Annotated in this window: 51 protein-coding genes and 1 tRNA gene (1 of these 52 cut by a window edge); 31 read left to right on the top strand and 21 right to left on the bottom strand. The window is 72.5% G+C overall.

Annotated features, from left to right (window positions below):
- Positions 1 to 831 carry the 3' end of a hypothetical protein gene (locus ACFT5B_RS13650; protein WP_386799124.1) on the top strand. 3957 nt of this gene lie to the left of the window's left edge, so only the last 831 of its 4788 coding nucleotides appear in the window; the start codon falls outside the window, past its left edge; the stop codon is at positions 829 to 831.
- A gap of 135 nt (positions 832 to 966) precedes the next feature.
- On the opposite strand, the gene ACFT5B_RS13645 is transcribed toward ACFT5B_RS13650, so the two are convergent.
- Positions 967 to 2574: a DUF6114 domain-containing protein gene (locus ACFT5B_RS13645; RefSeq protein WP_386799121.1), complete on the bottom strand. Its 1608-nt coding sequence runs from the start codon at positions 2572 to 2574 to the stop codon at positions 967 to 969.
- Between the two features lie 118 nt (positions 2575 to 2692).
- On the bottom strand, positions 2693 to 3295 hold the full coding sequence (locus tag ACFT5B_RS13640; RefSeq protein ID WP_386799119.1) for a DUF6230 family protein: 603 nt from the start codon (positions 3293 to 3295) through the stop codon (positions 2693 to 2695).
- Positions 3296 to 3518: 223 nt separating this feature from the next.
- On the opposite strand from ACFT5B_RS13640, the gene ACFT5B_RS13635 reads away from it, so the two are divergent.
- Both ACFT5B_RS13635 and ACFT5B_RS13630 read left to right on the top strand, forming a co-directional pair.
- A complete protein-coding gene (locus ACFT5B_RS13635; protein WP_386799117.1) occupies positions 3519 to 4166 on the top strand; it encodes a TetR/AcrR family transcriptional regulator in 648 nt (215 codons plus the stop codon).
- 47 nt (positions 4167 to 4213) lie between these two features.
- Positions 4214 to 5194, top strand: coding sequence for a hypothetical protein (locus tag ACFT5B_RS13630; protein WP_386799115.1), 981 nt, complete (start codon positions 4214 to 4216; stop codon positions 5192 to 5194).
- A 99-nt stretch (positions 5195 to 5293) separates the two neighbouring features.
- On the opposite strand, the gene mscL is transcribed toward ACFT5B_RS13630, so the two are convergent.
- The 4 genes from mscL to ACFT5B_RS13610 form a co-directional block, all read right to left on the bottom strand.
- On the bottom strand, positions 5294 to 5761 hold the full coding sequence (gene mscL, locus ACFT5B_RS13625) for a large conductance mechanosensitive channel protein MscL (RefSeq protein WP_386799113.1): 468 nt from the start codon (positions 5759 to 5761) through the stop codon (positions 5294 to 5296).
- A 110-nt stretch (positions 5762 to 5871) separates the two neighbouring features.
- A complete protein-coding gene (locus ACFT5B_RS13620) occupies positions 5872 to 6711 on the bottom strand; it encodes an SAF domain-containing protein (protein ID WP_386799111.1) in 840 nt (279 codons plus the stop codon).
- A gap of 130 nt (positions 6712 to 6841) precedes the next feature.
- Positions 6842 to 7198 (bottom strand): FmdB family zinc ribbon protein, encoded by a 357-nt coding sequence (locus ACFT5B_RS13615; protein ID WP_386799109.1) that lies wholly within the window; start codon positions 7196 to 7198, stop codon positions 6842 to 6844.
- 67 nt (positions 7199 to 7265) lie between these two features.
- Positions 7266 to 7904, bottom strand: coding sequence for a 5-formyltetrahydrofolate cyclo-ligase (locus ACFT5B_RS13610; protein ID WP_386799107.1), 639 nt, complete (start codon positions 7902 to 7904; stop codon positions 7266 to 7268).
- 182 nt (positions 7905 to 8086) lie between these two features.
- Between ACFT5B_RS13610 and ACFT5B_RS13605 the strand changes: the two genes are divergently transcribed.
- Together ACFT5B_RS13605 and ACFT5B_RS13600 are read left to right on the top strand one after the other, a co-directional pair.
- Complete coding sequence (locus ACFT5B_RS13605) at positions 8087 to 8716, top strand: GNAT family N-acetyltransferase (protein ID WP_386799105.1); 630 nt, start codon at positions 8087 to 8089, stop codon at positions 8714 to 8716.
- A gap of 39 nt (positions 8717 to 8755) precedes the next feature.
- A complete protein-coding gene (locus ACFT5B_RS13600) occupies positions 8756 to 9988 on the top strand; it encodes a hypothetical protein (protein WP_386799103.1) in 1233 nt (410 codons plus the stop codon).
- Positions 9989 to 10002: 14 nt separating this feature from the next.
- On the opposite strand, the gene ACFT5B_RS13595 is transcribed toward ACFT5B_RS13600, so the two are convergent.
- Positions 10003 to 10956, bottom strand: a complete 954-nt coding sequence (locus ACFT5B_RS13595) for a helix-turn-helix domain-containing protein (RefSeq protein WP_386799101.1) — start codon at positions 10954 to 10956, stop codon at positions 10003 to 10005.
- A 42-nt stretch (positions 10957 to 10998) separates the two neighbouring features.
- A complete protein-coding gene (locus tag ACFT5B_RS13590; protein WP_386799099.1) occupies positions 10999 to 11310 on the bottom strand; it encodes a hypothetical protein in 312 nt (103 codons plus the stop codon).
- 94 nt (positions 11311 to 11404) lie between these two features.
- On the opposite strand from ACFT5B_RS13590, the gene ACFT5B_RS13585 reads away from it, so the two are divergent.
- A tRNA-Ala gene (locus ACFT5B_RS13585) sits at positions 11405 to 11477 on the top strand.
- Between the two features lie 101 nt (positions 11478 to 11578).
- On the opposite strand, the gene ACFT5B_RS13580 is transcribed toward ACFT5B_RS13585, so the two are convergent.
- Entirely contained in the window at positions 11579 to 12184 is a 606-nt protein-coding gene (locus ACFT5B_RS13580) for a TetR/AcrR family transcriptional regulator (RefSeq protein ID WP_386799097.1), read from the bottom strand.
- Between the two features lie 138 nt (positions 12185 to 12322).
- Between ACFT5B_RS13580 and ACFT5B_RS13575 the strand changes: the two genes are divergently transcribed.
- From ACFT5B_RS13575 to ACFT5B_RS13565, 3 genes are all read left to right on the top strand, one after another.
- Complete coding sequence (locus ACFT5B_RS13575) at positions 12323 to 13072, top strand: SDR family oxidoreductase (RefSeq protein WP_386799095.1); 750 nt, start codon at positions 12323 to 12325, stop codon at positions 13070 to 13072.
- Positions 13073 to 13233: 161 nt separating this feature from the next.
- A complete protein-coding gene (locus tag ACFT5B_RS13570; protein WP_386799093.1) occupies positions 13234 to 14136 on the top strand; it encodes an NADP-dependent oxidoreductase in 903 nt (300 codons plus the stop codon).
- Between the two features lie 38 nt (positions 14137 to 14174).
- Entirely contained in the window at positions 14175 to 14816 is a 642-nt protein-coding gene (locus ACFT5B_RS13565; RefSeq protein WP_386799091.1) for a LysE family translocator, read from the top strand.
- 31 nt (positions 14817 to 14847) lie between these two features.
- On the opposite strand, the gene ACFT5B_RS13560 is transcribed toward ACFT5B_RS13565, so the two are convergent.
- From ACFT5B_RS13560 to ACFT5B_RS13545, 4 genes are all read right to left on the bottom strand, one after another.
- Positions 14848 to 15858, bottom strand: a complete 1011-nt coding sequence (locus ACFT5B_RS13560; RefSeq protein ID WP_386799089.1) for an alpha/beta hydrolase fold domain-containing protein — start codon at positions 15856 to 15858, stop codon at positions 14848 to 14850.
- 24 nt (positions 15859 to 15882) lie between these two features.
- Positions 15883 to 16821, bottom strand: coding sequence for a carbohydrate ABC transporter permease (locus tag ACFT5B_RS13555; protein ID WP_386799087.1), 939 nt, complete (start codon positions 16819 to 16821; stop codon positions 15883 to 15885).
- Complete coding sequence (locus ACFT5B_RS13550) at positions 16818 to 17858, bottom strand: ABC transporter permease (protein ID WP_386799085.1); 1041 nt, start codon at positions 17856 to 17858, stop codon at positions 16818 to 16820. The genes ACFT5B_RS13555 and ACFT5B_RS13550 overlap by 4 nt, the downstream gene beginning before the upstream one ends.
- 67 nt (positions 17859 to 17925) lie before the next feature.
- Complete coding sequence (locus ACFT5B_RS13545) at positions 17926 to 19602, bottom strand: extracellular solute-binding protein (protein ID WP_386799083.1); 1677 nt, start codon at positions 19600 to 19602, stop codon at positions 17926 to 17928.
- A 183-nt stretch (positions 19603 to 19785) separates the two neighbouring features.
- Here ACFT5B_RS13545 and ACFT5B_RS13540 point away from each other — a divergent pair, with 183 nt between their 5' ends.
- The 6 genes from ACFT5B_RS13540 (at position 19786) to ACFT5B_RS13515 (ending at position 27656) form a co-directional block, all read left to right on the top strand.
- Positions 19786 to 22068 (top strand): glycoside hydrolase N-terminal domain-containing protein, encoded by a 2283-nt coding sequence (locus ACFT5B_RS13540; protein WP_386799081.1) that lies wholly within the window; start codon positions 19786 to 19788, stop codon positions 22066 to 22068.
- A gap of 139 nt (positions 22069 to 22207) precedes the next feature.
- A complete protein-coding gene (locus ACFT5B_RS13535; protein WP_386799079.1) occupies positions 22208 to 23206 on the top strand; it encodes a LacI family DNA-binding transcriptional regulator in 999 nt (332 codons plus the stop codon).
- 112 nt (positions 23207 to 23318) lie between these two features.
- Entirely contained in the window at positions 23319 to 24866 is a 1548-nt protein-coding gene (locus tag ACFT5B_RS13530; protein WP_386799077.1) for an alpha-N-arabinofuranosidase, read from the top strand.
- 5 nt (positions 24867 to 24871) lie between these two features.
- Positions 24872 to 25690, top strand: coding sequence for a Nif3-like dinuclear metal center hexameric protein (locus ACFT5B_RS13525; RefSeq protein WP_386799075.1), 819 nt, complete (start codon positions 24872 to 24874; stop codon positions 25688 to 25690).
- Positions 25687 to 26121, top strand: coding sequence for a DUF4190 domain-containing protein (locus tag ACFT5B_RS13520; RefSeq protein WP_386799073.1), 435 nt, complete (start codon positions 25687 to 25689; stop codon positions 26119 to 26121). The genes ACFT5B_RS13525 and ACFT5B_RS13520 overlap by 4 nt, the downstream gene beginning before the upstream one ends.
- An 89-nt stretch (positions 26122 to 26210) precedes the next feature.
- Positions 26211 to 27656: a family 20 glycosylhydrolase gene (locus tag ACFT5B_RS13515; RefSeq protein ID WP_386799071.1), complete on the top strand. Its 1446-nt coding sequence runs from the start codon at positions 26211 to 26213 to the stop codon at positions 27654 to 27656.
- Between the two features lie 146 nt (positions 27657 to 27802).
- Here ACFT5B_RS13515 and ACFT5B_RS13510 read toward each other — a convergent pair whose 3' ends face one another.
- Both ACFT5B_RS13510 and ACFT5B_RS13505 read right to left on the bottom strand, forming a co-directional pair.
- On the bottom strand, positions 27803 to 28762 hold the full coding sequence (locus ACFT5B_RS13510; protein ID WP_386799069.1) for a nucleoside hydrolase: 960 nt from the start codon (positions 28760 to 28762) through the stop codon (positions 27803 to 27805).
- A 21-nt stretch (positions 28763 to 28783) separates the two neighbouring features.
- Positions 28784 to 30568, bottom strand: a complete 1785-nt coding sequence (locus ACFT5B_RS13505) for a dolichyl-phosphate-mannose--protein mannosyltransferase (protein ID WP_386799067.1) — start codon at positions 30566 to 30568, stop codon at positions 28784 to 28786.
- Between the two features lie 25 nt (positions 30569 to 30593).
- Here ACFT5B_RS13505 and rsmI point away from each other — a divergent pair, with 25 nt between their 5' ends.
- Complete coding sequence (gene rsmI / locus ACFT5B_RS13500; RefSeq protein WP_386799065.1) at positions 30594 to 31502, top strand: 16S rRNA (cytidine(1402)-2'-O)-methyltransferase; 909 nt, start codon at positions 30594 to 30596, stop codon at positions 31500 to 31502.
- 133 nt (positions 31503 to 31635) lie between these two features.
- On the opposite strand, the gene ACFT5B_RS13495 is transcribed toward rsmI, so the two are convergent.
- Positions 31636 to 32220, bottom strand: a complete 585-nt coding sequence (locus ACFT5B_RS13495) for an isochorismatase family protein (RefSeq protein WP_386799063.1) — start codon at positions 32218 to 32220, stop codon at positions 31636 to 31638.
- Positions 32221 to 32290: 70 nt separating this feature from the next.
- Between ACFT5B_RS13495 and ACFT5B_RS13490 the strand changes: the two genes are divergently transcribed.
- On the top strand, positions 32291 to 32674 hold the full coding sequence (locus ACFT5B_RS13490; RefSeq protein ID WP_386799061.1) for a hypothetical protein: 384 nt from the start codon (positions 32291 to 32293) through the stop codon (positions 32672 to 32674).
- Between the two features lie 76 nt (positions 32675 to 32750).
- Entirely contained in the window at positions 32751 to 33944 is a 1194-nt protein-coding gene (locus ACFT5B_RS13485) for an aminotransferase class I/II-fold pyridoxal phosphate-dependent enzyme (protein ID WP_386799059.1), read from the top strand.
- 78 nt (positions 33945 to 34022) lie between these two features.
- Here the strand turns inward: ACFT5B_RS13485 and ACFT5B_RS13480 are convergent, their stop codons facing one another.
- Complete coding sequence (locus tag ACFT5B_RS13480) at positions 34023 to 34457, bottom strand: hypothetical protein (protein WP_386799057.1); 435 nt, start codon at positions 34455 to 34457, stop codon at positions 34023 to 34025.
- 408 nt (positions 34458 to 34865) lie between these two features.
- On the opposite strand from ACFT5B_RS13480, the gene ACFT5B_RS13475 reads away from it, so the two are divergent.
- Positions 34866 to 35447: a TetR/AcrR family transcriptional regulator gene (locus ACFT5B_RS13475; protein ID WP_386799055.1), complete on the top strand. Its 582-nt coding sequence runs from the start codon at positions 34866 to 34868 to the stop codon at positions 35445 to 35447.
- On the opposite strand, the gene ACFT5B_RS13470 is transcribed toward ACFT5B_RS13475, so the two are convergent.
- Both ACFT5B_RS13470 and ACFT5B_RS13465 read right to left on the bottom strand, forming a co-directional pair.
- A complete protein-coding gene (locus tag ACFT5B_RS13470) occupies positions 35437 to 36267 on the bottom strand; it encodes a hypothetical protein (protein ID WP_386799053.1) in 831 nt (276 codons plus the stop codon). The genes ACFT5B_RS13475 and ACFT5B_RS13470 overlap by 11 nt on opposite strands.
- Before the next feature lie 103 nt (positions 36268 to 36370).
- The gene (locus tag ACFT5B_RS13465) at positions 36371 to 37927 is read right to left on the bottom strand and encodes an MFS transporter (RefSeq protein WP_386799052.1); all 1557 of its coding nucleotides are present in this window, start codon (positions 37925 to 37927) and stop codon (positions 36371 to 36373) included.
- Positions 37928 to 38030: 103 nt separating this feature from the next.
- Here ACFT5B_RS13465 and ACFT5B_RS13460 point away from each other — a divergent pair, with 103 nt between their 5' ends.
- Positions 38031 to 39407 (top strand): flavin monoamine oxidase family protein, encoded by a 1377-nt coding sequence (locus tag ACFT5B_RS13460; RefSeq protein WP_386799050.1) that lies wholly within the window; start codon positions 38031 to 38033, stop codon positions 39405 to 39407.
- Between the two features lie 95 nt (positions 39408 to 39502).
- Here the strand turns inward: ACFT5B_RS13460 and ACFT5B_RS13455 are convergent, their stop codons facing one another.
- Both ACFT5B_RS13455 and ACFT5B_RS13450 read right to left on the bottom strand, forming a co-directional pair.
- Positions 39503 to 40366, bottom strand: a complete 864-nt coding sequence (locus ACFT5B_RS13455) for an aldo/keto reductase (protein ID WP_386799048.1) — start codon at positions 40364 to 40366, stop codon at positions 39503 to 39505.
- Positions 40363 to 41208, bottom strand: a complete 846-nt coding sequence (locus tag ACFT5B_RS13450) for an aldo/keto reductase (RefSeq protein WP_386799046.1) — start codon at positions 41206 to 41208, stop codon at positions 40363 to 40365. Before ACFT5B_RS13450 ends, ACFT5B_RS13455 begins: the two co-directional genes overlap by 4 nt.
- Positions 41209 to 41264: 56 nt before the next feature.
- Between ACFT5B_RS13450 and ACFT5B_RS13445 the strand changes: the two genes are divergently transcribed.
- The 11 genes from ACFT5B_RS13445 to mctP all read left to right on the top strand — a co-directional run bounded on the left by ACFT5B_RS13445 (position 41265) and on the right by mctP (position 56633).
- Positions 41265 to 42566: a PQQ-dependent sugar dehydrogenase gene (locus tag ACFT5B_RS13445; protein WP_386799044.1), complete on the top strand. Its 1302-nt coding sequence runs from the start codon at positions 41265 to 41267 to the stop codon at positions 42564 to 42566.
- A 686-nt stretch (positions 42567 to 43252) separates the two neighbouring features.
- A complete protein-coding gene (metG, locus tag ACFT5B_RS13440) occupies positions 43253 to 45046 on the top strand; it encodes a methionine--tRNA ligase (RefSeq protein ID WP_386799041.1) in 1794 nt (597 codons plus the stop codon).
- A gap of 1 nt (position 45047) precedes the next feature.
- Positions 45048 to 46037: a TatD family hydrolase gene (locus ACFT5B_RS13435; protein WP_386799039.1), complete on the top strand. Its 990-nt coding sequence runs from the start codon at positions 45048 to 45050 to the stop codon at positions 46035 to 46037.
- A 157-nt stretch (positions 46038 to 46194) separates the two neighbouring features.
- A complete protein-coding gene (locus tag ACFT5B_RS13430; protein ID WP_386799037.1) occupies positions 46195 to 48171 on the top strand; it encodes a ubiquitin-like domain-containing protein in 1977 nt (658 codons plus the stop codon).
- A gap of 415 nt (positions 48172 to 48586) precedes the next feature.
- Complete coding sequence (locus tag ACFT5B_RS13425; RefSeq protein ID WP_386799035.1) at positions 48587 to 49657, top strand: G5 domain-containing protein; 1071 nt, start codon at positions 48587 to 48589, stop codon at positions 49655 to 49657.
- Between the two features lie 373 nt (positions 49658 to 50030).
- Entirely contained in the window at positions 50031 to 50999 is a 969-nt protein-coding gene (locus ACFT5B_RS13420) for a G5 domain-containing protein (RefSeq protein WP_386799033.1), read from the top strand.
- Positions 51000 to 51264: 265 nt separating this feature from the next.
- Positions 51265 to 52557 carry a ubiquitin-like domain-containing protein gene (locus ACFT5B_RS13415; protein WP_386799031.1) on the top strand — a complete coding sequence of 431 codons (1293 nt, stop codon included), beginning with the start codon at positions 51265 to 51267 and terminating at the stop codon, positions 52555 to 52557.
- A 37-nt stretch (positions 52558 to 52594) separates the two neighbouring features.
- Complete coding sequence (rsmA, locus tag ACFT5B_RS13410) at positions 52595 to 53464, top strand: 16S rRNA (adenine(1518)-N(6)/adenine(1519)-N(6))-dimethyltransferase RsmA (protein ID WP_386799029.1); 870 nt, start codon at positions 52595 to 52597, stop codon at positions 53462 to 53464.
- On the top strand, positions 53461 to 54405 hold the full coding sequence (locus tag ACFT5B_RS13405) for a 4-(cytidine 5'-diphospho)-2-C-methyl-D-erythritol kinase (protein WP_386799027.1): 945 nt from the start codon (positions 53461 to 53463) through the stop codon (positions 54403 to 54405). Before rsmA ends, ACFT5B_RS13405 begins: the two co-directional genes overlap by 4 nt.
- A gap of 102 nt (positions 54406 to 54507) precedes the next feature.
- On the top strand, positions 54508 to 54912 hold the full coding sequence (locus ACFT5B_RS13400) for a DUF3311 domain-containing protein (RefSeq protein WP_386799026.1): 405 nt from the start codon (positions 54508 to 54510) through the stop codon (positions 54910 to 54912).
- Between the two features lie 35 nt (positions 54913 to 54947).
- Complete coding sequence (gene mctP / locus ACFT5B_RS13395) at positions 54948 to 56633, top strand: monocarboxylate uptake permease MctP (RefSeq protein ID WP_386799024.1); 1686 nt, start codon at positions 54948 to 54950, stop codon at positions 56631 to 56633.
- Positions 56634 to 56761: the final 128 nt, after the last annotated feature.

Genomic DNA, 56761 nt, shown 5'->3' with positions numbered 1-56761 from the left:
CTGTGGAACGGCGTCGACGTCGCGCGCGGCACCGACCGCCTGGTCCTGGACCTCGCGGAGCGGCTGTGGCGGACGGGGCTCGTCGTCGAGACGGACTTCGGCCCGGCCGGTTCCGACCGGGTGCCGCTCGTCGTCGGGCACCCGGACGTGCCGGGCGAGCTCCTGGTCGCGGTGCTCACCGACGACGAGGCGTACGTCGCGCAGCCCAGCGTCCGCGTCCGGGAGCGGCAGCGCCGCGAGCGGCTCGAGCGGCTGGGCTGGACCGTCGTGCAGGTGTGGTCGGCCGCGGCGTTCCTCGACCCCGAGAAGGAGGCCGAGCGGATCCGCCGGGCCGTCCTCGCCGTGCGGGACGCGCGCCTGGGCGTGGGGCGGCAGTCCGTGGTCACGGGCGCGACGCCGTTGCCTCGGACGACGGCCGCCTCGCGGCGCCACGTCGGCCCGTCGGCGCCGGAGCCCGTGATGCCGGTCGTGCCCGCCGAGCCGGTCGTCCCCGTCGACCCGGCCACACCCCTCCCGGTGGCGCACACGGCCGAGCCCGCGGGCTCGGGTGAGCCGACGTCGTCGGCCGAGCCTGCGTCGTCGGGTGCGGCTGCGTCGTCGGACGATCCGGCGGACGACGGCGGCGCGAGCGGCGACGCCCCCGCGGACGGCGCCTCGGGCGATGCGGAGAGTGGTCGCCGCAGCGGCCGGCGTCGCGTCGTGCGGCCCGGGAGCGAGCGCGAGACGGTCCTCGGGAGCACGAGTGACGACGTCGACTCCGAAGGCGCCGAGCGGCGCGACGAGTCGAACGACGAGCGCCTGCGCCGCGACGTCCCGCCGCACTGGCAGTGACACGGCGGCCCGAACCGACTCCGGCAGCCCGCTCGCAACCCCCGCGAGATACCGAAGAACGGCCGAGATACCGATGCAGCATCGGTATCTCGGCCGTTCTTCGGTATCTCGGGGGCGACCCGCGGGGAGGCGAGCTCAGTGCTCGTAGACCTCCTGGTGGGGGTTGTCGTAGGCGAGCGACTGGGCCGTGTTGGCGACCATCTCGATCTTCACGTCCGTCATCGACGGGAGCGGGATGAAGCCGGGCGGCGCGCACTCGGGCGTGAAGGTCAGCGGGATGCCGAGGAGCTTGCCGGAGAACTTCGTCGCGTAGAGGAGGACGTCGCCCTTCATCGTGATCGAGTCGGACGTCGCGACGAGGCCCTGGCTACCGTCCGCCTTGGCGGGGACGTCCAGACGGAAGCCCGGGACGACGGCCTTGTCAGCCGTGAACTTCATGGCCCGGACGGTGGAACCGTCGACGCGCGTCAACGAGACGTTCCCCTTGTACCAGGAGTTCGTGATCTCGAACTTCGAGCCCGACAGGTGCGAGGACAGGTTCGGGGCGGTGATGTCCGACGACGACCCCAGGTCCTTGCCCTCGCCCAGGCACAGCTTGAGCTGGTCGGCGAGGGCTTCGACACCCTCCTTCGCCGCCGCCTCGACGGACGCCTGGTCGGTCGTGCCGTCGGCCTTGTCGTCCCTCGCGTCGTCGGTAGCGCCAGACGCCGGGGCGTCGGTGGCGTCGCCGGAGCTGTCGGCAGTCCCGGTGGTCCCGTCGGTGCCCGACGACGGCGTGTCTCCGCCGGTGGACCCGGCGCCTTCGTCCGTGGTCGCCCCGTCCGCCGGAGCGGAGGTCTCGGTGTCGGAGCTTCCGCTCGGCGTGCCCCCGGACGTGACGGCGTCGCCGGTGCCGTCGTCGTCGGAGGCGTCCTCGGTGGGGGACGTCGTCGACGTCGGCGCATCGGTCGGCGCGCTCGTCGCCGTGTCGGAGGCGGACTCGTCGTCGGTGGGGCAGAACACGTGGAGCGGGTCGAGGACGCACCAGCCGCTCTCGTCGGCGGTGGGCACGGCACCGGTCGCGCCGAGCATGCCGGTCCCGCCGAGGGCGAGCGTTGACGCGAGGACGCCGACCCCGATGGCGTTCAGTCGCGCGCGGCGGGGGGTTTCGGGGAGGGCGTCGGTGTCAGCCGACGCCGTCACGAAAGGGCGCGGCCCCGAGGCGTCCTCGAGGACGAGAGTGTCGTCCGTGGTAGGAGCGCTTCCGGTGAGGTCGAGGCCCTCGGCGTGCCGGGGTCGGGCCGCCTCAGGCGTAACCGCCTCGGGGGCCTCCTCGTCCACCGGAGCCACCGTCGGGAGCCAGGAGATCGCGACGACGGCTCCGACGATCCCCAGGACCATGCCGACGATGAAGCCCCCGAGATTGACTCCGATCAGGGAGTAGATCGCCAGCAACAGGGCGATCACGCCGTAGAAGATGCGGTGGACCGGCATAGCCCAGATCAGCACGCCGAGGAGCGCGAGGATCAGCGGCAGGATCATCGCCTGCATGCCCTCGACGCCGAACTGCACGTGGATGTGCCCGAGGTCGAGCTGTCCCGAGAGGAACATCTCGACGCCCGCGAGCACGAGGAGCAGCCCGCCCCAGAAGGGGCGCCCGCGACGCCAGGCGCGGAACCGTTCGCGCTTGGTCGGCTCGGTGGCGGCTGCCTGCTGCACGCCGGTGTCGGCGGTCGTCGGGTCATGCTCGTCGGTCGTGCTCACCGGGGGCTCCTCCATCGGGGCGTGGTGTGAGATACGTCGTCGTCGACGCCGATGTGACGGTCGGCCAGGCGGGAGCCCGGCCGACCGTCACGGTACGGCTCGTGGCCGCGTCAGGACATCAGCCGGGGAAGCACTGGCCCTTGCTCTTGTCCGTGCTGATCGCCATGTGCAGGCCCTTCAGGTTGAAGGTGCCGGCGGTCGTGGAGTAGGCCGTCTGCTGCAGGTTCGTGATCGTCACGTCTTTGGCGTCCTGTGCGAAGTCGCCCTGGCTGCCCTTGCTGTCGGTGCGGACCGTCGAGGCGTCGATCCCGATGTTGATGTCGTGGAAGGTCGCGTCGCCCTTGAGGTCGCTCATCCCGATCTGCAGACCGGTGGCCGTCGCCGGCTTCTTCGGGTCGTTGCCTGCATCGATGCGGAGACCGATCGGGCCGGCGACGGCCACGTACTGGCACAGGTCGTGGAGCGTCGCGTCCTGGATGTTGGAGATCGCGACGGGAATCTGGTTCTTCTTCGCGTCCAGCGCCACGCCGGAGTACTGCGAGAAGCCGGTTCCGTCGAGCTCGGAGGCGCCGACCTGGAAGGCCTGTCCGGAGACGGCGAACGAGACGGGCACGGCGCCGCTGGCGACGCCACCCATCAGCACGGTGACGGCGACGGCGGCCGGCACCGCAGCGAGCGCGACGCGACCCCGGCGCGTGCTCGTGAGCTTCTTCAACTTCACGGATCCTCCTCGATTCATGACGGGGCGGGCGACGAGGCGTCGCTCCGCCGGTGCTGCCGCATCGCAGCGGTGCGTGAGCGGTCGAACCGGGGAACCCCGGGCAGCACGTCGTCGATGACGTCGTCGTCGCTCATGGGGGCGACAGTACGGAGCCTACTGAACGTGTGTCAATAGCTAACTTGCGGCGAGTCAGTAACGGTCGTCGAGTCGATATGCTCACCTCATGGCCGACCAGCGCAGGCGTGACGAGAGACGAACCCGGCTCTCACCGGACGAGCGCCGCGCGCAGCTCGTGGCGATCGGCGTCAAGGCGCTCGCGGACCACTCGCTCGAGGAGCTCACCATCGAGCGCCTCTCGCAGCAGGCCGGGGTCTCGCGCGGGCTGCTCTTCTACTACTTCGGTTCCAAGCAGGGCTTCCACCGCGAGGTCGTGCGCGCCGCGCGCGACGGCCTGCTGCGCGCCACCGAGCCCGACGTCGACCTCGCTCCGCTCGACCGGCTCCACGCCACGCTGAGCAACCTCGTGCGGTTCGTGCGCGAGCACGAGGACACGTTCTTCTCGCTCGTGCGCGGCGCGGCGTCGGGGGACCGGGAGGTGCGGGAGGTGGTCCAGCAGGCCCGCGCGCTCCAGATGGAGCGGCTCCGCGTCGTCTGCGAGGAGCTCGGCATCCCCGACACCGCCATGCTGCGCATGACGCTGCGCTCGTGGGTCGCGTTCGCCGAGGAGTCCCTCGTCGACGGCGCGCTCGTCAGCGAGCTGTCGCCCGAGGAGCTCGTCACGTTCCTCGAGCGGACGCTCTTCGCGGTCGTGCCCGTGATCGACCCCGCGTACGGGGCGCGCCTGCGGCCCGACGTCGCGACGTCGAGCTGAGTCCGATGAAGGTCGACCGCGCGACAGCCGCGGGATGGGTTCGCGCCGTGGCGTTCCAGCAGTGGGACGGACCGCTCGCCGAGCACGGGTTCACCCGTCGCGCCGACGCCCTGACGTACAGCCGGAAGGTCGCGGACGGCGGCCGGCACCGCATCGTGCTCGACCTGGCGGTCCGGCCTCCGGTGTGTCGTGACGGCTTCCAGCTGATCGTGCAGGGCAAGGCCGTGTTCCGGTCCGTCGCGGACCGCAAGGCCGAGCTCATGGGCTCCGCGGCCGACGGGTGGGGGCGGACCGGGATCGTCGACAGCACGACCATCGAGAGCCTGCCCGCCCGGGTCCCGTGGCTGCTGTTCAGGAACGAGAGCGAGCTCGCCGACCTGGCCCCCACCCTCGGGAGTCTTCTGGTCTCTCCGCTCGTGCCCTTCCTCGACGAGCGCGCGAGCGTGCGCGGTCTCGTCGACACCCTGTCGGCGCAGTGGGCCCGGTACTCGCGGTCGGACTCGACGAGCTGGGTCCCGCTGATCATCGCGGCCGGCGAGCTCGTCCTCGACAGGCCGCACGAAGCCCTCGAAGTCCTCGCCCGCGCCTACCCGCCCGGCAGCGCCGGACGGAAGGAGTATCCCGAGGCGCTCACCACGGCCGCCACCTGGGCTGGCGAGAGCCTCGACGAGGTCGACGCACGGCTCGCCCCCCTCATCGAACCGCCGCTGACCCACGAGCTCACGGTCGCGGGGGCCAGTGGCCCTGTGCCGCGCCCGCGGCTCTCGGACCTCGACCGCGCCGTCCGAGGGCTCACCGAGGACAGGTTCTACGCGATCCTGCAACGCTCGGACGGCGTCTACGCGCAGGTCGGCTACGGGCCGAGGGCCGGAGTCGCGCCGGGCTGGTACGCCCTCGAGCACCACCACGACGTCCACTGGCGTGCCGACACGACCGACGTGGGCGCTGCCGTCGCCTTCCTCTTTCACTGCGCCATCGAAGATGAGAAATGGCGGATCGGGCAGGAGTGGCGGCGGCTCCAGCTCTAGGTGACGCGACTCTTGGCGCTGGACACGGGCGAGGAAGCGGCAAGTCCGTGCGGCCGCCGCGGCCGACGGCGCCGCTCGCGGCGGCCGACGAGCGGTCCGTCAGACCTGCTGTCGGACCGTGTCGCTCGAGCCCGGGCGCTGCTGCTGCGCCAGGAGGTCGCGGATCTCCGTGAGGAGCTGCACGTCGGCGGGCGTGGCCGCGGGCTCGACGACCTTGTTGCGGTTGCGCCGCTCGTTGATCTTGTTCATGGGCAGCACGATGAGGAAGTAGATCGCCGCAGCGATCAGCACGAAGTTCACGACCGCAGTGAGCAGGTGGCCGACGCTGATGATCGCGTCGTCGGTGTGGACCGTGGGATCCGGGTCGTCGCCGTGCCGCAGGGTGATGTCCCACAGCTGGTCGAAGTTGGGCTTGCCGAAGATCGCGCCGATGATCGGGTTGATGAGGTAGGCGACGAGCGCGTTCACCACTGCCGTGAACGCTGCGCCGATCACGACCGCGACCGCCAGCTCCACCACGTTGCCCCGCATGATGAAGTCGCGGAAGCCGTTCAGGACGTTGCGCATCGGTTCGGGAATCTCCTCGTGCTGCGGTCGGGTTCAGGACATACAAGCACGTCACGGACCCCGAGTCACAGCCGCGGCGGAAGGCTACGGCCCGGCTTCGCGCGTGGCTGTCACCGCACCAGCACCGCCGTCACCCGCGCCCAGTCGGGTCTCCCTGCGATCGCCTCGGCCTCCTTCGGGGTGACCGCGACGACGAGCGTCGGCGGGGACTCGGACGAGCTCCCGCCGCCGAGCAGACCGCCACCTGCATCGCGTGCCTGCTGCGGCGACGGCAGCACGAGGGCGCCGTGCGCCAGGTACGACGACGTCGCCGTCCGAGGGGCCGTCGTCGCGCGGGCGCCCGCGTCGTCCTCAGTGCCAGCACCTGCGTCGTCGGCAGCGGAGCTCGCCGCGCCGGCGACCGCGCCGTCCGTACCGGCGTCGGCCAGGTCGGCGCCCGTAGCCCCGTCCGTCGTCGACGCGAGCAGGTCCACGTGGTCTCCGGCACCCAGGAGCGCGGCCGCCGGGTCGTCGTCGAGGGGGAGAGCCACCACGACGCGACCCTTCGGGGCGCTCGCGGCCACCGCTCCGGCCGCGACGAGCCCGGGCGAGACGACCGTTCCCGCGGCGAGCGCGACGGACGTCGTCCGACCGGTCGCGTCGTCGCTCGCACGGTAGGCGGTGCGCGGTGCGAGGGCCGCGGCGACCCGGGCCACGCGCACGTCGTGCGCGTCGAGGGTCGAGCCCGCGGGCACGTCGCGCGCGGCGACGACGACGGGGACCGTCGCCGGGGGAGCGGGCCGCAGCGCGCCGACGACGAGCGTGGCCGCGAGCCCGCAGCACAGCGCGGCCACGGCGAACCGGGCGCGCCAGAACGCGCGCGCCGCGCGGCGGCGCAGGCCGTCGAGGCCCGCCGGGCCTCCGGGTGGTGGCCGGTGCGGGGCGGAGGTGGAGCGGGAGCGGAAAGGCACGCCGTGACGCTAGGCGTCGCCGCCCTGCCGGGGCAGGGACGGGGCCCCTGCCTGTGCGTCGCGCGGCTCGTCCACAGCTGCGCCGTCGGCCCTCGTGGGCCGCGGTGCGCGGTCTCGGGTCAGTGACGCCTCAGGAGGCGGCCTTGCTCGTCGAGCTCGTGCCGGAGGACGACGAGCCGCTCGAGCTGCTGCTCGACGACGTGCTGCTCGTGGTGCTCGACGACCCGGAGGTCGACGTGGTCGAGCTCTCGGAGCCCTTGCTCGTCGACGTCGTGGTGGTCGACGTCGAGCTCTTCGACCCGCTCGAGGACGAGCGCGAGTCGTTCCGGTAGAACCCGGAGCCCTTGAAGACGACCCCGACGGCCGAGAAGACCTTGCGCAGCGTGCCGCCGCACTCGGGGCAGACGGTCAGCGCGTCGTCGGAGAAGGACTGCTGGATGTCGAACGCGTGGCCGCAGTCGGCGCAGCGGTAGGCGTAGGTGGGCACGGTGAGGCTCCTCGGGCAGTGGACCGGCGGTCGCCGCCGGCTGGCACTCAGATGATCCGAGTGCTAATCATACGCCGAGCTCGCGCCACCCTGCGGGCGTGGCGACGGCCTGCACCCGCTGGTCGTGCGGCTCGGAGGGCAGCGGCCGCTCGCCCGCGTCGTAGACCTCCTCGGGGAACACGACGGCGACGACCCGCGCGTCCGGGCGCGCGTGCTGCAGCACGCGGTCGTACCAGCCGCCGCCCTGCCCGAGCCGCATGCCCGACGTGTCGACGGCGAGCGCCGGCACGAGGATGACGTCGGCGTCCACGACGGCCTCCGCGGGGAGCTCGGGGGTCCCGGGCTCGGGCGGGCGCCCGGGAGCGCGGACGCGCAGGTCGTCGGAGCCCGCGTACTCGGCCCAGTTGCGCTGCAGGCCCGTGCCGAGCACCGGGAGGAGGACGCGCACGTCGCGCGCGGCGAGCCGGTCCATCAGCGCGAGCGTGCCGGGCTCGGTGGCCCGGGCCGCGTACGTCGCGACGCAGCGGGCGTCCTTGACCTCGGGGATCGACTCGACGACGTCCGCGAGCGCGTCGGCCGCCTCGCGTCGCAACCGCTCGGACCGCACCTCGCGCGCCGTGCGGATCGCTCTGCGGAGCTCGTCCTTCGCGTCCTCCGGTTCGAGGCCCGTGGACGAGGGGTAGGGCTGTGCGCCGCCGGAGGTCATGGTGCCATTGTGGCAAACGGAACCCACGGACACACCGCTCGGCCGAGATCGGAGCGCCGGGACAGTTCGGACGAACCGGCCCGCGGGTCCGGCGCGGAGCGCTAGTGTCTGCGCATGATCTTCGACCTCCCCGGCGGTGTCGCGTGCCGCTGAGACCAGGTCCCCCCGGACGGCAGTGGCCCGTGGTCCTGCGTGGCGCGGGACCGCACGGCGAGGTCGTCCTCCGGCCGCTGCGCCGCGGCGACGTCGACGCCTGGATGGAGCTGCGTCGTCGGAACGCGGCGTGGCTGGGCCAGTGGGAGGCGACGTCGCCGCGCCCGCAGCGCGGCCCGGCGCCGACGTTCGGCGCGTACGTGCGCCTGCTGTCGTCCCAGGCGAGGTCGGGTACGACCCTGCCGTTCGCCATCGAGTACGAGGGTGACCTGGTCGGGCAGCTCACGGCGTCGTCGATCACCTACGGCTCCCTGTGCTCGGGGACGATCGGCTACTGGGTGTCCGAGCACGTCGCGGGTCGGGGGATCGTCCCGACGGCGGTCGCGCTCACGGCCGACCACTGCTTCACCGGGCTCGGCCTGCACCGCGTCGAGGTCAACATCCGGCCCGAGAACGGCCCGAGCCTCCGCGTCGTCGAGAAGCTGGGGCTGCGCGACGAGGGGCTGCGGCGCCGGTACCTGCACATCAACGGCCGCTGGTGCGACCACCGGAGCTTCGCGGTGACCGCCGACGAGGTGCCCGAGGGGCTCTTCGCGCGGTGGCGGGCGACGTGGAGCGCCGACGACGTGGCTGGTCGGCGCGGCGACACGCCGTCGTGAGTCCGCCGAGGTGCCGCGGCGCTCGCCTACGGTCGAGAGGTGATGACTTCGTGGGCCGGGCCGGCAGCCGTGGTGCTGTTCGCTGCCTGGCTCGCGTACTACGTGCCGCTACGGGTCGGGATGCGTCAGGAGGTCGCCGACGCACGGACGTCGGACCGCTTCTCGGGCGCCCTGCGGGTGCTCGCCGTCGCGGGCCGTGGTCCGGTCCCCGCGACGGCCGCAGCCGCGGCGTCGGAGGGGCCGGTCGTCACGGGAGGCGTGCCGCTGCTCGCGATGAGCGCGCAGGCGTCGCGCGGGAGCCGAGGTCGTGAGGAGGCGCAGGACGTGAGCTTCGACGAGTCGAACCGCGAGGGGTCGCGCCGCGCCGTCGCGCCCGCCACCCGCCCGGCGGTCTCGCCCGACGTGCGCCGGGCCGCGGCCCGCCGCCGCATGCTCCTGACCCTCGGGCTCGCAGGGGCGACGGTCCTCGTCGTCGTGCTCGCCGGGTTCGGGCTGCTGCCCTGGCCTGTCGTTCTGCTCCCCGTCGTGCTGCTCGCCGGGGTCCTCGCGCTCGGTCGGCGCGCGGTGCTCGTGGCCCGGCGCGCCGACGCGGCGCGGCTCGAGGCTGCTCGGCGCCGCGCGCTCGACGCACGTCGGCAGGCGCTCGGCAGCCCGCTTTCGCCGCGGAACGCCGTGCGTACCGACCGCCGCCGTGTCACCGGCCACGCCGTCCAGGCTTCCCAGACCGCGACCCAGATGATCCCGCGCATCACGGCGGAGGACCTCGAGCGCGCCCGTCGTGCCGCCGCGCGGCGTGCCGAGCGGGCGGAGCGCCCGGCGTCGTCGGGCGTCCCCCCGGTCGACGGGCGCGAGACGCGTGGCGCCGGCCGGCCCTCGGACCGCGCCGGCGAGACCGTGACAGCGCCTGAGGGCACCAGTTCGACGTGGGAGCCGGTCCCGGTGCCCCCGCCCACCTACACGATGAAGCCCACGGCCTCGAAGCCGCCGCGTCCTCCGCTCCCCGAGCCGCTGCCGGAGCCGACGCCCGCCCCGGTCTCGGCCGAGGAGCTCGCGCCGTTCGCGGCGCCGGGTCGTGTGCGGGTGCCGGCGGAGCTGCGGACCGGCAAGGCCGCCGCAGACGTCGACGACGCCGCTCCCCGCGAGCGCACCGAGCGTGCGGCCGAGGCGACGACGACGACCCGGGCGGCGGGGGACGAGCCGTCTCCGACGACCGAGACGCTCGGGCTGTCGCTCGACGCGATCCTCGCGCGTCGTCGGGCCGTGGGGGAGTAGGGCGCTTCCCGCCCTCAGGCCACCGCGCAGAACGTGTCGCGGTACGCCGACGGCGTGACCCCCACGACGCGGCGGAAGTGGTGGCGCAGCAGCGCCGCCGTCGCGAAGCCCGACTCCCGCGCGACCGTCTCGAGGTCGAGCTCCGTGCTCTCGAGCAGGTGCCGTGCGCGCAGGACGCGCTGGGACGTGAGCCACCGGACCGGCGTCGTGCCGGTCTCGTCGGAGAAGCGGCGGGCGAAGGTCCGGGGCGAGACGAACGCGCGGGCCGCGAGGCTCGCCACGGTGTGCGGCTCGGACAGGTGGTCCACGGCCCAGTCGAGCACCTCGCGGAGCGAGTCGTCGTCGCACGGGGGCACGGGCTGGGGGATGAACTGACGCTGCCCGCCCTCGCGCTGCGGCGGCACGACCATGCGGCGCGCCATGACGTTCGCGACCTCGCTGCCGAGCTCGCGCCGCACGAGGTGCAGGCAGGCGTCGATGCCCGCCGCGGTCCCCGCGCTCGTGATGACGTTGCCGTCGTCGACGAACAGGACGTCCGGGTCGACCGTGATCTCGGGGTACTCGCGGGCGAGCTTGTCGGTGTACATCCAGTGGGTGGTGGCGCGGCGGCCGTCGAGGACCCCGGCCTCGGCGAGCAGGAAGCTGCCCGAGCACACGCTGAGGAGGAGGGCGCCGCGCTCGTCCGCGCGGCGCAGCGCATCGAGGACGGCGGGGTCCTGGCCGCGGTGGATCGCCGTCGCCGGGACGGCGACGAGGTCGACGTCGTCGAGCGCGTCGAGGCCGTGCGAGGGGACGAGGTCGAGGCCTAGCTTGGTCCGGACCGGTCGGCCGGGTTCCGCGCCGCAGATGCGGAAGTCGAACGACGGGATGCCGTCCTCCGTGCGGTCGATCCCGAAGACCTCGCACACGATCCCGAACTCGAACATCGACAGCCCGTCGACGACGACGGCACCCACGCTGCGCAACATCCTCCGACCGTACGATCCTTGGCAGGATGTTGTCGAGGGGTGTCATGACTGCCACTCGTCGCGCCGAGCGCCACGGCGGACCGTGGAGGCATGGAACAGGTCCTCGAGCTCGTGTTCGCGATCGTCGTCGTCGCCGGTCTGGTCGGCTCCGTCGTGGTGCTTCTGCTGCGCGGTACCCGGTGGGACGTCGTCGGGCGGCGACGGTCCGTCGTGCCCGTCCCGCGCGGAGCGTGGGCGGACGGCGCCGACGTCCCCGACCCCGTCGAGCTCGCCGCGCTCCGCGCGGCGCGCGAACGGCCACCCGTCGACCCCGGGTGGCGCGACGGCAGCCCGGTCGCACGGTTCGTCGCGCACCAGCCCGCTCCCCGGACGCCCGCGCGCCCGACCCCGGCGACGTCGCCGATTTCCGTCCCACCCCCCTCGGGGTGCTACTCTGGTGCCCGCTCGAGGGGCTATGGCGCAGTTGGTAGCGCGTCTCGTTCGCAATGAGAAGGTCGGGGGTTCGAATCCCCCTAGCTCCACCGTGTGAGAGCCGCTGACCAGGAGAAGTTCCTGGTCAGCGGCTTTTTATTTTGCCCTCCCTGCTGGTTCGGCCGCCACGAGCCGCATGTCCCCAGCGCCCTCAGGCGTGCTCGATCGCGCGCAGCGCGATGTCGGCCGAGGCCTGGAGGCTCGCGCGGTCCACACCGGCCGCTGCGTGGACGGCGTGTCCCTCGCTGACGGCCATGACGAATCTCGCCAGGTCGGCAGGGTCGGTCGCGGCGGAGAGGTCGCCCTCGTCGACGGCGCGGGCGAACCGCTCGGCCAGCGCTCGTTCCCCCCTGAGGCGGCTCTGTGCCAAGAACGCCGCTGCCCGGCCGTCGTCGGCCCCGGCCGCGAGGCCGCCCTGGACGGAGAGGCAGCCGGCCGGGCGGTCCGGGCGTGTGAGCGCCTCGGCGTTGGCGTGCAGGAACGCGCGCGCGACGTCGTAGGCGGTGGGCTGCTCGAGCGCCTCGCGGGCGTACGCCATGTCGACCTCGGCATAGTGGGCGACCGCGCGTCGGAAGAGCTCCTCCTTGCTGCCGAACGCCGCGTACATGCTGGGTCGGTTGATCCCCATCGCGGTCGTGAGCTGGGCCAGGGACGCTCCTTCGTAGCCGTGCCGCCAGAACACCTCGACCGCTCGTTCGAGCGCTGCCTCGACGTCGAAGGCGCGGGGCCGTCCCCGCCTGCCGTCTGCACCCGTCACGACGCTCTCCTCGCTCGCCTCCTGTACCGCACCGTACCGAGGTTCGTCTCCCCCGGAATACCGACGGTCGCCCGCGACTTATGTACCGCACGATACAGAAATAGCCCCGGTCTGACGGGGCGGAACGAAGGAGACGTCATGGGAGAGTTCGACGGCAAGACGGTGCTGGTCACGGGCGCGACCTCGGGCATCGGGCTGGCCACGGCACGGCGTTTCGCCGAGGAAGGGGCGCACGTCTTCCTCACCGGCCGTCGCCAGGCGGCCCTCGACGACGCCGTCGCCTCGATCGGAGCGGGCGCGACCGGTGTGCAGGGCGACGTGGCCGACCTGGCGGATCTCCACCGGCTGGTCGCTGCGATCGAGGAGCGGGGGACGGGCCTGGACGCCGTCTTCGCCAACGCCGGCGGCGGAGAGTTCGCATCGCTCGAGGAGATCTCGTGGCAGCACTACGCCGACACGTTCAACGGGAACGTCGGCGGGACGCTGTTCACCGTGCAGAAGACGCTGCCCCTTCTCAACGACGGAGCGTCCATCGTGCTCACGAGCTCCAACATCGACGTCAAGGGCAGCCCGAGCTTCAGCGTCTACGCCGCGAGCAAGGCCGCCCTCCGCTCGTTCGCGCGCAGCTGGGCCGCGGAGCTCGTCGGCCAGGGGATCCGGGTCAACACCGTCGCGCCCGGCCCCATCGGCACCCCCGGGCTGAACGGGCTCGCGCCCGACGCGGAGGCGGCCGAGCAGCTGCTCGCCGGCCTGGCCAGCGGCGTGCCGGCCGGGCGGCTGGGGACGCCCGACGAGGTCGCCGACGCCGTGCTCTTCCTGGCCTCGCCGCGCAGCTCCTACATCACGGGCACCGAGCTGTACGTCGACGGGGGCGCCAGCCAGGTCTGATCGGCGCCCGGGTTGTCGCAGCCACGACGGCGGCAGCCCGGGGCCGCACCCGCGCCCGGGGGCATCCTCGCCACCGGGCGAGAGGCAACCGTCGAGGATCCGTCCTCGCTCGTCCTACCCTCGCTGCGTACCGACATCCCATCCACGAGAGAAGAGACCTGATGACCCACGCGATCAGCCTGACCGATTTCGGCGGACCCGAGGTGCTGCGGCCCGCGGACGTCGTCGTGCCCGGTCCGGGCCGGGGCCAGATCCGAGTCGCCCTCCGGCTCGCCGGGGTCGGTCCGACCGATCTTGCGCTGCGGTCGGGGAGGCTCAAGGCCTTCGGCGCCGCCAAGGGCACCGTGCTCGGGTTCGAAGGCGCCGGCACGGTCGAGTCGGTCGGCTCCGGCGTGGACGACGTCGCGCCGGGAGACGACGTGGCGGTCTTCCTGCCGGGCCTCGGTGGATATGCCGAGCTCGTCATCGCCGAGTTCTGGGTCCGCAAGCCCGCGACCGTCTCGTGGGAGGACGCCGCGGCACTGCCCGCGTCGGGTGAAGCTGCCGTCCGGGTCCTCGACCTCGTCTCGGTCGGGGACGGCGACACCCTGCTGGTGCTCGGTGCAGCGGGATCGGTCGGGACGGTCGTGACGCAGCTCGCCGTCGCTCGCGGGGCGACGGTGATCGCCGCGGTGCGACCGGCCGACTTCGCCGCGGTGCAGAGCCTCGGCGCGGTTCCCGTCTCCTACAGCGCGGACCTCGTGGCGGACGTCCGCTCCCGCGCCGGAAGGGTCGACGCGGTCGTCGACGCCGCGACCCGCTCGGACCTCCAGGCGGCGATCGATCTCGCCGGCGGCCCCGAGCGCGTCGTCACCCTGAGCAACGCGAACGCAGCCGCTCTCGGCGTGCGGCTGTCCGGCCCCGAGCCGGGTGGCGTCGTCCACGCCCTGTCCGAGGCGATGAGCCGGCTCGCCGACCGAGGGCTCGTCCTCCGGTCGCACACCGTGATCCCGCTGAGCGCGGCGGCCGAGGCGCACACCCGGCTCGAGGCAGGCGAGCGCTCGAAGTTCCTGCTCGCTCCCTGACGGGGTCGCCGGGACTGCGCCGGGTATACCTTGGGCCCGTGCCGCCGTCTCACAGCCTCCTGGCGTTCGCCCTGGCGTCGCTGCTGCTGATCCTCATCCCCGGCCCGAGCGTGCTCTTCGTCATCGGGCGGTCGCTCGCGCTCGGGCGGCGCGGCGGCCTGCTGAGCGTGCTCGGCAACGAGCTCGGCGCGCTCGTGCTCGTCGCGGCCGTGGCGTTCGGCGTCGGGTCGATCGTCGCGGAGTCGATCCTGCTGTTCAGCGCGGTGAAGCTCGTGGGCGGCGCGTACCTCGTCTACCTCGGGGTGCAGGCGATCCGGCACCGGCGCGTCGTCGTGGACGACGGCGACGAGCCGCGCCGCCGGGACAGCTCGTCGTGGCGAGTGCTGCGGCAGGGCTTCGTGGTCGGGGTGACGAACCCCAAGACCGTCGTGTTCTTCGTCGCGGTGCTGCCGCAGTTCGTCGACGTCCACGCGTCCGACGTCCCGTTGCAGATGATGGTCCTCGGGGCGGTGTTCACGGTGATCGCGCTCGTCTGCGACGGCGCGTGGGCGCTCCTGGCAGGGACGGCGCGGCACTGGTTCGCGCGGTCGCCTCGTCGCCTGGCCGCCGTCCGCGCGACCGGCGGCGGCATGATGATCGGCCTCGGCGGCACCCTCGTCCTCGCGGGCAACAAGCTCTGAGCTCCCACCCCTGGGGCACGTGCGCCCCGGCTCAGGCCGGGTGCGCCGTCAGCCGGCGGGCCAGGTCGTCCATCGTGCTCGCTGCCGCCGCCAGCCCGACGCTGTCCAGGTGCCCGTGCGGCACCCCCCGCCTCAGCACGCTCTCGACCGCGACGCCCGCGTGCCTCAGCTGCTCGGCGAAGCGCTCCCCGCTCGCGCGCAGGACGTCGAGCTCGGCGTTCTCCACGAAGGTGGGCGGGAGGCCCGACAGGTTCGGGGCGAGCCCGGCGAAGGCGTAGGGCGTCGCGGGACCGTCGCCCAGGTAGGCGCGGGTGATCCCGGTGCGGGCTCCGGCAGGGAAGAGCAGCGACGGGGGCACGGCGTCGAGCGCCTCGGCCAGCTCGGGCGACGGGTCCGGAAGGACCGGGTGGAGCACCGGATAGACCAGCAGCAGCTGCCACGGTGCCCTGCCCTCGTCGGAGAGCCGGAGCGCCGCCCCCGCCGCGAGGCAGCCCCCGGCGCTCGCTCCGCCGATCGCCAGCCGGGCGGGGTCGAGACCGAGATCCGCTGCCCCGTCCCGCACCGCGGTGAACGCCGCCAGGCAGTCGTCGTGCGGCACGGGGAAGCGGACGGGTCGGCCGCGCTCGTCGACGCGGTCCGCCCCGCCGCCACCCAGCTCGGCCGGCGCGGGGCACAGCCGGTAGTCCACCGAGACGACGACGGCGCCCGCGCGGCCCGCGACCCCGCGTGCGGTCGTGTCAGCCTCGGGCATGTCGAGGTCGCCGAACGCGAAAGCCCCGCCGTGGACCCACACGAGCCCCGGACGGCCCGCGGGTGGAGGCGGTGGGGCGGGCACGTAGACCCGCACCGGAACCTTCCCGTGCGGTCCCGGGACGGCCGTGTCGACGACGTCGAGGGGCCAGGACTCGGGCGGCCCGTAGGGCGCCTTCCACCTCGCCTCCTTCTCGGCGGGGATCTCGCCGTAGGTCGGGTACGGAGCCACGAGACCGAGACGCTCCTCGATCTCCGGGACGAAGCGGGACGTCGCCTGTGGTGTCGTCATCGGATCTCACCCCACGGGGGCCGATCAGCCCTTGACCGAGCCGAGCATGACGCCGGACACGAAGTGGCGCTGGACGAACGGGTACACGCACACGATCGGGATGATCGCGAGGATCATCGACACCGCCTGGATGTTGGCCGAGATGGTCGCCTTGGAGCTCCCGATGGCCGCCGCGCTCGAGGCCGCCGTCGTCGAGGCGCCTGCGATGAGGTTGCGCAGGAACAGCGAGAGCGGGAACAGGTCGTTCTTGTCCAGGTACAGGAACGCCGAGAACCAGTCGTTCCAGTAGGCCACCGCGTAGAACAGGATCATCGTCGCGAGCACCGCCTTCGACAGCGGCAGCACGATGCGCGTGAAGATGCCGAACCAGCCCAGCCCGTCGAGCTGCGCCGCCTCCTCCAGCTCGGTCGGCATGTTCTCGAAGAACGACTTCATCACCAGCAGGTTGAACACGGAGAGCGCGGGCGGGAGCACGACCGACCACAGGGTGTTCTTCATCCCGAGGGACGAGATCAGGACGTAGTTCGGGATGATGCCGCCGCTGAAGAACATCGTGAAGACGGCGATCCCGATGAGGACGTTGCGCCCGCGCAGGTGCCGCTTGGAGATCACGTAGGCGTACGTCGTCGTGAGCGCCATGGCGATGGCCGTCCCGACGACCGTGTAGAGCACGGTGTTGCCGTAGCTCCGCCAGAAGTCGCCGTTGTGCAGGACCGCCCGGTACGTCTCCAGGTTGAAGCCCACGGGCCAGGCGTTGACCTGCCCCGCCTTGATGGCTCCGGCGCTCGAGAACGACTGCGCGAGGAGCGTCACGAACGGGTAGAGCATGATCGCGCACACGAGCACCAGCGCGATCACGTTGAACCAGGTGAACGCGCGGTACCCGGCGGAGTCCCGGGGACCCACCGAGGCGGCGGGAGCGCGTCGGGAGGGCGCCGTCGTCGGCGTCGTGCTCGAGATCACCACAGGCTTGCTCCCACCGCTCGCCGCGAGATGAAGTTCGCGGACAGGATCATGACGAGGCCGATGACCGCCTGGAACAGACCGATCGCCGCCGCGTAGCTCAGGTTGTTGGACACGAGGCCGACCCGGTACAGGTACGTCGAGATGACGTCGGCCGTCGAGTAGGTCAGCGGCGTGTAGAGGAGGAGGACCTTCTCGAAGCCGACGTTGAGGAACATCCCGATGTTGAGGATGAGCAGCGTGATCATCGTGGGCCGGATCCCCGGCAGCGTGACGTGCCACGTCTGGCGCCACCGGTTCGCGCCGTCGATCCGGGCTGCCTCGTAGAGCGAGGTGTCGACGGTCGTGAGCGCGGCCAGGTAGAGGATCGTTCCCCAGCCGACGGTCTGCCACATCTCCGAGCCCACGTAGATCGGGCGGAACCACTCGGGTCGCTCGAGGAACGGGATCGTGTCGCCGCCCAGGGCGTGGACGATCTGGTTCACCGTGCCCGTGAGCGAGAAGATCTGCATGAGCATGCCCACGACGATGACGACCGACAGGAAGTGCGGCAGGTACGAGATCGACTGCACCGTGCGCTTGAAGACCTTCAGCCGGACCTCGTTGAGCAGCAGCGCCAGGACGATCGGCAGCGGGAAGCAGAAGACGAGCGTCAGGCCGCCGAGGATCACCGTGTTCCAGAACACGTGCCAGAACGTCGGGTCGTGGATGAACATGTCGACGTAGCGGAGCCCGACCCACTGCTCGCCGAAGATGCTGCCGCCGGGGCGGAACTGCCGGAACGCGATGACGTTGCCCAGCATGGGCAGGTACCGGAAGACCAGCAGGAAGGCGATCGGCAGGATCGCCATGAGGTACAGCACGCCGTCGCGGCGCAGGGCCAGGCGCCACGGCACCTTGGCCGGCGGCGAGCCGTGGGAGCGAGCACGGCGGCTCCGGGGAGCCCGACGCGGGGGTGGGGGCGGTGTCGTGCGGACGGCGGGTGCGCCGTCCTCGGCGACGAGGACGCCCTCGCCGCCGCGGTCTGTGAAGTCCATGGTCATCCCTCCGACCGGTCCGGTGGGGCGCCGTCACGGCGCCCCACCGGTCACCGGCGTGATCCCGTCAGCCGTGGTCCTTGGCGTAGCGCTCGGCGGCCTTGTTGATCAGGTCGACGTAGCCGTCCATGTTCTGCGCCTTGAGCTCGTCGACGTAGTCGTCCCACTCGCTGAGCGGGCGCTGCCCGAGGATGAACTTGAGGGTGTTGGTGTCGACCGTGTCCTTCAGGGGCGTGGCCATGAGCGAGGCCTGCTCGAGCTCGCTCGCGTTGAGCGGCGCCGGGGGGAACGGGTCGCGGGGCTTCCGGGTGCTGAGCACCGAGTCGATGTAGTCGACGTACGCCGGCGCGTTGTAGGACTCCTTGAGCGCCCGGGACTCGGTGGAGTCGGAGAGCACGTTGTTCGAGTAGCCGAGGTCGGTCGCGATGTCGGTCTTCCCCGTGTCCATGTTGATGTTGAACGACTTGAGCTTGTACTCGGGGTTCAGCTTGTACGTGTCGCCGGACTTCGTGTACGTCTGGCCCTCGACCCCCCACCGCAGCAGGTCGCGGGACTCGGGGCTGTAGTAGAGCCAGTCGAGGAACTGGAGCATCGACTTCAGGTGCGGGTCGTTCTTGGCCTTCGCGGTCAGCATGAAGCCGTTCCAGAAGTTGCGCGGCTCGACGACGTTGCCGGCCGGCCCGCCCGGGGGAGCGATCTCGACGACCTTGTACTTGCCCTTCGCGGACGTCGCGTCGAGCGCGGTCGAGAAGTCGTTCACCGTCCCGTTCGAGCCGGAGGCCGCGAAGACCTTGTTGGCGGCGAACTTCTCGGTCACGGTGCCGGCGCCGTCGTTGGCCTGCGTGAACGACTCGGTGTCGAGGAGGCCGTCGGCGGCGAGGCCGTGGAAGTACTCGAGCATCTGCTTGTAGCCGTCGCTGGCACCCGCGTAGATGAACTTGTTGCTGGCCTTGTCGAAGAACGTGCCGTTGCCGTAGCCCCAGCCGGCGACCGTGCCGAACGCGTGGGCGGCGTAGTTGAGCATCGACTGGCCCTCGAAGCCGTCAGCGAGGGGCTTGCTGTCGGGGTACTTGGCCTTGATCTTCACCAGGGCGTCGCGCAGCTCGTCCCACGTCTGCGGGTTGGGCGCACCGACCTCGTCGAACACGTCCTTTCGGATGACCAGGGTGAAGGTCGGGACCGAGACCTCCTGGAGGCCCGGCACCATGTAGTACTTGCCGTCGGCCTGGCGCAGGTTGTCGATCATCTTGCCCAGGTCCCACTCCTTCACGTACTTCTGGAAGTTGGGCATGTACTTCACGTAGTCGCTCATCGGCAGCACCGACTGGGTCGCGGCGTACTGCACCTCGTCGCCGGTGTAGGTGAGCGGGATGATCTCGGGTGCGTCGCCGGAGCTCACCAGCAGGCTGGTCTTCTCCTTCGCGTCGCTGAACGGGACGTGCGTGAGGTCGAGCGACACGTTGGTGCGCTTCTTGATCTCGTCGAAGACCTGCCACGAGTCCTTGATGGGGTTGTCGGGCCAGTCCGTCCAGAGCATCGAGAACTTCACCGGCTCGCTCGCCTTGAACGTGGTGTCCGCGGCGAAGCTCGACATCGCCGAGGAGTCCTGGAGGTCCGCGCCGTCGTCGTCGTTCGAACCGCCGGAGCTGCAGGCCGTCAGGCCGATCAGAGCGGCGACCGTGAGGAACGCCGTCAGGCCCCGCGCGGCGCCGCGCGCCGGGCGTGTGGTCAGGTCACGCTTCATGTCTCTCCCTTGAGAACCGTCCCCGCCGCCGTCGGCCGAGACCTTGCCGCTGGGTTCCGTGTGAGCGTTCACACACCCACCGCCGGACCCGGTTTGACGATAAACTAGGGTCAATGCGTGACGCCGTCAACCCTGACAGCGCACACCGGGCGTCGGCGTCGCCGCCCGACGACAGGAGGTCCCGTGCGTCACGTCCTCGAGCTCGACCGCCCCGCGGACCGGTTCGCCGACTGCTACCTGCTCGGCAACGGCGCGCTCGGCGCGTCCCTGCACGGCGCGCCGTACACCGAGCGCATCGACCTCAACCTCGACACGCTGTGGTCCGGCGGCCCCTCGAGCTCGGACGACGGACCGGCGTCGCCCGAGACGGTCGGGCGGCTCCGGGAAGCCGTCGCCGTCGGCGACCACCGCACCGCCGACGCGCTGGCCCGGTCGATGCAGTCCCGCTCGTGGGTGCAGGCCTACCAACCGCTCGGCTGGATCGCGTGGTGCTACGACACGTCCGGGTCCGACGACGCCGTCTCGGGTGGCTACGTGCGCCGGCTCGACCTCGCCCGCGGGATCGCGACGACGACCTACGGGTCGGGCGTCCGGCTCGACGGCTTCGTCTCCGCGCCGGACGGTGTGCTCGTCCTCGAGGCGACGGGCGCCGCGGGCGCGACGCCCGTGCTGGCCTCGCCCCACCCGGTCGAGAGACGTGCGTCCACGGTCGACGGCGTCACCTGGCTCACGATGTCCGGCCGCGCCCCGGCGTCCGTCCTCCCGCACTACGTGGCCGGGGACCGCCCCGTGGTCTACGCCGAGGACGGGCCAGACCGGGACGGGCTCATCGACGCCGGGATGGGGTTCGCCGTCGTCGCGGCCTGGATCCCGGCACCTGACGGGGCACGCCTGGTCGTCGCAGCGGAGAGCGGGTTCCGCGGGTGGGACACGCGGCCTTCCGCGGAGGTCGGCGCGCTCGTGGCGGTGGCCCGCGCTCGGGTCGAGGCCGCACTGCGGCTCGAGGCCGCGACGCTCCGCGACCGGCACGTGACCGACCACGGCGCGTTCTTCGCCCGCTGCGAGCTCGACCTCTCCGCGTCCGCCGAGCGCCACCCCGAGGCGGCCCGGGCGGAGCTGTACTTCGACCTGGGCCGGTACCTCCTCGTCGCCCGCTCGCGTCCTGGCTCGCAGCCCGTGAACCTGCAGGGCATCTGGAACGCCGACGTGCGGCCCGCGTGGAGCTGCAACCTCACCACGAACATCAACCTGCCGATGAGCTACTGGGGTGCCGAACGCACCGGCCTGGGCGACCTCCACGAGCCGCTGCTCGCGCTCGTCGACGAGCTGCTCGTCGCCGGGGCCGGCACGGCCCGCCGCCTGTACGGGGCCCGCGGCGCGTGCCTGCACCACAACACCGACCTGTGGCGGTCGACCGACCCGGTTCCCGGCCTGCCGCAGTGGGTGAGCTGGCCCTCGGCGCTGTGGTGGCTCGCCGACCACATCGTCCAGCACCACGCCTACCTGCCCGCGGGGCCGGAGGCGACGTCGTTCCTCGAGCAGCGGGTGCTCCCGGTGCTCAGGTCGTGCGCCGGGTTCGCGCTCGACATGCTCGTCCGGCACGCCGACGGCGGCCTCGTCGTCAGCCCGTCCAGCTCGCCCGAGCACGCGTTCGTGGCCGACGGCGCGTCGTTCGCCGTGACCTGGGGGAGCGCCCTGGACCAGGAGCTGGTCCACGAGGTCCTGACCCGTACCGTCGAGCTGGTCGGCGAGCACGGGAGGGACCCCGCGGACGCGCGTCTCGTCGCAGAGGCGGCCGCGGCCCTCGCGGAGCTGCGGCGTCCCGCGATCGTCGACGGCGTGCTGGCCGAGTGGGCGGACGCGCTCGAGCCCGAGGAGCCCGGGCACCGCCACCTGTCGCACCTCTACGGCCTGTTCCCCGGCAGCCGGGTGGCTCGCGCCGGCGAGGAGGGCGACGCAGCGCGCGCCGCCCTGGCCCTCCGCCTGGCCGCAGGGAGCGGCTACACGGGCTGGAGCCAGGCCTGGGTGCTGTGCCTCGCGGCGCGCCTGCGCGACCGGGAGCTCGCCGAACGCGCCCTCGCCACCCTGGTCGGCCCGCTGTCGTCGTCGTCGCTGCTCGACCTGCACCCCCTCGACGGCTGGCCGGACGGTGCTGTGTTCCAGATCGACGGCAACCTCGGAGCCGTGGCGGGCGTGGCGGAGCTCCTCGTGCAGTCCCACGACGGGGCGATCGCGCTCCTGCCTGCCCTGCCGGCCTCCTGGCCGTCGGGGCGGGCGCGCGGGCTGCGGGTCCCCGGTGGCCATGCGGTCGATCTGGCATGGGCCGACGGCGTCCTGACGCACGTCGTGCTCCACGGTGCCGCCGACGGCGGGATCGTCGTCGACGTGCCGGCCCCCGCGGGTGGGCGGAGCCGGCACGAGGTGGAGGTCCGCCGGGGGGAGGCCGTCACGGTCCTGCCGGGCTGACGCCGCGGGTAGCCCGACGGGGCGGAAGGCTGGCGTCGGCTCCTGAGTTTATCGATATAGTGAGCGCACTCTCGGCCCGTGCTCCCCGCTCGGGCCCCACGCCGGTACCGACTGGCACAATGTCCGCAGGAGGCTGCCGATGGTGACGATGTCCGATGTGGCACGCGAGGCGGGCGTCTCGGTCATGACGGTCTCGAACGTCCTCACCGAGCGCAAGCACGTGGGACCCCCGACGCGTGCGCGCGTCCTGGCGGCGATGGAGTCGCTCGGGTACGAGCTCAACCTGACGGCCCGCCACCTGCGCGCCGGGCGGACGGACACGGTCGCCCTCATCGTCCCGAGCTTCCACGACTACTTCGGCGAGGTCGCGGACGAGATCGCCCCCCTGATCGAGGCCGAAGGCCGCCACCTGGTCCTCGAGCGGACCAGTGCCAACCCGATCAGCGAGATGGAGTCGGTCAGCGTCGCGCGGGTCCAGATGTACGACGGCGTCCTGCTGTCGGTGGCGGGGCTCGACCGGGAGGCGCTCGACCGCATCAGCACGTCGAAGCCGATCGTCCTCCTCGGCGAGCGCGACGTCCCCGACCACGTCGACCACGTGCGGCTGGCGAACGAGGACGGCGCCCGGATGGCGACGGCGCACATGATCGAGCGCGGAGCGCGGCGCATCCTCGCCCTGGGGTGCACGCTCGGCAGCGAGCACACCATGGAGTCGGACCGGCGCCTCGGCTGGGAGCTCGCGCACCGGCAGGCCGGACTGCCCGTCGACCAGCGGTACGTGGTCCCCATCGGCCCGTACTCCTCGCACTCGGCCCGTACAGCGCTGCTCGCCGTGATCGAGTCGGGCCTCCCGTTCGACGCCGTCTTCGCCGCCACCGACGTCATCGCGCTCGGCGCGGTGGCGGCGCTGGCGGACCGGGGGTTCCGGGTGCCCAACGAGGTCCAGCTCGCGGGCTTCGACAACCTCGACGTCTCAAGCTTCGTCCCGCCGGGGATCACGACGGTCGACCCCAACCACCGGGGCGTCGCGGAGCATGCCGTGCGGCTCCTGCACCGCCGGATGGCCGACGCCGACGCCCCGGCCGAGCACATCGTGGCGCCGGTGCACCTCGTGGTGCGCGGCTCGACCCGCGGCTAGCCCCAGGCGACGCGAACGCCCCTCCGCACGCAGCCGCGCCCGGCGTGCACGGCTGCCGACGGCCGTCCGCTGCCCTGGACACCATCACGCACTCACGACCGAGAGGTACAGCATGAGCACGACGACCGCCGTCATCGACCTCGACCTGCCGGGCCCGGTGATCTCCCGTCACGTGTACGGCCACTTCGCCGAGCACCTCGGCCGGTGCATCTACGGCGGGTTCTGGGTGGGCGAGGACTCGCCGGTCCCGAACGTCCGTGGGATCCGGACCGACGTCGTCGAGGCGCTGCGCGCGATCGCCGTCCCGAACCTGCGCTGGCCCGGCGGGTGCTTCGCCGACGACTACCACTGGCGGGACGGGATCGGCCCGCGCGCCGAGCGTCCGCGGATGGTCAACTCGCACTGGGGCGACGTCGTCGAGGACAACGCGTTCGGGACGCACGAGTTCATGGACCTGTGCGAGCTGCTGGGAGCCGACCCGTACGTGTCGGCGAACGTGGGCTCGGGCACGGTGCAGGAGATGTCCGAGTGGGTCGAGTACCTCACGCGCGCCGACGACTCCCCGATGGCGGCGCTGCGGCAGTCCAACGGCCGTGACGAGCCCTGGCGGGTCCCGTTCTGGGGGATCGGGAACGAGGCGTGGGGCTGCGGCGGCAACCTGCGGGCCGAGCAGTTCGCGTCCCTCGCGCGCCAGTACGCCACCTACGCGCGCAACCAGGGCGGCAACGCGCTCTACCGGGTCGCGGCCGGGGCGAGCGACGACGACTACCACTGGACCGAGACGCTCATGCGGTCCTTCGACGACCTGGCCCGGGACCCCGCGGCCCCCGCGGGACCGTTCCAGGCGCTCTCGATCCACTACTACACGATGAGCGGACCGTGGTCGGACAAGGGGGCCGCCACCGACTTCACGGTGGACGAGTGGTACACCACGATGGCCCGGGCCGACTTCATGAACGAGCTCCTGACCCGGCACTCGACCGTGATGGACCGCTACGACCCGCACCGCAAGGTCGGGCTCGTCGTCGACGAGTGGGGTACGTGGTGGAACGTCGAGCCCGGCACCAACCCCGGGTTCCTGTACCAGCAGAACACGTTGCGTGACGCCCTCGTGGCGTCCCTCCACTTCGACGCCTTCCACCGCCACGCGGAGCGCGTCGTGATGGCGAACATCGCCCAGACCGTCAACGTCCTGCAGGCGATGATCCTCACCGACCCCGAGAGCGGGGCCCTGGTGCTCACGCCGACGTACCACGTGTTCGAGATGAACGCCGGGCACCAGGACGCGAACGCCCTGGCGGTGCACCTGCGGGACGTGCCCGGCATCGAGGCCGCCGGGCGCGAGCTGGCGCTCGTCTCCGCCTCGGCGTCGGTCAAGGAGGACACCGCGCTCGTGTCGCTGTCGAACCTGGACGCGGACGCCGCACGCACGATCGTGCTCGACCTGCGCGGGCGCGGCGTCGTCGGGCACGAGGCCCGGGTCCTGACGGCGGCGGACGTCCGGGCGCACAACACTCCGGAGGTGCCGGACGCCGTCGTCCCGACGCGGCACGAGGGGGTGCGCGCCCACGCGCGCGGGCTCGAGGTCGACCTTCCGGCGCACTCGTACGTCACCGTCAGGCTCGCGCTGCGACCGGCCGGGGCGCCCCGCGTAGGGTGACGCAGATGCTGACTGCCCAGGACGTCGTCGTCCGGATCACGGAGAACGTCGGCGCGGCCCCGCGCCCGGACACCGTCGACACGTTCCTCGCGGGCGACCCGCACGCCCCGGTCGCGGGCGTCGCGGTCACGATGATGGCGACGTTCGACGTGCTGCGCCGCGCCGTCGCCGAGGGGCTCGACCTGGTCGTCACGCACGAGCCGCTCTACTACGACCACCGGAACGAGGCCGAGCCGCGGCTCGCGGCCGAGGACGACCCCGTCCACCGGGCCAAGGCGGCGTTCGTCGCCGAGCACGGGCTGCGCGTCTGGCACCTGCACGACGCGTGGCATGACCGCCACCCCGACGGCGTGGACGAGGGGACGGCCCGGGCGCTCGGCTGGACCGGGCGCGAGGTCCCGGACGCGGCGGGTGTGTACGCGCTCGAGCCGACGACGCTGGGCGAGCTCGCCGCGCACGTCGCGTCCGCGCTGGGGGCGCGGGCGCTGCGGTTCGTCGGCGATCCGGCGCTGCCGGTGTCGGGGGTGGGGTTCGACCTCGGCTTCCGCGGGTTCGACCGCAACCGGCACCTCCTCCAGCGCGACGACGTCGACGTCGCCGTCATCGGGGAGGGGCACGAGTGGGAGACGGGCGCCTACGCGGCCGACCTCGAGGCGGCCGGGATCCGCAAGGGACTCGTCGTCGTCGGGCACGTGCCGTCGGAGCAGGAGGGCATGGCCGAGGTCGCGCGGTGGCTGCGCCCGCTGCTCCCGGAGATCCCTGTGCAGTTCCTCCCCGCGACCGACCCCTACCGGACCCTCAGCGGTGCCATACTCCCCGCATGAGCGAGCAGTACCAGGCGCCGCCGTCGCCGCCGGGGACCTCCCCGCAGCCGGGGCAGTACCCGCCGCCCGGCGCCCACCCTCCGCCCGGGCCGTACGGTTGGGCGCCGCAGCAGCCCTCCGGCTACGGGCCGTACGCGCCCTACCCGTACCCGGTCGCGGCGCCGTTCAACGGGCTCGCGATCGCGTCGTTCGTCCTGTCCCTCGTATGGCTGTACGGGGTGGGGACGATCCTCGCGGTGGTCTTCGGGCTCGTCGCGCTGCGGCAGATCAAGCGCACGGGCCAGCGCGGCCGAGGGTTCGCGATCGCGGGGCTCGTGATCTCCGTCGCGACGGTCCTCGTCGCCGTCATCGTGAGCGCGGCGCTCCTCACGGCGCACGGCCTGAGCGGGGGCGCGAGCGTCCCCGTCGAGGTCCCGGGCATCACGACCTGAGCGCGTCGTGACGGCGCCTCCCCGTCGTCACACCCGTGTGACACCGGCGTGAGAGCATCGGGGCTCCACGCCGTGTCGAAAGGATTCGCATGTCCTCGCTCGTCCCGCTGCCCGCTCACGTCCGGACCACCGACGGGAGCCTGCCGCTCGCCGGCCTGAGCGTCGTCGCCGGGCCGTCCGACGAGGAGCAGCGCCTCGCGGCCGTGGGGCGCGACCTCCTCGGCCTCGCTCCCGCGGAGAGCTCCGAGGGCGCCACGCTGGTCCTCGCGCTCGACGGCGCCGCCGGGCCCGACGGCGCCCGCTCGCCCGAGCGCTACACGCTCGAGGTCACGGCGGCCGGGGCCGCGCTGACGGCGGCCACGACGGAAGGCCTGTTCCGGGGCCTGACCACCCTCGCCCAGCTCGTCACCGCCGACGACGAGGGCCGCGCGGTCCTGCCGGCCGTCGTCGTGCAGGACGCGCCCCGGTACGCGTGGCGCGGCCTCTCGCTCGACGTCGCGCGGCACTTCTTCGAGCCGGACGTCGTCGAGCGCGTGATCGACGAGATGGCGCGGTACAAGTTGTCGGTGCTGCACCTGCACCTCACCGACGACCAGGGCTGGCGGCTCGAGCTGCCCTCGCGGCCGCTGCTCACGGAGATCTCGGGCAAGGGCGAGATCGGCGACGGGGTCGGCGGGTTCTACACGTTGGACGAGTTCCGCCGCCTGCAGCAGTACGCGGCCGAGCGCTACGTGCAGGTCGTGCCCGAGTTCGACATGCCGGGGCACACGAACGCCGCCACGCACGCCTACGGCGAGCTGGTCCCGGGCGGCGAGCCGACCGCCCGGTTCGGCGGCGAGGAGGTCGGGTTCAGCAAGCTCTCGCTCGACCTGCCGGAGACGGAGCCGTTCCTGCGCGACGTCTTCGGCGACATCGCCGCCGCGACGCTCGGCGAGTACGTCCACATCGGCGGCGACGAGGTCTTCACGATGGGCGCCGACGAGTACGGCCGGTTCGTCCTGCTCGCGCACGAGGTCGTCACCGCGGCCGGGAAGAAGGTCGTGGGCTGGCAGGAGATCGCCGAGGCCGAGCTGCCCGCGGGCACCGTCGTGCAGTACTGGGAGGTCCGCAAGGACACGGCACCCCTGCGGCGCGCGGTCGCGGGCGGCGCGAAGCTGCTGCTGTCCCCGGCGGACCGCGTCTACCTCGACATGAAGTACGACGCCGACGACGCGACCGGCCAGGACTGGGGTGCCTCGATGCCGCCCGTCGAGCTGCGCGACACCTACGACTGGGAGCCCGACGCGGCCGTCGAGGGGATCGACGGCGACGCCGTGATCGGCGTCGAAGCGGCGATCTGGAGCGAGCGGATCCCCGACGAGGACACGCTGTTCATGCGCCTGCTGCCGCGGCTGGCGGCGTCCGCCGAGGTGGCGTGGACGCCCGCCTCCTCCCGCTCGTGGGAGGGCTTCGCGGGCCGGGTGGCGCGCGAGTCCGCGCGCTGGCGCGAGCGTGGGCTCACGTTCCACGCGAGCCCGGGCGTCGACTGGGCCTGAGCACCGGCCTGTCAGAAGCTCACGGCACCCTGCTGCCGTGAGCTTCTGACACGCCGGGTGGCGAGGCGGCTTGTCAGAACCTGACGGCACCCTGCTGCCGTGAGCTTCTGACAACGCGTGGAAGACGTGAGCGTGGGGTGCCGCGATCAGGCGCGGAATGCGTTCGTGAGGAACGCCAGGTAGCGGTCGCGGTCGGCTCGCAGCGCGACGGTCGCGTTCGGTGCGTCGGCGGTCCAGGAACGGCGGTCCAGGAGCAGGGCCCCGAGCGCGCGGTCGCTGCTCGTCTCGACGGTCACCGGGCACGTCACGGACTCGGTGACGACGCTCGGATCGGCGATCGCCGCCATGCAGAGCGCGTCGTGGACCGGGGCGCAGGGGCCGAACAGGGCCGCGCGCTCCGCGTCGGGGTCGTGCTCGATGCGGTGCCGCACGAGCCGTGCTGCGGCGACGGCGCCGGGCGTGCCGAGGGCGTGGAGCGCGTCGCAGTCGGCGAGCGTCAGCGGGACGCTCTGCGTCGCGTCGAGCGGCAGGGTCGTGACGTCGCGGACTCCCGCCTCGAGCACGATCCGCGCCGCCTCCGGGTCGACCCACAGGTTGAACTCCGCGGCGGCGGTCACGTTCCCGCCCGCGACGCCGCCGCCCATGAGGACGAGCCGCGGGATGCGGTCCCGCAGGTCCGGCGCGACCGACAGCGCGAGGGCCACGTTGGTGAGCGGACCGGTCGCGACGAGCGTGACGTCGTCGTGCGCGGGGTCACGGTAGAAGTCCACGAGGAACCGGACGGCCTCGTGCGACGCGACCCGGCTGCGGGCGGGGGGCAGGTCGAGGTACGCGGGCTGGAAGTCGGGGTCGCGCCCGTTGAGCTCGTCCCGCGGGATCGGGAAGCCCGGTCGCAGGAGCGGGCGTGGTGCACCCGCGTGCACGGGCACGAGCGCCCCGACGACGTCGAGCGCCCGGAGGGTGTTCTCCGTGACGAAGGGCAGCGCGACGTTCCCGTCGACCGTCGTCACGGCGAGCAGGTCGAGGTCCGGGTGCCCGACGGCGGCCATGATCGCCACGGCGTCGTCGGTACCGGTGTCGCAGTCGAGGACGAGACGCGTGGGCACGTCGTCAGGGTAGGCGCCGCGTCAGATCCAGCTCGGCAGCCACATGTGGATGTGCCAGAAGTCGTACGGGACGGTCTGCGCCGTCCAGATCGGGTAGAAGAACAGGCTCACCGCGACCACGACCGTCACGAAGATGCTCACCCCGACGACGACCCGGCGTCTGGCACGTCTCTCGCCCTGCGTCTCCTCGAGCAGCAACGCGATCACGTACGCGACGGCCAGCATGACCCAGGGCGTGAACACGATCGAGTAGAACGTGAAGATCGTCCGGTGCATGTAGGCGAACCACGGCAACCACCCCGCGACGACGCCCGCCAGCACCGCCGTCGCGCGCCAGTCCCGGGCGACGAACAGCCAGACGAGCGCGACCGCGAGGCACAGCGCGCCCGCCCACCACAGGACCGGGTTGCCGAGCGACGTGACGGCCTGCGAGCACGGCGACGACCCGCAGCCCTGCTGGCCGGGCTTGATCGACTCGTAGTAGAACGACGTCGGCCGCCACTGCAGCATCCAGCCCAGGGGGTTCGCCTGGTAGGGGTGCGGGGTGTCGAGCGTGTTGTGGAAGTGCCACATCTGGACGTGGTACTGCCAGAACGAGCGCAGGGCCGGCGGCAGCCACGTCACTCCCTCGCCGGGGTTGTCGATCGCCCACTGCCGCATGTACGACATGGGGTTGCGGAACCAGCCCCACCACGTCGCCAGGTAGGCGAGCAGCGCCGTGGGGAGCATGACGAGGGCCGCGGGCAGCCCGTCGACCAGGAGCCCGTCCTCCCACCATCGCTTGATCCCGACCGACCGGCGCGCGGTCATGTCCCAGCCGACGGTGAGCAGCCCGAAGACCGCGATGAAGTAGATGCCCGACCACTTCGTGCCGCACATGAGGCCCAGCGACACGGCCGCCAGGAAGCGGTACCAGCGCCAGCCGAGCCGTGGCCCGTACTTGCCGATCTCCCCGCCGGCCTCGACGATCGCCGCGCACCGGTCCGCGAGCCGCCGTCTGGCCTGCTCCCGGTCGAGGATCAGGAACGCGAACGCGACCAGGCCCCAGAACATGACGAAGTTGTCGAGCAGGGACGTGCGCGAGTGGACGATCGCCTCGCCGTCCACCGCCATGAACAGGCCCGCGAGGACGCCGATCAGCGTCGAGCCGAACAGCCGGCGCGCGACCCGTGCCACGATCCAGACCGCGAGGATCCCGACGACGGCCGTGCTGATGCGCCACGCCCACGGGTTCTCCGCGCCACCGAACCGCAGGCCCAGGGAGATCATCCACTTGCCGAGCGGCGGGTGGACGACGTAGTCCGCCTGGTGCAGGAACGTGTCGACGTCGCCCGACTCGAACGCCGGGTTCGGGTTGTCGGGCCACTTGGCCTCGTACCCCGCCTGGAGCAGCGAGTACGCGTACTTGACGTAGTACGTCTCGTCGAAGACGAGGGTCTTCGGGTAGCCCAGGTGGAACAGGCGCAGGACGGCCGCGAGGACCGTGACGAGGAGCGGCCCCAGCCAGCCCCACAGGCGGTCGCGCGCCGTCGAGCCGAGCGCGAGGCGCCGCGGGCCGAACAGCTTGAGGAGGTAGCGGTCGCGGGGGCTCGGCTCGGGCGCGCCCGACGACGCCGCACCCTCCGGCGCCGCTGCGTCGCCTTCGCCCGGGGCTGCGTCAGGACCGGCAGGCTCGGGCGGCGCGGTGTCCGTCGCGGCCGCTGCCACGTGGCGGCCGCCCGGGCTCCCGTCGGCCGGCGCGTCGGACCCGTGCTCGGGCTCGGTGGGCTGCTCGGCGGCACTGCTCGTCGCGGACACGCCCGTCATGGTACGGCGTGCGACAGTGGGGGCCATGAGCAGCGCCGAGACCCGAGCCGAGAGCCGCACCGACCGGCCTTCCGACCGCCCCGGCGGCGTCCTCGTCCTCGCCGCCACCCCCATCGGCAACGCCGACGACGCGTCGCCCCGCCTCCGCCGCCTCCTCGCCGAGGCCGACGTCGTCGCGGCCGAGGACACGCGCCGCCTCCACGCGCTCGCCGGCCGGCTCGGCCTCGAGGTCGGCGGCCGCGTCGTCAGCTACCACGAGCACAACGAGACCGCGCGCGCGGACGACCTGCTCGACGTCGTCGAGGGCGGGGGGACCGTGCTCGTCGTGACCGACGCGGGGATGCCGTCGGTGTCGGACCCGGGCTACCGCGTCGTCACCCGCGCCGTCGAGCGGGACCTGCCCGTCACGACGGCGCCCGGCCCGTCCGCCGTCCTCGCGGCGCTCGCGGTGTCCGGCATAGCGACGGACCGCTTCACGTTCGAGGGGTTCCCGCCCCGCAAGCCGGGCGAGCGGGGGCGGTCGTTCGAGGCGCTCGCCCGCGAGCCCCGGACCATGGTCTTCTTCGAGGCGCCGCACCGGATCGCCGACACCCTGGCCGCGATGGCCGAGGCGTTCGGCGCGGACCGTCCGGCCGCCGTCTGCCGCGAGCTCACCAAGACCTACGAGGAGGTGCTGCGCGGCGGCCTCGGCGAGCTCGCCGAGCGCGCGCAGGCCGAGCCGCTGCGGGGCGAGATCGCCGTCGTGGTCGCGGGGGCGTCGCGGGCCGAGGCCGTGAGCGTGGACGAGCTCGTCGACGAGGTGCTCGAGCGCGTCGCCGCGGGGGAGCGGCTCAAGGAGGCGGTGGCAGCGGTCGCGGAGGCGTCCGGGGTCGGCGGCGCGGCCGTCAGCAAGCGCGACCTGTACGCCGCGGCGCTCGCGGCCCGCACGTCCTGAAGCGAGTTGTCAGAACCTGACGGCAGCAGGGTCCCGTGAGCTTCTGACAACCGGGTGCGCTCCCCGAGCTGTCAGAACCTGGCGGCAGCAGGGTGCCGTGAGCTTCTGACAACTCGTGAGGGAGGCGCGCGCGTCAGGCCGCCGACGACGGCACGAGCGTCACGCCGTCCGCGGCCAGCTCCTCGCGGGCGGCGGCGCCGAGCTCGGGGGAGACCGGCACGGTGAGGTCGGTCAGCACCCGCGTCGGGAGCCCGAGCGCGCGCGCGTCGAGCGCGGTCGCCTTCACGCAGTGCGACTCCGCGATCCCGACGACGTCCACGGCGTCCGCGCCCGCGTCGCGCAGGGCGTCCGCGAGCGACCGGCCGGACGGGTCGGTGCCCTCGAAGCCCGAGTATGCGGCGGCGTGCTGGCCCTTCTTGACGCTGACGTCGGGCGCCAGGTCGGCGAGCGCCGGGTGGAGCTCGGCGTTCGGCGACCCGGCGATCCCGTGCGGGGGCCAGGTGTCCACGAAGTCGGGATGGTCCGAGAAGTGGTCGCCCGGGTCGACGTGCCAGTCCTGCGTCGTCGCGACGAACGCGTAGCGGTCGCGGTGCGCGGCCACGTAGTCGGCGATGCGCCGCGCGACGTCGTTCCCGCCGTCCACGCCCAGCTCGCCGCCCTCGCAGAAGGTCGGCTGCACGTCGACGACCAGCAAAGCCCGGCGGTTCTCCTCGCTCATGACGTCCACTCTGCCACCCGGCCTGCCGGGCGGGGGAGCGCGGCCTACCGTGGGAACCGGAGGTGGGTCGATGGAGACGATCGGGTACTGGGTGAGCCTCGTCGCTCGCCTCCTCGACGAACGGTTCGGGGACGCCGTCCCGCAGGCCGGGCTCGCGCGCCGGCACTGGCACGTCCTCACGCTCCTCGCGGGCGGCGCGGCGCAGTCGGACACGCCCGACGGCGTCCTGCACGGCTTCGAGACCGAGGTCCAGGACCTCGTCGCGCGGGGCTGGGTGCAGGGCGCCCCGGACGGCTGGCTCATCACGTCCGAGGGCCAGACGGCGTACCACCGCCTGCTCGACGACGTCACCGCGGCCCGCGAGCGTGTCACCGAGGGCATCGACCCCGGGGACCTCGAGACCGCCACCCGCGTGCTGCAGCACGTCGCGCGGAACCTGCGACCCGACGTGTGAGGATCCCGGGCGGATCGACGGTTCGTCCTGCGAGCGTGCGCCGCTGCAGGTGGGAGCCGCGAGTAACCTGCGTCACATGCCTCGCGAGATCGAGTTCCGCCGCATCCCCGGCCTGCCGCCGTACGTCTTCACGATCATCGACGCGCTGAAGATCGAGGCACGCCGTGCGGGACGTGACGTCGTCGACCTGGGCTTCGGCAACCCCGACCTGCCGAGCCCCGAGATCGCCGTCGAGAAGCTCGCGGAGGCCGCTCACAACACGCGCAACCACCGGTACTCCGCGTCGCGCGGTATCCCCAAGCTGCGCGAGGCCGTCGCGGGGCTCTACCAGCGCCGGTTCGGCGTCCAGCTCGACCCCGACACCGAGATCATCTCGACGATCGGCGCCAAGGAGGGCTTCAGCCACCTCATGTGGGTGCTGCTGCAGCCCGGCGACGCCGCGATCGTCCCGACGCCCAGCTACCCCATCCACATCTGGGGCCCGTACTTCGCGGGCGCCGACGCGCGGCAGGTCGACATCGGCGACGGCACCGACGCGGCCGGCTACATCGACCGCGTGATGGAGGCGTGGGAGTACGGATGGCCCAAGCCGCGCGTCGTCGTCCTGAGCTTCCCGCACAACCCCACGACGACGATCGCGACCAAGGAGGAGCTGCAGCGGCTCGTCGACTGGGCGCGCGAGCGGGACGTGGTGCTCGTGCACGACCTCGCCTACGCGGACATGACGTTCGACGGGTTCACCCCGCCGTCGATCATGGAGTGCGAGGGCGCCAAGGAGGTCGCCGTCGAGCTGTACTCGATGACGAAGTCGTACTCGATGGCCGGGTGGCGGGTCGCGTTCCTCGTGGGGCGCAAGGACGTCGTCGGGGCGCTCGCGAAGCTCAAGAGCTACCTCGACTACGGGACGTTCCAGCCGATCCAGATCGCCGCGACCGTCACCCTCAACGAGGCGACCGACTACCCGGCCGAGGCGTCGGCGGTGTACGAGGCGCGGCGCGACGCCCTCTACGACGGCCTGCAGCGGATCGGCTGGGAGATCCACAAGCCCGGCGGCACGATGTTCGCGTGGGCGCGGATCCCCGAGCCGTACCGGGACATGGGGTCGGTCGAGTTCGCGACGCACGTCATCGAGCGGTGCGACGTCGCCGTGTCCCCGGGCGTCGGGTTCGGGCCCGGCGGCGACGGTTTCGTCCGGTTCGCGATGATCGAGAACGAGCAGCGGATCGCCCAGGCCGTGCGGGGTCTCAAGCGGGGGCTCGAGCGACTCTGACGCGCAGTCGGCTCAGCGAACCGACGCGGATCGTCGTCCTGAGCCGCTCCGGGCGACGATCCGCGTCAGCTCGACGCGTCAGGCCGATGCGGCGCCCGACGTCGTCCCCGAGCCCTTGGCCTTGCGGGCGTCGACCTGCTTCTGGGCCGTCGCGACCAGTCGGTCGTCGACGAGGTCGTAGACGAGCGTCCCGACCCACACGATGAGCGTCGCCCACACCCAGGTCCAGAACCCGTGGATCGAGAACCCGGACTCGGGGGACAGGATCACGGTGAGTATCAGGGAGACCAGGACGGTCGCCAGCCCGATCACCCACGTGTACTCATGCACGTGCTTGGTGAGGAACTTCGTGAGGAGCGGCCGGACGATCGAGATCAGCACCGTGAACAGCGCGACCGCGACGATGCCCCACAGCCACCCGATCTTCATCCCGGACAGCACGATGTTGGCGATGATGAGCAGGACGCCGTAGGCGATCGCTGCGACGACGAAGCTGACGATCCTCGGGCTCATGACTGTGCCTCCCCCGTCGGCGAGGTCCCGTCGTCGGGACGCTCAGGTCGCTTCCAGGATGCGCCTCTCTCAGCCGTCGTGCGCGACGGTCACGGCATCGCTGCCCCTCACGACCAAAAGCCTCGATCATGGCCGTCGGCCCGGTCCGCGGCACACCGCCGCTGCTCGGTGCGGCCACGCCGTGGCGACGGTGGCGGTCACGAGAGGTGGATGTGGCTCGCGGCGACGGCTGGCACCGGCCAGGTGCGCCGGAGAGCTCTCTGGTGAGCACCGAGCACGAGCGAGGTCTGGCATGGTCGTCCTGTTGACGGGAGAGGTCGTCGACGCGGCGTTCACGAGCATGCGTCGCAAGCGGCCCGGCACACTGGGCACCGAGCGACACCGCCACCGCACGTGAGAGAGGCATCGATGGGACGCACAGCCGGCCGAGGGCCCGAGGACACCAAGCGGTTGATCCTGGACGCCGCGAAAGGCGTCGTCGTGGAGCAGGGAGCCCGCGCGACCCTTGACGACGTGGCAGTCGCGGCGGGCCTGACCCGCGGAGCAGTGATCTACCACTACAGCTCGAAGAATGCCCTGTGGCAGGCGCTTGCCCACGATGTGACCGACCAGTTCCACCGGGACGTTCAGAGCCGTCTGGAGGGCGGCGACCGGCCGGGGCGTCTGGCGCGCTCCTTCATCCGCGCATCGCTGGAAGGCGACAACATCGACGCGGTCGGGGAGCGGCTGTTCCTCCTGTCGGCTCTCGCGGTAGTGCCGGGGGTGGCAGAGCTCGTGGCCGAGGACGGAGCTCGCTGGAGGGCCGAGATGGCAGAGGACGGGCTCCCGGTGGGGGCACGTACCGTCATCGTCAACGCCGTCGACGGGGCCGGCCTGATGACCGGCTGGGGGCTCAAGCCCGAACGGGAGGAGCTCGTCGCGCTGCGTGCCGAGCTGGAGAAGCTCACCGCAGGTGAGCCGTTCCCGAGCCCGGCTCACCTCAGCGCGTGACGCGCGCCAAGCGACGCAGCTCAGTTACGACGGAGCGGGGCAGGGTCCGGGGGTAGAAGGCGGGTACCTCTCGGGCGCCTTGCCACCCGTCGACGGCGAGGACCGCGGTCGCCAGTGCAAGGTGGTCGGGCCGCCGGAGGTCGATCGCGCGCAGCAGGCGCGCACGCGCACGGATGCGGCTGTCGGCGGTGTGGGGAACGCCGGCGATGGCGTAGAGCCGGTGGACGGCGGTGACCCGGCGTTCGTCCTCGAGGCCCTGCAGCCACATCGTCAGGTTGTTCCGGTCGAGGTGGAGCTGGAGGGGAGAGGTCTCGCTGGTGAAGCCGTCCGCGTAGATCTGTCGCGCGACGTCGATGAGGAGCCCGTCGATGTCGCCGAAGGCCGCGAGCAGCTCGGCGTGGCTTCGTCCGCTGGCCTCGGCGACTTCGGCGATCGTGAGCTCGTCCGGTCGCCGCCGTCGGGAAAGCTGCAGCACGGCGCGCACGACGGGTCGTTCGTCGTGCAGCCTTTCGTCGTCGCTGCGCTGGGAGGGCGCCACGTCGAGCGGCCGGACGAGGGGGAGGTTGCCGTATTCGCTGAGACGTGTGGACAGGACTGACCACCGTGCGGCGCTGAAGCCGTAGGTGCTCTGGTAGCTGCCCAGCCAGAGTGCTTCGGCGGCGAGCGAGGAGACCCACAACCGCGGGCCCACTGTCTCCGCTTCGTGCGCGTCGTCGTGCGGGCCCAGGCCGGGTGGTGTGGTGGGGAGGTCGCTCAGCGCCCGCCGGACCTGCCGGTGCAGGCGGCTCGCCGCAAAGAACGAGAAAGAGAAGACCGGCACGCGTGCTCCTTGCTGGCTGTGGCGCTCTGGAACGTGGCGCCACGGTGCCCGGGCGCGTGGGCCCCTCTCCCGGCTGCACGCCGAGGCCGGGGGCAGGGTGGTTTCAGTGGGAGGCGCCGGTGATGCTGGTGCCTCGCGGAGTCATGAGAAAGACGAGCGCGGCCACGGCGAGCATGAGCACGCCGCCCGCGAGGCTCGCGACCTGCATGGAGTGGGTGAAGGCAGCGTTGGCTGCGGCCGCGAGCTCGGGCAGGTGAAGCTGGTCGGAGATGGCGACCGCTGCCCCGAGAGACTCCTTGGCCTGGTCTGCCAGGGTGGGGTCGATGGCCTGGAGCGTGGGGTCGGTCGCGTACTGGGCGCGGTAGATCAGCGCGGAGATGCTGCCCAGGATGGCGACGCCGAGCACGGCACCGAGCTCGTAGGACGTCTCTTCGAGCGCGCCGGCGTTGCCGGCCTTGTCCTCGGGAGAGCCGAGCATGATCATGGCGGAGCCGATGGCCAGCGAGCCGGTCCCGGCGCCGACCAGCACGAGCACGGCCAGCACCCGGGCCACGTTGAGGTCACCGCCGGGGCCGAGGCCGAGGACGAGCATGCCGATCCCGGCGAGCGCCAGGCCGGCGGCGAGCACCGCTCTGGCGCCGAAGACCCTCGACAACGGTGGTGCCACGATGGCGGCGACGGCCGCGGCGAGCGCCTCGGGGGTCAGCAGCAGGCCCGCCTGGATCGGGGAGACGCCCCGCACCAGCTGGAGCCACTGCGCGAGCAAGAGCAGGGCGGCGACGATCGAGAACGTCGTCCCTAGGGCAGCGACCATCCCGGCGGAGAACGTGCGGTTGCGGAAGAGGCGCAGCTCCAGCAGCGGGTGCTCGCTGCGGATGCTGCGGAACACGAACCAGGTGAGCGTCACCGCGGCGAGCGCGAGCGCGGCCCAGGCCTCGGGCACGGCGAGGGTCGACTCCTTGCCGAACTGCTTGATGGCCCAGACCAGGGCGGTCATCCCGACCAGGGAGAGCGCAGCGGCCAGGGCGTCCCATCGACCGGCGACACGCACCCGGGACTCGGGCAGGATCGCCAGGCCGGCGGCGATGGCGACCGCGATGAGAGGCACGTTGATCAAGAACGCTGCCTGCCAGGAGAAGTGCTCGAGCAGGACGCCACCGACCAGCGGTCCGACGGCGGCGCCGAGCCCGGACACGGCTGCCCAGACGCTCAGCGCCTTGGCGCGTTCGGCGGGGTCGGTGAAGATGACGCGGATCAGCGACAGGGTGGTCGGCATGATCATGGCGCCCCCCACGCCGAGCAGTGCACGGATCGCGATGACCGCCTCGGCGGTGCTGGTGAACACCACCAGCAACGAGGCCGCACCGAAGATGGTGTAGCCCAGCAGGAGCATCCGCTTGCGACCCCACCGGTCACCGATCGCCGCGAAGGACACGAGCAGTCCGGCGAGCACCAGCGAGTAGATGTCCACGATCCACAGCTGCTGGTCGGCAGTCGGGTGCAGTTCGGCAGCCATCTCGGGCAGCGCGATGCTGAGGATCGTCATGTCCATCGTGAGCATGAGCAGGCTCGCGCTCAGCACCGCGACGGCGGTCCACCGTCGCCGGGAGGACATGATCGCGCCCGCCTCGGTACCGGTCTCCTGCCCGCTCTTCGTCATCGATCTTCCGCCTCGTCCGCTCAGCTGTGCGATAAACTGTACTGACGAGTCAGTATAGTTGCTGCTCGAAGATCAGACGATCCACGCACGAACGGAGCCGACCATGAGCAGCGCCCCCACCAAGCAGCACGCCGACGTCGTCGTCGTCGGAGCAGGAATCGCCGGGCTCACCGTCGCCGACCAGCTCACCCGCGAAGGACACCACGTCGTCGTGCTCGAGGGCCGGGATCGTGTCGGTGGGCGGATCCGGCAGGCCGAAGTGGCGGGCGTCGCCGTCGACGCGGGTGCGACCTGGGTCGCGCCGGGTCACACCGCCGTACGCGATCTCGCCCGTCGGCTCGGGTGCGAGCTCGTCCCCCAGTTCCACCAGGGCAAGGGCGTCCTCTCCTTCGACGGGCGCCGCAGGGTCGAGAGCGTCACCGCGCTGGCACCCTGGGTGATGCTCGACCTCGCGCGCATCATGCGTGCCCTGGACAGGGCCGCCGACGACCTGCCGTCCTCCTCGCCGTGGGAGCATCCGCACGCTGCACGGTTGGACGCGACGTCGTTGGGCGAGTGGCTGACCGCCAAGCGGGCGCTGAAGAACACCAGGAAGTTCGTGACGATGATCAGCCTGGTGCACTGGGGCGCCCCCGTCGGTGACGTGTCGCTGTTCAACGTGCTGCGCTACATCAAGACGCTGGGCGGCATCGAGCACATGCTCGCCGTCGAGGGCGGCGACCAGCAGGACCGGATGCTGGGCACCATGCACACTATGGTGAGCGGCCTGGCCGACACCCTCGGGCCACGCGTGCTCCTCGGCTCCCCGGTCGAGGGCGTCACCACCGCAGGGGACCGAGTCACGGTCCGGACTCCCGTCCACACCATCGAGGCACGCTACGTCGTCGTCACCGCGTCGCCGATGCACCGCTCGAGCATCGAGTTCACGCCCGCCCTCCCCGAGCAGCACTACGGGCTCGCGCGGACCTGGCGGCTCGGCGCGCTCAGCAAGGCCTTCGTCGCCTACGACCGCCCCTTCTGGCGGGACGACGGCCTGTCCGGCGAGGGAATGTCCGACGACGAGACCGTCTTCCTCACCTTCGACGTGAGCCCGCACCCTGACGGCCCCGGCATCCTCATGGCCTTCTGCGACGCGCGCGGGTTCGACGCCCACGACGAGGGCGAGCGCCGCCGCCGGGTGGTGGACCACCTGGTCCATCTGTACGGGCAGCGCGCGCGGGAGGTCACCGACTACACCGACTTCTCCTGGGGGAACGACAGCTTCGCGCCCGGCGGGCCCAACCCCGCTGTCGCACCGAAGGCTTGGACCGCCTTCGGGCCCTACCTGCGCGAGCCCGTCGGCCGCATCCACTGGGCGGGCACCGAGACCGCCGACGAGACCTCCGGGACCATGAACGGTGCCATCCTGTCGGGCATGCGAGCAGCGGCAGAAGTAACAGCTCGCCTCGCGGCCGACCGTGGTGCCGATCCGCAGGGGTGATCGATGCGGTGCGGGGGCAGGCGGGACAGGTTCACCGCGGCACATGGTCGAACGGGTAGGCGTCCTCGACGGCGTCGACGTACGGACGCCGGCGCTCATCCCCGGACGCCGTCGAAGGTGTCGGGGTCCGCGCTGCCGGTGCGCTCGTCCCGGTCGAGCCCGGTGATCGTGGCCATGTCGTCGTCGGAGAGGGCGAAGTCGAACAGGTTGCCGTTCTCGGCGATCCGGGCGCGGCTCGACGCCTTGGGGATGACGACGTCGCCCCGCTGGAGGTGCCAGCGTAGGACGACCTGGGCGGGGGTGCGGCGGTGCCGGGCCGCGACCCGGGCCGCGACGGGGTCGTCGAGGACCTTGCCGCGCGCGAGGGGCGACCACGCCTCGGTGACGATGCCGTGCCGGGCGTGGAACGCGCGGAGCTCGTCCTGGACGAAGTACGGCTGGACCTCGATCTGGTTGACGGCCGGCACGACGTCGGCCTCGTCGAGCAGGCGCTGCAGGTGCGCGACCTGGAAGTTCGACACCCCGATCGCGCGGGCGCGCCCGGCCGCGTACGCCTCCTCGAGCACCCTCCACCGCGCCACGTAGTCCGTCACGGTCGGCAGCGGCCAGTGGATGAGGAACAGGTCGACCTGCTCGAGCCCCAGGTCGTCCATGGTCCGGTCGAACGCGGCCCGCGCCTCGTCGGGCGAGTGGTGCGGGTTGTCGAGCTTGCTCGTGACGAAGACCTCGTCACGCGGCAGCCCGGAGTCGCGGACGGCCTCGCCGACCTCCCGCTCGTTCCCGTACATCTCCGCCGTGTCCACGTGCCGGTAGCCGAGCTCGAGGGCCGTGCGGACGAGTCGCGCCGTGTCCGCCGGGGGCACCTTGTACGTGCCGAAGCCGAGCTGCGGGACCGTCGTGCCGTTGTTGAGGGGGACGGCCGGCGCGGGCAGCGCCGGGGCGCGGTCTTGTCCGCTCACGACGCGGGGACCCAGTTGAACGTGTCGGGGTCGGCGCCCGTGCGCTGGCCGCGGTCGAGCGCGGTGATCGCGGCGACGTCGGCGTCCGCGAGCTCGAAGTCGAACAGCGCGAAGTTCTCCTCGACGCGGGCGCGCGTGACCGACTTCGGGAAGACGATCTCCCCTCGCTGCAGGTGCCAGCGCAGCACGACCTGGGCGGGCGTGCGCCCGTGGTCCTTCGCGATCTGGACGATCACCGGGTCGTCGAGGACGAGGCCCTGCGCGATCGGGGACCACGCCTCGGTCGCGATCTCGTGCTCGGTGTCGAACGCGCGCAGCTCGTCCTGGACGAGGTACGGGTGGATCTCCACCTGGTTCACCGCGGGCACGACCGTCGTCTCGGTGTGCAGCCGGCGCAGGTGGTGCGGCTGGAAGTTCGACACCCCGATCGCGCGCGCCCGGCCCGACGCGTAGATCTCCTCCATCGCCTTCCACGTCTCGACGTAGCTCCCGACGTCGGGCAGAGGCCAGTGCACGAGGAACAGGTCGAGCCGGTCGAACCCGAGCGCCTCGAGCGACCGGTCGAACGACGCCAGCGCCGCGTCGCGCTCGTGGAAGGCGTTCGACAGCTTGCTCGTCACGAAGACCTCGTCGCGCGGGATCCCCGACGCGCGGACCGCCTCGCCGACGCCCTGCTCGTTCCCGTACATCTGGGCCGTGTCGATGTGCCGGTAGCCCACCTCGAGCGCCGTCGCGACCGCGTCCCGCGTCTCCTCCGGCGGGATCTGGAAGACGCCGAACCCGAGCTGCGGGATCCGGACACCGTTGTTGAGCATGATCTGGGGGACGGTCGCATCAGCCATGCCTTCACCGTGTCACGGGCGGTCGCGCGGTGCTACCTCGCGTCGGACGATGAGGTATGGCTCACGCCGAGAGGTCCTCCGTCGCACGGCTCGCCGCTGTCGGGGCGGCGGCCGCCCTCGCGCTCTCCGGGTGCACGGGCTCGTCACCCGCCCGCGCACCGTCGGTGTCGCCGACGACGGCGCCCGCCACCACCGCGGACTCGCCCACCTCCCCGGCGACGACGCCCGGGACGGAAGGGACGTCGTCGGCGGAGCCCACGATGCCCGCGAAGGCCGGAACGCCGAAGGTGACCGTGCTCGCGACCCACCTGGACACCCCGTGGGGGCTCGCCCCGCTGCCGGGCGGGAAGGTGCTCGTCACGGAGCGCGACCACGCGCACGTCGTCGTGGTGGACCTGGCGTCGGGGAAGCAGACCGAGGTCGGGGGTCCGGGCGCCGACGACCTGCAGAGCACCACCGTGCACCAGCAGGAGAGCGGGCTGCTGGGGGTCGCGGTGTCGCCGTCGTTCGCGTCGGACGGGCGCGTGTTCCTCTACCGCACGACGGCGCAGGGCAACGAGGTCGTGCGGGCGCGGCTCACGCTCGGATCGTCGCCGAGCCTGGGTGCGCTCACGCCGGTCGTGACGGGCATCCCCGCGGCGCAGTTCCACAACGGCGGCCGCCTCGCGTTCGGGCCCGACGGCGACCTGTACGTCACGACCGGCGACGCGACCGCCGGGCAGCACGCGCAGGACCCGGGGTCGCTCGGCGGGAAGATCCTGCGGGTCACGCAGGACGGCGACCCCGCGTCCGGCAACCCCGCCGGCACGCGCGTGTGGACGCTCGGGCACCGCAACGTCCAGGGGCTCGGGTGGGACGCGAGCAAGCGGATGTTCGCGAGCGAGTTCGGGCAGGACACCTGGGACGAGCTCAACCAGGTCGTGTCCGGGAAGAACTACGGCTGGCCCGAGGTCGAGGGCAAGCAGGCCGACGGTGCGGGCACCGACCCGTCCAACCCGCCCGACCACTACATGGACCCGCTCGTGACGTGGCAGACCGACGATGCCAGCCCGTCCGGACTGGCCGTGTCCGACTCGGCGGTCTATCTCACGGGACTCCGGGGCGAGGCGTTGTGGCGCGTCCCGCTCGAGCCCGCCGCGAGCGGCACACCGACGTCGGCCCGCGCGACGGTCGGCAGCCCGCAGCGGCTGCTGCACGGCACCTACGGCCGGCTGCGCACGGTGATGCTCGACCCGACCGCCGAGGACACGGCGTCGACCGACACCCTCCTCGTCCTCACGAGCAACACCGACGGCCGGGGCGACCCGTCGTCCGACGACGACCGGCTCCTGCGCGTGACGGTCCCGAGCGCGAGCTGACCGGCGCGTTCGCCCACGGTGACCCTCCGCTCGCCGATGGTGACGCCCCGTTCGCCGGTGGTGACGCTCCGCTCGCCGATGGTGACGATACCTGCGCCGATGGTGACGCTGCCTGCGCCGATGGTGACGTCGCGTTCGCCGGTGGTGACGCTCCGCTCGCCGGTGGTGACGTCGCGTTCGCCCACGGTGACGCTCCGCTCGCCGATGGTGACGCTGTCGGCGCCGATGGTGACGTGTGTCGGGGCTCGAGGGCCGTCGTCGCGCAGCGCGAGCACCACAGCGGACGGGCGGCCCGTCACCTTCGGTGAACACAGCGTCACCGTCGGGGTCTGGGGCGGGCGAGCGGCTGTTGAGGTGGGACGACGGGCGAAGGGTGGGGCGGGAGGGGTGTGCGCGGTCGTGGCGGGTCTGGCGGGAGCCGAAGCGAGGAACGAGCGAGGCGGATGGAAGACCGCGCACACCCCTCCCGGCCCAACCGCCCCGACCACGTCGCCGTCGGCGAACGGGGCGTCACTGTCGGCGAACGGGGCGTCGCCGTCGGCGAAGGCGACGTCACCATCGGCGAGCGGAGCGTCACCGTCGGCGAACGGGGCGTCACCTGCGCGCAGCCGAACCGTGGGCGAACGCAGCGTCGCCGTCGGTGGACGCAGCGTCACCGTCGGCGGGGGCCCACTTAGGATGACGCCATGACCCACATCCTCTCGGCCGTGGCGTGGCCGTACGCGAACGGCCCGCGCCACATCGGTCACGTCGCTGGTTTCGGTGTCCCTTCCGACGTCTACAGCCGGCACATGCGGATGGCGGGTCACGACGTGCTCATGGTGTCGGGCACGGACGAGCACGGGACGCCGATCCTCGTGCAGGCGGAGCAGGAGGGTGTGACCCCCCAGCAGCTCGCGGACCGGTACAACCGGGTCATCGTCGAGGACCTGGCGCAGCTGGGCCTGTCGTACGACCTGTTCACCCGCACGACGACGCGGAACCACTACGCGGTCGTGCAGGAGATGTTCCGCACGGTCCACAAGAACGGCTACATGGTCGAGCAGACCTCGATGGGTGCGATCTCGCCGTCGACGGGCCGTACGCTGCCGGACCGCTTCATCGAGGGCACGTGCCCGATCTGCGGGTACGACGGCGCGCGCGGAGACCAGTGCGACAACTGCGGCAACCAGCTCGACCCGATCGACCTCATCAACCCGGTGAGCCGGATCAACGGCGAGACCCCGAAGTTCGTGGAGTCGAACCACTTCTTCCTGGACCTGCCGGCGCTCGTCGACGCGCTCGACTCCTGGCTGCGCACGCGCACCAACTGGCGCCCCAACGTCCTGAAGTTCTCCCTCAACCTGCTCGACGACGTCCGCCCCCGGGCGATGACGCGCGACATCGACTGGGGCATCCCGGTGCCGCTGGAGGGCTGGGAGGACAACCCGAACAAGCGCCTGTACGTGTGGTTCGACGCGGTCATCGGGTACCTGTCGGCGTCGATCGAGTGGGCGCGCCGGTCCGGCGACCCGGAGGCGTGGCGCGCGTGGTGGGACGACCCGGCGACGGTGTCGAACTACTTCATGGGCAAGGACAACATCACGTTCCACTCGCAGATCTGGCCGGCGGAGCTGCTGGCGTACGCGGGCAAGGGCAGCAAGGGCGGCACGCCCGGCCCGTACGGCGAGCTGAACCTGCCGACGGAGGTCGTGTCGAGCGAGTTCCTCAACGTCGAGGGCCAGAAGTTCTCGTCGTCGCGCGGCGTCGTCATCTACGTGCGCGACATGCTGGCGCGCTACCAGACGGACGCGTTCCGCTACTACGTGGCGGCGGCGGGCCCGGAGAGCCAGGACGTGGACTTCACGTGGGCCGACTTCCTGCGCCGGAACAACGACGAGCTCGTCGCCGGCTGGGGCAACCTCGTGAACCGCACGGCGAACCTGGTGCACAAGAACTTCGGCGCGATCCCGACGCCGGGCCAGCGGCAGCCCGTCGACGAGGCGCTGCTGGCGACCACGACGTCGGCGTTTGGCACGGTCGGCAACCTGCTGGAGACGCACCGCCAGCGCGCGGCGATCGGCGAGGCGATGCGCGTCGTCGGCGACGTCAACAAGTACGTCTCGGACACGGAGCCGTGGAAGCTCAAGTCCGACCCCGACCGCCTGGCGACGGTCCTGCACACGGTCACGCAGGCGGTGAGCGACTGCAACACGCTGCTCGCGCCGTTCCTGCCGCACTCGGCGCAGCAGGTCCACGAGACGTTCGGCGGGTCGGGCACGGTGACGCCACTGCCGCGCATCGAGGAGGTCACCGACCTCGACGACGACTCGCGCCACTACCCGGTCATCACGGGCGACTACACGGGCGGGGACCTGCTCACGTGGGAGCCGCGCGCCGTCGTGCCGGGGACGCCGGTCGCGAAGCCGACGCCCATCTTCACCAAGCTCGACGACTCGATCGTCGAGGAGGAGCTCGAGCGGCTGCGCGAGAAGGCCTGATGTGACGCCGTCGAGCGAGCAACGGCAGCGTCGTCGCAGGGAGCGGTACGCCTGGCCGCCGGACCCGGAGCCCCTCCCGGTCGCCGTCGTCGACAACCACACGCACCTCGACTCGATCCACCACGTGCTGGGCGGGACCCCGCCCGGCGGCACGTGGTTCCCCGACGGTCCCGACGGCGCAGCGGACCCCGTGCACGTCCCGACGGTCGCCGAGCACCTCGCCCGGGCGAAGGGGGCGGGCGTGCCGCGGATGGTGACGGTCGGCTGCGACCTCGACGCCGTCGCGTGGACGGACGCGGCGGTGCGCGAGCACGACGCGCTCGTGGGCGCGGTGGCGATCCACCCGAACGAGGCGGTGCTGCACGCGGGCGTCCGCGAGGTCGGCCCGGACGGCCTCGACCCGGACCCGCAGCCCCGGCACGAGGTCCCGCTCGACGACGCGATCGCCCGCGTGGCGACCGTGGCCCGGGAGAACCCGCGCGTCCGCGCGATCGGCGAGACCGGCATGGACCTGTTCCGGACGGGCCCGGAGGGGGAGCGGGTCCAGCGGGAGTCGTTCCGGGCGCACCTCGCGCTCGCGCGCGAGCTCGGCCTGCCGGTCCAGATCCACGACCGGGACGCGCACGCGGAGGTCGTCGAGGTGCTCCTGGCCGACGGCGCCCCCGAGCGCACGGTCTTCCACTGCTTCTCGGGCGACGCCGCCCTGGCCCGTCTCGCGGCCGAGCGCGGCTGGTACCTGTCGTTCGCGGGCCCGGTGACCTTCGGCGCCAACGACGCCCTGCGCGCGGCCCTCGCCGTGACACCCCTCGACCACGTCCTCGTCGAGACGGACGCCCCCTACCTCACGCCCCATCCGTTCCGTGGACGCCCGAACGCGCCCTATCTCCTGCCGCGCACGGTGCGGCGGGCGGCCGAGGTGCAGGGCCTGGAACTGGCGGACTTCTGCGCCGCCGTCGCCCGGAACACCACCGAGGTGTACGGCACGTGGTGACCGCGCGGGCAGGTCGCGGAGGTCGGCCGATTGACGCATACCGTGACCCGTCCGTTATCTTCGTCTCCAACGACCGGCGGTCACCGCTGCCGACGGTCAGGGGGAACGACGAAGTACCTGCTTGGACCGCCCTGTCCCGCCGACGATCGGATCACGCGTGATCGACGAGATGCCCGCCCCCCGGGTCTTTCCGACGCGTCGTGAGCTGCGGGAGGCGCGCGAACGCGAGGAGCGCGCCCGCGAGCTGAGTCGTGAGCAGGCGGCGAACCACCCGGCGCCGGAGACCGTGCTGCGACGCGAGCTCCACTTCGCGCCCGTGGGCGGCGGCGCCGACGGCGCCCGCATGTCGGCATCGCTCCACGCCGGCCCGCCCACGCGGGCCCGGGACGTCGCGACGACGCGGTCGGCCGCCACCCGTCCGGCGCCGGCGCCGCTGCCGAGCCCCGGCCCGAGCCGGTCCCGCTCGCACCGGGCCGACGCGCCGACGCGCACGTTCGGCCGTGACGTCGACGTCCCGCGCCTCGCCGGGGCCTGGGCGCGTCGTACGTTCCCGACGCCGGCCGTGCCGCCCGTCCCCCCGCCGCCGAGCGGGCTGCACCGGACATCCCCGGAGCCCGCCGTCACGACGACGTCCGCTCCCGTCCCGATGATCGACACCCCGTCCGGGCCGGTCCCGGTGGTCGACCGCACGTCGACGGCTGCGGCTGCGCTCCGCGCGTGGGCGCCCGTCGTCGAGTCGACCGTCGCGACGCGCGTGACGCTCCCGGTGCACGACGGCCCGAGCGTTCCGCCCCCGCCTCCGGGAGCCACGCCGAGCACGCCACCGCCGCCGCCCGCCCGGGCGGACGCGGCGCCGGCCGAGACGCCCGTCGACCTGGCGCCCGTCGAGCTCCCCACCGACACCCACACCGCGGAGGCCCACCCGGCGCTGTTCCGCGAGAGCCGCCACCGCCAGCGGACGCGCGAGCGCACGCACCTGACGAGCCGACCGGTGCGCTGGGGCGCGCAGGCGATGGTCCTGGCGGCCGTCGTCGGGACGACGGGCGCGTTCACCGTGTACCACCGGCACCTCGACCTCGACGTCGACGGCAGCACGCGCGCCGTCGACGCGTACGGCTGGACCGTGGGCGACGTGCTCGCCCAGCAGCACGTGTCGGTCAAGGAGGGCGACGTCGTCGAGCCGGCGCTCTCGGCGCCGGCACGCGGTGTGGACGAGATCGTCGTCCGCACGAGCCGCCAGGTCACGATCGAGGACGACGGCGAGCTGAAGACCATCACGACGACGGCGTCCACCGTCGGCGAGCTGATGGACGCGCTCGGGTCGCGCGCCGACGGCGCGATCACCTCCGCGTCGCGTTCGGCCCCGCTCGGGCGCGAGCCGCTGCGCATCTCGACCACGAAGTCGCTGCACGTGCTCGTCGACGGCCAGGACGTGCCGGTGACGACGTCGGCGTCGACCGTGGGGCAGGTGCTCACCGACGCGGGCGTGGAGCTCGGGTCGAAGGACACGACGTCGGCGCCGGTGGGCGCCGCTGCCGTCGACGGCATGGTCGTCGTCGTGAACCGGGGGAAGTCCTCGAAGTCGCACGTCACGCAGGTCATCGCCTTCGACTCGAAGGAGATCAAGGACCCCTCGCTGCCCAAGGGCCAGAAGGTCGTCAAGACGACCGGGCGCGTCGGCTCGATCGAGCGCACCTACACCGTCTCGACCAAGGGTGGGGTCGAGGTCTCGCGCACGCTCGTGAGCCAGGAGGTCACGGCTGAGCCGGTCGACGAGGTCGTCCTGGTGGGCACGATGGCGGTGCCCGACCCGTCGACCGTCGTGGTCTCGCCGGGGTCGGCGCAGGCGATCGCGAAGGCGATGGTCGCGGACCGCGGCTGGGACTCGTCCCAGTTCTCGTGCCTGGTGTCCCTGTGGAACCGGGAGTCCGGCTGGCGCGTCACGGCGTCGAACGGGTCGAGCGGTGCGTACGGCATCCCGCAGGCGCTCCCGGGCTCGAAGATGGCCACGGTCGGGTCGGACTGGCGGACCAACGCCAAGACCCAGATCACCTGGGGGCTGAACTACATCGCGGGCCGGTACGGCACGCCGTGCGGGGCGTGGGGACACTCCCAGGCCACCGGCTGGTACTGACCGGCACGCACCTCCGGGTCGGGGTGGGCGCCCGGCCGACCCCATGTGGGTCGCTCGTCCAGGTCGTTCGTCCAGTTGGACGGTCGTCCCAGTTGGAACCGACCCCGGGACGGCGTGTGCGTGCGCGGTGAAGATCTCGGCTTCCGTTACGGATGAACCGGGCGCGACCTCGCACACCTCGCACGGACGGTTTGGACCTGCGCGGGGCCACGCCTAGCGTCATGCACTCGAACCGCCGGATCGGCGGACGGAGCCACCGGGCGACGCTACGGGCGTCGCCCGACCCGTGCCCTGGACTGTCCAGGTCCGGTGCCGCCTCACTGCGCCCGGTCCTGTCGCGCCGTCGGGGTCGTTGGCTGGGAGCGCTTTCACGCCCACCGCCCGTCGTGCCCGGATGGCACCAGCAAGGACCTGCATGACTTCGCCTCGCCCCGCACAGACGTCCGCACCGACCACCCGCTCCGAGCGCCGCCACAGCGAGCACTCGTTCCGCCTCCGCCGCCGCCTCCTCGCGGTGGGTGCCACCGTCGGCGGCCTCGCCGTCGTCGGCGGCATCGCCGTCGCCCAGGCCTCCAGCCTCGGCAGCACACCCGCCGACGCCGCTGCCGCCTCCCCGAGCTCGTCCACGACGACCACGCTGGACCGCGGCGACCACGCCGCGACCCGTGACCTCACGAACGGTCGCACCCCGCTCACCGGGAAGCCGATCGCCGCGAAGAAGAACGCCACCACCGCGACCACGCTGCCGGCCGGCGCCGTGCACGTCGTGGCCCACTCGTGGAAGGTCCGCACGACCGACACGGCCACCGCCACGGTCGGCAAGCTTCTCGCCGCGCACCACGTCACCACGGACAAGGACGACAAGATCGTCCTGACGCCGCCCACGAAGGCCCAGAAGAAGTACGGCTTCGTCGCGACCGTCACGGTCCACAAGGTCGACGTCACGAACAAGACGACGAAGACGGCCGCCCGCGCTCACACGATCGTCAAGAAGGACTCCCACCGCCTCGCGTCGGCCGGGACCAAGGTCCAGCGCGCCGGCCACGACGGCGTCAAGACGACGGTCAAGCGCGTCACGACGATCGACGGCAAGGTCGTCAAGCGCACGACCGTCAAGGTCATGAACTCGGCGGTCGACCGGATCCTCGTCAAGGGCACGAAGTCCGACCCGATCCCGGCCGGCCCGTCCGGTGCCAAGGCGATCGCCGCCTCGATGGTCGCGGCGCGCGGCTGGGGCGGCGACCAGTACCAGTGCCTCGTGAACCTCTGGAACCGCGAGTCGGGCTGGAGCGTCACCGCGACCAACGCGTCGAGCGGCGCCTACGGCATCCCGCAGTCGCTCCCGGCCTCGAAGCTCGCCTCGGCGGGCTCGGACTGGCGCACGAGCGCGAGGACCCAGATCACCTGGGGCCTGAACTACATCGCAGGCTCCTACGGCACCCCGTGCGGTGCCTGGGGCCACTCGCAGGCGACCGGCTGGTACTGACCGGCCCTGCTGGTGCGGGGCGGCGCCGCTGCCGCCCCGCACCCCTCCCGCCGTGGGTGGGGGGGGGGCGGGGGGCGCGGGGGGGGCGGCGGCCCCCGGCGCCCGGCGCGGCGCCGCCCCGCCCACGGCAGGGGCGCCCGCGACACCGCAGTCCCCCCCCGCCAGCGGCGGGGCGACGCCCCCCGAGCGCCCCCGTCCCCCGCACGCCCCTCCCGCCCCGCCCCCCACGACCGTGAACGCCCGACCTGTGGCACACGACGGCGCGAATCTCGCGCTATCACGAACAGATCACGGACCGCACATTTACTCGGTCGCTCGTCCCGGCACCCGCCGCGCGACGGAGGCCGTGCGGCACGACCCGAGGACTGCTCCCATGGCCCCGAGCCCCCTTGACCAGACCGCTGAGCCGATCGCCCCGCGCCGCGGCCCGCGCCGTGCGCTCGCGGCCGCCGTCGTCGCCCTGACGCTCACGAGCGTCGGCGTCACCGGCAGCGTGGCGCTGGCCCCGCAGGCCGCCGACGCGGCGACGGCGACCGTCGCGCCCGTCGCGGGCGCGGTCACCAAGACCACCACCGCGCACCGCACGACGAAGCTGCCCGCGGGCGCGCGTGTCCGGCTGTACGCCAAGAGCTGGCACCGGAACATCGTCACGACGGCCCCCCATGCGACCGTCGGCGCGCTCCTCACGGCGGCGAACGTCCGCGCCGACAGCAACGACCGCCTCCGCCTCGGCCCGGCGAGCGCCGCCGACAAGCGCGCCGGCGTGGCCGGAAAGGTCACCGTGCAGCGCGTGACCGTTGCGAACGTGAGGACGAAGAAGCACGTCAAGCGCACGACGAAGGTCGTGAAGTCGAGCAAGCGCTACAAGGTGCTGGGCTCCTACGTGAAGCGCAAGGGTCACGCGGGCACGCGCTCGACGGTCACCCGGATCACCCGCGTCGACGGGAGGGTCACGGCCCGCAAGGTCGTGCGCACGCACAGCACGATGGTCAAGAAGGTCGTCGTGAAGGGCACGCGCAAGAGCCCGAAGCACGCCACGGTCGCGTACTCGAAGGCGATCGCGAAGGACCTCGTCCGTCGCAAGCACTGGAGCACCCGCCAGTACACGTGCCTCGTCTCCCTGTGGAACCGCGAGTCGGGCTGGCGGGTGTCGGCGCACAACAGCAGCAGCGGCGCGCACGGCATCCCGCAGGCGCTGCCGGGCCGCAAGATGGCGAGCGCCGGCCCGGGCTGGCGCACGAACGCCAAGACCCAGATCACGTGGGGCCTCGGCTACATCAAGGGCCGTTACCACACGCCTTGCGGTGCTCTGTCCCATTCGCACCACTACGGCTGGTACTGACCGGCCATGACCGGCTGACGCCGTTTTCGCCGCGAATTCCCACCGCCTTCGATCTGTTTCCGGTAATACCGGGCACAAATCCGCACAGGGGTTTCGTAGGAGATCACGGATCGGTTACGGTCGAACGCTGACAGCCGGATCGGAGCACGAGAACCGGGCGGGCACGAGCCCGCACCCCGGGTCGCGGCAACCCCGCGACCCGGCACCGGGGTGCCACGCGCGCCACCTCGCCTCCGTGCCCGGGCCGCTCGACGACTGGACTCGAGTGACTTCTCCCCAGGACACCCCCCACGGCAGCACGACGCCGGGCACCGAGCCCGCGGCCACCGCTGCCACCACCACCCGGAGCCGGCACCGCCGCTGGCCCTGGATCGCCGCAGGGGCCGCGGTCGCGGTCCTCGTCAGCGGCGGCGCCGTCTACGCCGGCGCCCACAAGTCGGTCACCCTCGACGTGGCAGGCGAGTCGTCGACGGCCGGCACCTTTGCCGGCAGCGTCGGCGACCTCCTCCAGAAGAAGGGCATCGAGCTCGGCGACCACGACGTGGTCTCCCCGGGCCCCGACGCTTCCCTGCACGACGGCGAGCGCATCGTCGTCCGCTACGGCCACCAGGTCACGGTGGACGTGGACGGCACCAAGACCACCGTGTGGACCACCGCGCTCGACGCCGGCGAGGCGCTCGGAGCGCTCGAGGCACGCGGCTCCGACGTCAGCCTCGTCGCCAACCGCTCGCAGGCCGGCGGCCGCCCGGCCCTCGGCCTCGAGCTCGCGGCCTCCGGCCCGGTCGCCGTGGTGGCCGACGGCAAGACCCGCGTGGTCCAGGACCCGAGCCAGGGCGTCGACAGCGTGCTCAAGCAGCTCGACATCACCCTCGGCGCGCGCGACCGCGTGTCCGTCGAGCCCCGCACCGGCTCGCCCGACGTCGCGCTCGTCGTCGAGCGGGTCGCCGTCAAGAACGTCAAGCACACCAAGTCCGTCGCGTTCAAGACGGTCCACAAGAAGGACGCGTCGCGGTACGCCGACCTCGGCTCCGCGGTCACCAAGGCCGGGAAGAAGGGCGTCTACACGACGACCTACCGGGTCACCTACGTCGACGGCAAGGTCGAGGCGAAGACCGTCCTCAGCAAGGGCGTCACGACGAAGCCCGTGAGCAAGGTCGTCGTGACCGGGACCAAGGAGCGGCCGAAGCCCGAGCCGAAGCCCGTCGTCACCTCGACGACGCGCTCGTCGTCCTCGAGCTCGTCGTCCTCGAGCTCCTCGTCGTCGTCCAGCGGCTCGTCGTCCTCGTCGGGCAGCAGCTCGTCGGCCGGCAGCGCCCCGACGTCGGGCGTGTGGGCCAAGCTCGCGCAGTGCGAGTCGGGCGGCAACCCCAAGGCCGTGAACCCGGCCGGCTACTACGGGCTCTACCAGTTCACGGTGGGCACGTGGCAGTCGCTCGGCGGCACGGGCCTGCCGACGGACGCCTCCGCCGCGACGCAGACCGCGCTCGCGCAGAAGCTCCAGGCGCGCTCCGGCTGGGGCCAGTGGCCCGCCTGCGCGGCCAAGCTCGGTCTCCTCTGAGCGACCGAGCACACCCCCGGCCGGTAGGCTCACCGCCATGACCGACCACCGAGGCGCCCTGCTGGGCCCGGCCGAGATCCGGGACCTGGCAGGGCGTCTCGGCGTCCGCCCCACGAAGACGTGGGGCCAGAACTTCGTGCACGACGGCGGCACCGTCCGCCGCATCGTCCGCACCGCGGGCGTCGAGGCGGGGGAGCGGGTCGTCGAGGTCGGTCCCGGGCTCGGGTCGCTCACGCTCGGGCTCCTCGAGGCGGGGGCGAGCGTCGTCGCGGTCGAGATCGACCCGACGCTCGCGCGGCAGCTCCCCGAGACCGTCGCCGGCCGTTCCCCCGAGCTCGCCGAGCGGCTGACCGTCGTCCCCGGCGACGCCCTGGACGTCACCGAGCTGCCCGGCGAGGCGCCGACGGCCCTCGTCGCGAACCTCCCGTACAACGTGGCGGTGCCCGTCCTCCTCACGTTCCTCGAGCGCTTCGACACGCTCGAGCGCGTCCTCGTGATGGTGCAGTCCGAGGTGGCCGACCGCCTCGCCGCGGCCCCCGGCTCCAAGGTCTACGGCGTGCCCAGCGTCAAGGCCGCCTGGTACGCGTCGGCGCGCCGGGCCGGGACGGTCGGGCGCAGCGTCTTCTGGCCGGTGCCCAACGTCGACTCGGCGCTCGTCGCCCTGGAGCGGCGCGACCCGCCCGCCACCACCGCCACGCGCGAGGAGGTCTTCGCCGTCGTCGACGCCGCGTTCGCCCAGCGCCGCAAGACCCTGCGCGCCGCGCTCGCCCGGACCGCCGGCTCGGGCGAGGCCGCCGAACGCGTCCTCGTCGCGGCCGGCGTCGACCCGTCCGCGCGTGGCGAGACGCTCACCGTGACCGACTTCGCGCGCATCGCCGAGGCCTTCGCCGCCCAGGTGACCTCATGACGGCGCACCTGGCGGCCGCGCCCGAGCCCGCGGTGACCGTCCGCGCGCCGGGCAAGGTCAACCTGTCGCTCCGGGTCGGCGTCGTCCGCCCCGACGGCTACCACCCGCTCGTCAACATCTTCCAGGCGGTCTCCCTGTTCGAGGAGGTCACCGCGACCGCGGTGCCGGCCGGTCGGGGCGTGTCCATCGCCGTCGAGGGGCCGCACGCCGAGCGCGTCCCTACGGACCGGACGAACCTCGCGTGGCGCGCCGCCGAGCTCCTCGCCGAGCACACGGGCGTCCCGGCCGACGTGCACCTCGCGATCGTCAAGGGCGTGCCCGTCGCCGGCGGGATGGCCGGGGGGTCCGCCGACGCCGCCGCCGCGCTCGTCGCCTGCGACGCGCTGTGGGAGACGGGTCTCGGGCGCGACGAGCTCACCGACCTCGGCGCCCGGCTCGGCGCCGACGTGCCTTTCGCGCTCCACGGCCACGTCGCCGTCGGCACCGGCCGCGGCGACGTGCTCACGCCCGCGATGGTCCGTGGCGAGTTCTTCTGGGCGCTCGCCGTAACCGACGAGGGGCTGTCCACCGCCCGGGTCTTCGACGCGTTCGACGCCTCCCACGCCGGCGGCGGCAGCGTCCCCGCCGACCCGGCGCTCGCCGACGACACCCCCCTCATGCAGGCGCTGCGGGCCGGCGACCCCACCGCGCTCGGCGCCCTGCTCCACAACGACCTGCAGGAGCCGGCCCTCGGCCTCGCCCCGCACCTGCGCGACACCATCGAGGTCGCGCGCGACGCCGGCGCGCTCGGCGTCATGCTCTCGGGCTCCGGCCCGACGGTCGCCGCGCTCGCGCGGAGCCGCCAGCACGCGCTCGCGATCGCCGCGTCGTGGACGGCCGTGGGTGCCGTGGACGATGTCTATACTGCCGTCGGCCCATCGCCCGGGGCACGGATCGTCTGACGACATCCCGCCGACCGATCCGCGGACCGGGCCCAGGTCCGGCCGGCGATCCCGGCGCGGACCCGATGGACTTCGCTCAACGAAGAGACGAAGGAGTCGAACGTGCCCCAACCTGTCCCCAGCCCTGACGCGCCCCGACACGGTGTGCGCCCCGACACGCCGGTCCGAGGGCCGGCCCGACCCGGCCCGTACGCGGTCGCCGGCGTCCTCATCGCGATCGGGATCGTGCTGCCGCTCGTCGTCCCGATCTACGCGCGCCACGACCCGGAGCTCGCGGGGATGCCGTTCTTCTACTGGTACCAGCTCCTGTGGGTGTTCATCGACGCCGGGCTCCTGTACGTCGCGTACGTCGTGATGATGAAGGAGGACCGGCGCCGCCGCGCCGTCGTGCGCGACCAGGCCGCCCAGGGCGGCGGCCGTCCCGCCCGCCACGCCGCCCCCGGGGCCGACGACGGCGCGCCCGACGGCGCGGACGGCGTCGACGGCCAGGACGGGGGTGCCCGGTGAACGCGCTCCTGCTCCCTACCGTCACGCTCCCGGCCGTGACGCTCCCCGCCGCGGCGCCCGACGCCAGCGGTCACCGCGACATCGCCGGCCTCGCGCTGACGATCGTCATCATCCTGTTCGTCATCGTGGCCGGCATCGGCTTCATGGCCTCCCGGTGGCGCACGTCCGCGGAGGACCGGGGGCTCAAGAGCCTCGACGAGTGGGGCCTCGGCGGCCGCGGGTTCGGCTCGTGGGTGACCTGGTTCCTGCTGGGCGGCGACCTCTACACGGCGTACACGTTCGTGGCCGTGCCCGCCGCGATGTGGGCGACCGGGGCCGTGAGCGGCTTCTTCGCCGTCCCGTACACGATCGTGCTGTACCCGATCGTGTTCCTGCTGATGAGCCGCCTCTGGTCGGTCTCGCGCAGCCACGGCTACGTGACGCCGGCGGACTTCGTGGGCGGGCGCTACGGCGGGCGCTGGCTGTCCACGGCGGTCGCGCTCACCGGCATCGTCGCGACCATGCCGTACATCGCGCTCCAGCTCGTCGGCATGAAGGCCGTGCTCACCGTTCTGGGCCTCGGGTCGTCGAGCAACACCTTCACCAACGACCTGCCGCTCATCATCGCGTTCGTCGTGCTCGCGGCCTACACCTACACGGGCGGCCTGCGGGCTCCGGCGCTCATCGCGGTCGTCAAGGACCTGCTGATCTACCTGGCGATCGTCGTCGCGGTGATCTACCTGCCGAGCAAGTTCGGGGGCTGGTCGTCGATCTTCTCGGCCGCGGACGACAAGATGTCGACCGTGAACCCCGCCACCGGGAAGGCGGCGGGCGCGATCATCCCCGGACCCGCGAGCTTCAACGCCTACTGGACGCTCGCGCTCGGCTCCGCGATGGCGCTGTTCATGTACCCCCACTCGATCACCGGGGTGCTGGCCACGAAGAGCCGCAACACCATCCGCCGCAACTCGATGGTCCTGCCGCTGTACTCGCTCATGCTGGGCTTCCTGGCGCTCCTCGGGTACGTCGCCATCAAGGCGGGGACGCAGCCGATCGACACCAACGGCAAGGTCAACGCGCAGCTCGTCGTCCCGCAGCTGTTCCTCGACGCGTTCCCGTCGTGGTTCGCGGGCATCGCGCTGGCCGCGATCGCGATCGGCGCGCTCGTGCCCGCCGCGATCATGTCCATCGCCGCGTCCAACCTGTTCACGCGCAACATCTACCGCGACCTGTTCAAGCCGGACGTCACGCCCGCGTCGGAGGCCAAGGTCTCCAAGCTCGTGTCGCTGCTCGTCAAGGTCGGGGCGCTCGTCTTCGTGCTCGGGATGGACCAGTCGTCCGCGATCAACCTGCAGCTCCTCGGCGGCATCTGGATCCTGCAGACGTTCCCGGCGATCGTCGCGGGGCTGTACACGCGGTGGTTCAACAAGTGGGCGCTGCTCGTCGGGTGGGCCGCGGGCATGGTCTTCGGGACGATCGCCGCGTACAACGTGGTGAACCCGGCGACCGGCAAGCACTTCGGCGGCTCGATCGCCGCGATCCCGTGGACGCACACCACCGTGTACATCGGGATCACCGCGTTCGTGCTCAACGCCGTCATCGCGACGGTCGGGACGCTCGTCCTGCGGGCCTGCAAGGTCAAGGACACCGCCGACAGCACGCGCTCGACGGACTACGAGGTCGACGAGGACGACGTCCGCGTCCAGCCGGTCCCGGAGGAGCTCCGCACCGAGCTCTCCTGATCAGCACCTTTCGTGCCGAACACGGGGTCCGCGCCCGCCAGGTAAGCCGGCTGCCGGTGGACCACGCGAGGGTTGGCCCCTGCCGCGCTACAGAGCGCGGGATGCCCGGTGGCGGGGTACCACGCCGG

Source organism: Luteimicrobium sp. NPDC057192, assembly GCF_042670205.1.
Taxonomy (GTDB): Bacteria; Actinomycetota; Actinomycetes; order Actinomycetales; family Cellulomonadaceae; genus Luteimicrobium.
Note: the sequence above shows the minus strand (reverse complement) of the source record. Positions and strands in the feature narration are given on the sequence as shown.

What these genes read in the sequence shown, in the direction of transcription:
- ACFT5B_RS13635 (WP_386799117.1), top strand. Translation starts at nt 3,519, where the DNA reads ATGGCCGACCAGCGCAGGCGTGACGAGAGACGAACCCGGCTCTCACCG.
- mscL (WP_386799113.1), bottom strand. Translation starts at nt 5,761, where the DNA reads ATGCGCAACGTCCTGAACGGCTTCCGCGACTTCATCATGCGGGGCAAC.
- ACFT5B_RS13610 (WP_386799107.1), bottom strand. Translation starts at nt 7,904, where the DNA reads ATGACCTCCGGCGGCGCACAGCCCTACCCCTCGTCCACGGGCCTCGAA.
- ACFT5B_RS13595 (WP_386799101.1), bottom strand. Translation starts at nt 10,956, where the DNA reads ATGTTGCGCAGCGTGGGTGCCGTCGTCGTCGACGGGCTGTCGATGTTC.
- ACFT5B_RS13575 (WP_386799095.1), top strand. Translation starts at nt 12,323, where the DNA reads ATGGGAGAGTTCGACGGCAAGACGGTGCTGGTCACGGGCGCGACCTCG.
- ACFT5B_RS13570 (WP_386799093.1), top strand. Translation starts at nt 13,234, where the DNA reads ATGACCCACGCGATCAGCCTGACCGATTTCGGCGGACCCGAGGTGCTG.
- ACFT5B_RS13560 (WP_386799089.1), bottom strand. Translation starts at nt 15,858, where the DNA reads ATGACGACACCACAGGCGACGTCCCGCTTCGTCCCGGAGATCGAGGAG.
- ACFT5B_RS13550 (WP_386799085.1), bottom strand. Translation starts at nt 17,858, where the DNA reads ATGGACTTCACAGACCGCGGCGGCGAGGGCGTCCTCGTCGCCGAGGAC.
- ACFT5B_RS13545 (WP_386799083.1), bottom strand. Translation starts at nt 19,602, where the DNA reads ATGAAGCGTGACCTGACCACACGCCCGGCGCGCGGCGCCGCGCGGGGC.
- ACFT5B_RS13535 (WP_386799079.1), top strand. Translation starts at nt 22,208, where the DNA reads ATGGTGACGATGTCCGATGTGGCACGCGAGGCGGGCGTCTCGGTCATG.
- ACFT5B_RS13530 (WP_386799077.1), top strand. Translation starts at nt 23,319, where the DNA reads ATGAGCACGACGACCGCCGTCATCGACCTCGACCTGCCGGGCCCGGTG.
- ACFT5B_RS13525 (WP_386799075.1), top strand. Translation starts at nt 24,872, where the DNA reads ATGCTGACTGCCCAGGACGTCGTCGTCCGGATCACGGAGAACGTCGGC.
- ACFT5B_RS13520 (WP_386799073.1), top strand. Translation starts at nt 25,687, where the DNA reads ATGAGCGAGCAGTACCAGGCGCCGCCGTCGCCGCCGGGGACCTCCCCG.
- ACFT5B_RS13515 (WP_386799071.1), top strand. Translation starts at nt 26,211, where the DNA reads ATGTCCTCGCTCGTCCCGCTGCCCGCTCACGTCCGGACCACCGACGGG.
- ACFT5B_RS13505 (WP_386799067.1), bottom strand. Translation starts at nt 30,568, where the DNA reads ATGACGGGCGTGTCCGCGACGAGCAGTGCCGCCGAGCAGCCCACCGAG.
- rsmI (WP_386799065.1), top strand. Translation starts at nt 30,594, where the DNA reads ATGAGCAGCGCCGAGACCCGAGCCGAGAGCCGCACCGACCGGCCTTCC.
- ACFT5B_RS13495 (WP_386799063.1), bottom strand. Translation starts at nt 32,220, where the DNA reads ATGAGCGAGGAGAACCGCCGGGCTTTGCTGGTCGTCGACGTGCAGCCG.
- ACFT5B_RS13490 (WP_386799061.1), top strand. Translation starts at nt 32,291, where the DNA reads ATGGAGACGATCGGGTACTGGGTGAGCCTCGTCGCTCGCCTCCTCGAC.
- ACFT5B_RS13485 (WP_386799059.1), top strand. Translation starts at nt 32,751, where the DNA reads ATGCCTCGCGAGATCGAGTTCCGCCGCATCCCCGGCCTGCCGCCGTAC.
- ACFT5B_RS13480 (WP_386799057.1), bottom strand. Translation starts at nt 34,457, where the DNA reads ATGAGCCCGAGGATCGTCAGCTTCGTCGTCGCAGCGATCGCCTACGGC.
- ACFT5B_RS13475 (WP_386799055.1), top strand. Translation starts at nt 34,866, where the DNA reads ATGGGACGCACAGCCGGCCGAGGGCCCGAGGACACCAAGCGGTTGATC.
- ACFT5B_RS13465 (WP_386799052.1), bottom strand. Translation starts at nt 37,927, where the DNA reads ATGACGAAGAGCGGGCAGGAGACCGGTACCGAGGCGGGCGCGATCATG.
- ACFT5B_RS13460 (WP_386799050.1), top strand. Translation starts at nt 38,031, where the DNA reads ATGAGCAGCGCCCCCACCAAGCAGCACGCCGACGTCGTCGTCGTCGGA.
- ACFT5B_RS13450 (WP_386799046.1), bottom strand. Translation starts at nt 41,208, where the DNA reads ATGGCTGATGCGACCGTCCCCCAGATCATGCTCAACAACGGTGTCCGG.
- ACFT5B_RS13445 (WP_386799044.1), top strand. Translation starts at nt 41,265, where the DNA reads ATGGCTCACGCCGAGAGGTCCTCCGTCGCACGGCTCGCCGCTGTCGGG.
- metG (WP_386799041.1), top strand. Translation starts at nt 43,253, where the DNA reads ATGACCCACATCCTCTCGGCCGTGGCGTGGCCGTACGCGAACGGCCCG.
- ACFT5B_RS13425 (WP_386799035.1), top strand. Translation starts at nt 48,587, where the DNA reads ATGACTTCGCCTCGCCCCGCACAGACGTCCGCACCGACCACCCGCTCC.
- ACFT5B_RS13420 (WP_386799033.1), top strand. Translation starts at nt 50,031, where the DNA reads ATGGCCCCGAGCCCCCTTGACCAGACCGCTGAGCCGATCGCCCCGCGC.
- rsmA (WP_386799029.1), top strand. Translation starts at nt 52,595, where the DNA reads ATGACCGACCACCGAGGCGCCCTGCTGGGCCCGGCCGAGATCCGGGAC.
- ACFT5B_RS13405 (WP_386799027.1), top strand. Translation starts at nt 53,461, where the DNA reads ATGACGGCGCACCTGGCGGCCGCGCCCGAGCCCGCGGTGACCGTCCGC.